The sequence below is a fragment of the Streptomyces sp. NPDC007095 genome (assembly GCF_040634475.1).
Taxonomy (GTDB): Bacteria; Actinomycetota; Actinomycetes; order Streptomycetales; family Streptomycetaceae; genus Streptomyces.
Genome location: NZ_JBEYFS010000029.1, coordinates 1 through 57,671, shown reverse-complemented (window position 1 = coordinate 57,671; position 57,671 = coordinate 1). Strand labels below are relative to the sequence as shown.

General features: G+C 70.3%; 49 protein-coding genes, 1 pseudogene and 1 riboswitch (1 of these 51 running past the window's edge). Of the genes and pseudogenes, 37 read left to right on the top strand and 13 right to left on the bottom strand.

Features of this window, described 5'->3' with window-relative positions; all coding sequences use genetic code 11:
• Nucleotides 1-794, bottom strand: the 5' portion of a protein-coding gene (locus ABZ656_RS12880) for a saccharopine dehydrogenase NADP-binding domain-containing protein (RefSeq protein WP_101403934.1). Its footprint begins 379 nt before the window's first position; 794 of the gene's 1,173 nt are visible here — the first part of the coding sequence; the start codon lies at nt 792-794; the stop codon falls past the left edge of the window.
• A 296-nt stretch (nt 795-1,090) separates the two neighbouring features.
• Here ABZ656_RS12880 and ABZ656_RS12875 point away from each other — a divergent pair, with 296 nt between their 5' ends.
• The 5 genes from ABZ656_RS12875 to ABZ656_RS12855 are packed head-to-tail and all read left to right on the top strand — an operon-like array spanning nt 1,091 to nt 7,905.
• Nucleotides 1,091-2,257 (top strand): CaiB/BaiF CoA-transferase family protein, encoded by a 1,167-nt coding sequence (locus ABZ656_RS12875; protein ID WP_360267348.1) that lies wholly within the window; start codon nt 1,091-1,093, stop codon nt 2,255-2,257.
• Nucleotides 2,257-3,270, top strand: a complete 1,014-nt coding sequence (locus ABZ656_RS12870) for an LLM class F420-dependent oxidoreductase (RefSeq protein ID WP_360267345.1) — start codon at nt 2,257-2,259, stop codon at nt 3,268-3,270. Before ABZ656_RS12875 ends, ABZ656_RS12870 begins: the two co-directional genes overlap by 1 nt.
• 14 nt (nt 3,271-3,284) lie before the next feature.
• Entirely contained in the window at nt 3,285-4,427 is a 1,143-nt protein-coding gene (locus tag ABZ656_RS12865; protein ID WP_360267342.1) for an acyl-CoA dehydrogenase family protein, read from the top strand.
• Between the two features lie 31 nt (nt 4,428-4,458).
• A complete protein-coding gene (locus ABZ656_RS12860; protein WP_360267340.1) occupies nt 4,459-5,673 on the top strand; it encodes an acetyl-CoA C-acetyltransferase in 1,215 nt (404 codons plus the stop codon).
• Between the two features lie 57 nt (nt 5,674-5,730).
• Complete coding sequence (locus ABZ656_RS12855; RefSeq protein ID WP_360267337.1) at nt 5,731-7,905, top strand: 3-hydroxyacyl-CoA dehydrogenase NAD-binding domain-containing protein; 2,175 nt, start codon at nt 5,731-5,733, stop codon at nt 7,903-7,905.
• A gap of 51 nt (nt 7,906-7,956) precedes the next feature.
• On the opposite strand, the gene ABZ656_RS12850 is transcribed toward ABZ656_RS12855, so the two are convergent.
• Nucleotides 7,957-8,709 (bottom strand): MerR family transcriptional regulator, encoded by a 753-nt coding sequence (locus tag ABZ656_RS12850; protein WP_360267334.1) that lies wholly within the window; start codon nt 8,707-8,709, stop codon nt 7,957-7,959.
• 265 nt (nt 8,710-8,974) lie between these two features.
• On the opposite strand from ABZ656_RS12850, the gene ABZ656_RS12845 reads away from it, so the two are divergent.
• From ABZ656_RS12845 to ABZ656_RS12835, 3 genes are all read left to right on the top strand, one after another.
• Nucleotides 8,975-10,441 (top strand): amino acid permease, encoded by a 1,467-nt coding sequence (locus ABZ656_RS12845; protein ID WP_360267331.1) that lies wholly within the window; start codon nt 8,975-8,977, stop codon nt 10,439-10,441.
• A gap of 43 nt (nt 10,442-10,484) precedes the next feature.
• Nucleotides 10,485-10,964 (top strand): macro domain-containing protein, encoded by a 480-nt coding sequence (locus ABZ656_RS12840; protein WP_101402139.1) that lies wholly within the window; start codon nt 10,485-10,487, stop codon nt 10,962-10,964.
• A gap of 133 nt (nt 10,965-11,097) precedes the next feature.
• A complete protein-coding gene (locus tag ABZ656_RS12835; protein ID WP_101402140.1) occupies nt 11,098-11,574 on the top strand; it encodes a hypothetical protein in 477 nt (158 codons plus the stop codon).
• 94 nt (nt 11,575-11,668) lie between these two features.
• Here the strand turns inward: ABZ656_RS12835 and ABZ656_RS12830 are convergent, their stop codons facing one another.
• Nucleotides 11,669-13,168, bottom strand: coding sequence for a M1 family metallopeptidase (locus ABZ656_RS12830; protein ID WP_360267326.1), 1,500 nt, complete (start codon nt 13,166-13,168; stop codon nt 11,669-11,671).
• Between the two features lie 180 nt (nt 13,169-13,348).
• On the opposite strand from ABZ656_RS12830, the gene ABZ656_RS12825 reads away from it, so the two are divergent.
• Nucleotides 13,349-15,310, top strand: coding sequence for a Xaa-Pro dipeptidyl-peptidase (locus ABZ656_RS12825; protein WP_101402141.1), 1,962 nt, complete (start codon nt 13,349-13,351; stop codon nt 15,308-15,310).
• A 13-nt stretch (nt 15,311-15,323) separates the two neighbouring features.
• Here the strand turns inward: ABZ656_RS12825 and ABZ656_RS12820 are convergent, their stop codons facing one another.
• On the bottom strand, nt 15,324-16,298 hold the full coding sequence (locus ABZ656_RS12820; RefSeq protein WP_360267323.1) for an FAD-dependent oxidoreductase: 975 nt from the start codon (nt 16,296-16,298) through the stop codon (nt 15,324-15,326).
• 66 nt (nt 16,299-16,364) lie between these two features.
• On the opposite strand from ABZ656_RS12820, the gene ABZ656_RS12815 reads away from it, so the two are divergent.
• Nucleotides 16,365-17,390 (top strand): oxidoreductase, encoded by a 1,026-nt coding sequence (locus ABZ656_RS12815; protein ID WP_101402143.1) that lies wholly within the window; start codon nt 16,365-16,367, stop codon nt 17,388-17,390.
• Between the two features lie 109 nt (nt 17,391-17,499).
• Complete coding sequence (locus tag ABZ656_RS12810) at nt 17,500-19,140, top strand: ABC-F family ATP-binding cassette domain-containing protein (RefSeq protein ID WP_360267320.1); 1,641 nt, start codon at nt 17,500-17,502, stop codon at nt 19,138-19,140.
• Between the two features lies 1 nt (nt 19,141).
• On the opposite strand, the gene ABZ656_RS12805 is transcribed toward ABZ656_RS12810, so the two are convergent.
• The 3 genes from ABZ656_RS12805 to ABZ656_RS12795 form a co-directional block, all read right to left on the bottom strand.
• Nucleotides 19,142-19,711, bottom strand: coding sequence for a putative glycolipid-binding domain-containing protein (locus ABZ656_RS12805; protein ID WP_360267317.1), 570 nt, complete (start codon nt 19,709-19,711; stop codon nt 19,142-19,144).
• Nucleotides 19,712-19,817: 106 nt separating this feature from the next.
• Nucleotides 19,818-22,208: a Tex family protein gene (locus tag ABZ656_RS12800; RefSeq protein ID WP_360267314.1), complete on the bottom strand. Its 2,391-nt coding sequence runs from the start codon at nt 22,206-22,208 to the stop codon at nt 19,818-19,820.
• Between the two features lie 88 nt (nt 22,209-22,296).
• Nucleotides 22,297-23,163 carry a hypothetical protein gene (locus tag ABZ656_RS12795; RefSeq protein WP_101402147.1) on the bottom strand — a complete coding sequence of 289 codons (867 nt, stop codon included), beginning with the start codon at nt 23,161-23,163 and terminating at the stop codon, nt 22,297-22,299.
• Nucleotides 23,164-23,309: 146 nt separating this feature from the next.
• Between ABZ656_RS12795 and ABZ656_RS12790 the strand changes: the two genes are divergently transcribed.
• Both ABZ656_RS12790 and ABZ656_RS12785 read left to right on the top strand, forming a co-directional pair.
• Nucleotides 23,310-24,263: a GlxA family transcriptional regulator gene (locus tag ABZ656_RS12790; protein WP_360267311.1), complete on the top strand. Its 954-nt coding sequence runs from the start codon at nt 23,310-23,312 to the stop codon at nt 24,261-24,263.
• 50 nt (nt 24,264-24,313) lie between these two features.
• A complete protein-coding gene (locus ABZ656_RS12785; protein WP_360267308.1) occupies nt 24,314-24,949 on the top strand; it encodes a DJ-1/PfpI family protein in 636 nt (211 codons plus the stop codon).
• Here the strand turns inward: ABZ656_RS12785 and ABZ656_RS12780 are convergent.
• Nucleotides 24,939-25,748: an enoyl-CoA hydratase-related protein gene (locus ABZ656_RS12780; protein ID WP_360267305.1), complete on the bottom strand. Its 810-nt coding sequence runs from the start codon at nt 25,746-25,748 to the stop codon at nt 24,939-24,941. The two genes, ABZ656_RS12785 and ABZ656_RS12780, sit on opposite strands and share 11 nt — an antisense overlap.
• Before the next feature lie 66 nt (nt 25,749-25,814).
• Between ABZ656_RS12780 and ABZ656_RS12775 the strand changes: the two genes are divergently transcribed.
• Together ABZ656_RS12775 and ABZ656_RS12770 are read left to right on the top strand one after the other, a co-directional pair.
• Nucleotides 25,815-26,399 carry a DUF308 domain-containing protein gene (locus ABZ656_RS12775; protein ID WP_101402151.1) on the top strand — a complete coding sequence of 195 codons (585 nt, stop codon included), beginning with the start codon at nt 25,815-25,817 and terminating at the stop codon, nt 26,397-26,399.
• A gap of 221 nt (nt 26,400-26,620) precedes the next feature.
• Complete coding sequence (locus ABZ656_RS12770; RefSeq protein ID WP_101403936.1) at nt 26,621-27,127, top strand: ATP-binding protein; 507 nt, start codon at nt 26,621-26,623, stop codon at nt 27,125-27,127.
• Nucleotides 27,128-27,325: 198 nt separating this feature from the next.
• On the opposite strand, the gene idi is transcribed toward ABZ656_RS12770, so the two are convergent.
• The 4 genes and pseudogenes from idi to galE all read right to left on the bottom strand — a co-directional run bounded on the left by idi (nt 27,326) and on the right by galE (nt 31,439).
• Nucleotides 27,326-27,919 (bottom strand): isopentenyl-diphosphate Delta-isomerase, encoded by a 594-nt coding sequence (idi, locus tag ABZ656_RS12765; protein WP_101402152.1) that lies wholly within the window; start codon nt 27,917-27,919, stop codon nt 27,326-27,328.
• 374 nt (nt 27,920-28,293) lie between these two features.
• A pseudogene (locus tag ABZ656_RS12760) lies at nt 28,294-29,046 on the bottom strand (class I SAM-dependent methyltransferase); the annotation flags it as partial.
• 338 nt (nt 29,047-29,384) lie between these two features.
• A complete protein-coding gene (locus tag ABZ656_RS12755; RefSeq protein WP_360267301.1) occupies nt 29,385-30,323 on the bottom strand; it encodes a cation diffusion facilitator family transporter in 939 nt (312 codons plus the stop codon).
• A 138-nt stretch (nt 30,324-30,461) separates the two neighbouring features.
• Nucleotides 30,462-31,439: a UDP-glucose 4-epimerase GalE gene (galE, locus tag ABZ656_RS12750; RefSeq protein ID WP_101402155.1), complete on the bottom strand. Its 978-nt coding sequence runs from the start codon at nt 31,437-31,439 to the stop codon at nt 30,462-30,464.
• A 360-nt stretch (nt 31,440-31,799) separates the two neighbouring features.
• Between galE and ABZ656_RS12745 the strand changes: the two genes are divergently transcribed.
• From ABZ656_RS12745 to ABZ656_RS12650, 20 genes are all read left to right on the top strand, one after another.
• Nucleotides 31,800-33,593: a CDP-alcohol phosphatidyltransferase family protein gene (locus ABZ656_RS12745; RefSeq protein ID WP_101403937.1), complete on the top strand. Its 1,794-nt coding sequence runs from the start codon at nt 31,800-31,802 to the stop codon at nt 33,591-33,593.
• Nucleotides 33,590-34,342, top strand: a complete 753-nt coding sequence (locus ABZ656_RS12740; RefSeq protein WP_101402156.1) for a phosphocholine cytidylyltransferase family protein — start codon at nt 33,590-33,592, stop codon at nt 34,340-34,342. The genes ABZ656_RS12745 and ABZ656_RS12740 overlap by 4 nt, the downstream gene beginning before the upstream one ends.
• On the top strand, nt 34,330-35,391 hold the full coding sequence (locus tag ABZ656_RS12735; protein ID WP_101402157.1) for an iron-containing alcohol dehydrogenase family protein: 1,062 nt from the start codon (nt 34,330-34,332) through the stop codon (nt 35,389-35,391). Before ABZ656_RS12740 ends, ABZ656_RS12735 begins: the two co-directional genes overlap by 13 nt.
• Nucleotides 35,369-36,148: a CDP-alcohol phosphatidyltransferase family protein gene (locus ABZ656_RS12730; RefSeq protein ID WP_101403938.1), complete on the top strand. Its 780-nt coding sequence runs from the start codon at nt 35,369-35,371 to the stop codon at nt 36,146-36,148. Before ABZ656_RS12735 ends, ABZ656_RS12730 begins: the two co-directional genes overlap by 23 nt.
• The gene (locus ABZ656_RS12725; protein ID WP_101402158.1) at nt 36,145-37,029 is read left to right on the top strand and encodes a glycosyltransferase; all 885 of its coding nucleotides are present in this window, start codon (nt 36,145-36,147) and stop codon (nt 37,027-37,029) included. Before ABZ656_RS12730 ends, ABZ656_RS12725 begins: the two co-directional genes overlap by 4 nt.
• A gap of 120 nt (nt 37,030-37,149) precedes the next feature.
• Complete coding sequence (locus tag ABZ656_RS12720; protein WP_101402159.1) at nt 37,150-38,079, top strand: ABC transporter permease; 930 nt, start codon at nt 37,150-37,152, stop codon at nt 38,077-38,079.
• Nucleotides 38,072-38,845 (top strand): ABC transporter ATP-binding protein, encoded by a 774-nt coding sequence (locus ABZ656_RS12715; RefSeq protein WP_075030356.1) that lies wholly within the window; start codon nt 38,072-38,074, stop codon nt 38,843-38,845. Before ABZ656_RS12720 ends, ABZ656_RS12715 begins: the two co-directional genes overlap by 8 nt.
• A gap of 358 nt (nt 38,846-39,203) precedes the next feature.
• Nucleotides 39,204-40,106: a squalene synthase HpnC gene (gene hpnC, locus ABZ656_RS12710; protein WP_101402160.1), complete on the top strand. Its 903-nt coding sequence runs from the start codon at nt 39,204-39,206 to the stop codon at nt 40,104-40,106.
• Nucleotides 40,103-41,053, top strand: a complete 951-nt coding sequence (gene hpnD / locus ABZ656_RS12705) for a presqualene diphosphate synthase HpnD (RefSeq protein ID WP_168513716.1) — start codon at nt 40,103-40,105, stop codon at nt 41,051-41,053. The genes hpnC and hpnD overlap by 4 nt, the downstream gene beginning before the upstream one ends.
• Complete coding sequence (locus ABZ656_RS12700; RefSeq protein ID WP_360267292.1) at nt 41,053-41,193, top strand: DUF6380 family protein; 141 nt, start codon at nt 41,053-41,055, stop codon at nt 41,191-41,193. The genes hpnD and ABZ656_RS12700 overlap by 1 nt, the downstream gene beginning before the upstream one ends.
• Nucleotides 41,190-42,605: a hydroxysqualene dehydroxylase HpnE gene (hpnE, locus tag ABZ656_RS12695; RefSeq protein WP_101402161.1), complete on the top strand. Its 1,416-nt coding sequence runs from the start codon at nt 41,190-41,192 to the stop codon at nt 42,603-42,605. The genes ABZ656_RS12700 and hpnE overlap by 4 nt, the downstream gene beginning before the upstream one ends.
• Complete coding sequence (locus tag ABZ656_RS12690; RefSeq protein WP_079064752.1) at nt 42,605-43,732, top strand: polyprenyl synthetase family protein; 1,128 nt, start codon at nt 42,605-42,607, stop codon at nt 43,730-43,732. The genes hpnE and ABZ656_RS12690 overlap by 1 nt, the downstream gene beginning before the upstream one ends.
• A 151-nt stretch (nt 43,733-43,883) precedes the next feature.
• On the top strand, nt 43,884-45,908 hold the full coding sequence (shc, locus tag ABZ656_RS12685; protein ID WP_360267287.1) for a squalene--hopene cyclase: 2,025 nt from the start codon (nt 43,884-43,886) through the stop codon (nt 45,906-45,908).
• Complete coding sequence (locus ABZ656_RS12680; RefSeq protein ID WP_101402163.1) at nt 45,908-46,549, top strand: 1-hydroxy-2-methyl-2-butenyl 4-diphosphate reductase; 642 nt, start codon at nt 45,908-45,910, stop codon at nt 46,547-46,549. Before shc ends, ABZ656_RS12680 begins: the two co-directional genes overlap by 1 nt.
• Nucleotides 46,550-46,554: 5 nt before the next feature.
• Complete coding sequence (gene hpnH, locus ABZ656_RS12675) at nt 46,555-47,577, top strand: adenosyl-hopene transferase HpnH (protein ID WP_075030350.1); 1,023 nt, start codon at nt 46,555-46,557, stop codon at nt 47,575-47,577.
• Between the two features lie 4 nt (nt 47,578-47,581).
• Entirely contained in the window at nt 47,582-48,739 is a 1,158-nt protein-coding gene (ispG, locus tag ABZ656_RS12670) for a flavodoxin-dependent (E)-4-hydroxy-3-methylbut-2-enyl-diphosphate synthase (RefSeq protein ID WP_054232726.1), read from the top strand.
• Between the two features lie 28 nt (nt 48,740-48,767).
• Nucleotides 48,768-50,696: a 1-deoxy-D-xylulose-5-phosphate synthase gene (dxs, locus tag ABZ656_RS12665; RefSeq protein WP_101402164.1), complete on the top strand. Its 1,929-nt coding sequence runs from the start codon at nt 48,768-48,770 to the stop codon at nt 50,694-50,696.
• Nucleotides 50,693-52,093 carry an aspartate aminotransferase family protein gene (locus ABZ656_RS12660; protein WP_360267282.1) on the top strand — a complete coding sequence of 467 codons (1,401 nt, stop codon included), beginning with the start codon at nt 50,693-50,695 and terminating at the stop codon, nt 52,091-52,093. Before dxs ends, ABZ656_RS12660 begins: the two co-directional genes overlap by 4 nt.
• Before the next feature lie 121 nt (nt 52,094-52,214).
• Entirely contained in the window at nt 52,215-52,868 is a 654-nt protein-coding gene (locus tag ABZ656_RS12655) for a helix-turn-helix domain-containing protein (protein ID WP_101402166.1), read from the top strand.
• A gap of 68 nt (nt 52,869-52,936) precedes the next feature.
• Complete coding sequence (locus tag ABZ656_RS12650) at nt 52,937-53,053, top strand: DUF6126 family protein (RefSeq protein WP_101403940.1); 117 nt, start codon at nt 52,937-52,939, stop codon at nt 53,051-53,053.
• A gap of 23 nt (nt 53,054-53,076) precedes the next feature.
• Here the strand turns inward: ABZ656_RS12650 and ABZ656_RS12645 are convergent, their stop codons facing one another.
• Entirely contained in the window at nt 53,077-53,874 is a 798-nt protein-coding gene (locus tag ABZ656_RS12645) for a tyrosine-protein phosphatase (RefSeq protein WP_101402167.1), read from the bottom strand.
• 182 nt (nt 53,875-54,056) lie between these two features.
• Here ABZ656_RS12645 and ABZ656_RS12640 point away from each other — a divergent pair, with 182 nt between their 5' ends.
• On the top strand, nt 54,057-56,126 hold the full coding sequence (locus ABZ656_RS12640) for an alpha-galactosidase (protein ID WP_101402168.1): 2,070 nt from the start codon (nt 54,057-54,059) through the stop codon (nt 56,124-56,126).
• 301 nt (nt 56,127-56,427) lie between these two features.
• A riboswitch (cyclic di-AMP (ydaO/yuaA leader) is annotated at nt 56,428-56,586 on the top strand.
• A 2-nt stretch (nt 56,587-56,588) separates the two neighbouring features.
• A complete protein-coding gene (locus tag ABZ656_RS12635) occupies nt 56,589-57,581 on the top strand; it encodes a M23 family metallopeptidase (protein WP_101402169.1) in 993 nt (330 codons plus the stop codon).
• Nucleotides 57,582-57,671 lie beyond the last annotated feature (90 nt).

Sequence of the window (57,671 nt, the reverse complement as noted above, 5' to 3'; positions counted from 1 at the left end):
TCGACGGCCGCGTAGTGGCGGTAGCGGAAGTCGGGCCCGTAGCGCTCCAGCACCCGCGCAGAACGCTGCACGATCTGGGCGTCGATGGTGGGCAGCGGCAGCGCCCATGCCCCGACCTCCTTGGCGAACCGCGGCGTGCTCAGTGGCGCGTTCGCCCGCCGCCCGACCAGCCGTGGTTCGTGCCGCCCGCGATCCCGCGCCGCGGCCAGGATGTGCCGCCCGCGCGCGAACTGGGTGAGCGCGGAGGCGAAGGTGCCGCCCGAGAACATCGCCTGGGCGCGGACGAAACCGTCGACACGCAGCGGCACGTCCTCGGGCAGCTGCCGCACCGTGAAGTAGGCACCCAGGTCGTGCGGAATCGAGTCGAAACCGCAGGCGTGCACCAGGCGTGCCCCGGTCTCCCGCGCGCGTGCGTCGTGCCGGACGTACATCAGGTCCACGAACTCGGGCTCGCCGGTGAGGTCCAGATAGTCGGTGCCCGCGTCGGCGCAGGCGGCGACCAGCTCCTCGCCGTGCAGGATGTACGGCCCGACGGTCGTCGCCACCACGCGTGCGCCGCGGGCGAGTTCGCGCAGCGACGCCGGATCGGCGACATCCGCCAAGAGCACGTCGGGGGCGCCGGACAGCCGCTCCCGCAGCCGCGCCAGCTTCTCCTCGTCGCGGCCCGCGATCGCCCAGCGCAGCCCCTCGGGCGCGTGTGCGGCGAGGTACTCCGCGGTGAGGGTCCCGACGAACCCGGTGGCTCCGAAGAGCACGATGTCGTACGTGCGAGCCGTCCCGTTCAGCCTGCTCATGACACCCCATCTGTCGTGCGCGAAGCGCCGTTGTCGGTGGCCGAGGTTAGCGTGAGGTCCGAGCGGCCGAACGACGAGGTCGACATAGAGGTCGGAGGTGGCCGTGGCCGTGCAGGGGAACGCGCGCCGGCGGTGCGGTGGCATACGCCGCTGACGTGCCCTGTTTCATGACCTTTCGGCATGATCCGCCACCCGGGATTTAACTAAGCGCTTGCTCGCTGAGGGCTTGCCCGGCGTGGAACACGTTCATAACATCACTGATGTCACATCAGTGGTGTCACAGTGCTGGGGGCTCGATGGCAGTGGCAGGGACGCCGGCGTACGGCCCGCTGGCCGGAGTGCGCGTGGTGGAGCTGGCGGGCATCGGCCCCGGCCCGTTCGCCGCCATGCTCCTCGCCGACCTCGGCGCGGACGTCGTCCGTGTGGACCGGCCCGGCGGCACGGGGCTCGCCGTCAACCCGGAGTACGACATCACCAACCGCAACAAGCGGTCGGTCGTGATCGACCTGAAGGCCGAGGACGGTCCCGCCCGCGTCCTCGATCTGGTCGATCGCGCGGACATCCTCGTCGAGGGCTACCGCCCCGGCGTCGCCGAGCGCCTCGGCGTCGGCCCCGAGACCTGTCACGCCCGCAACCCCCGGCTCGTCTACGGCCGGATGACCGGCTGGGGCCAGCAGGGCCCGCTCGCCGCGCGTGCCGGGCACGACATCGCGTACATCGCCCTCACCGGCACCCTCGGCATGATCGGCAGGCCGGACGAGCCGCCCACGGTCCCCGCGAACCTCGTCGGCGACTACGCGGGCGGCTCGCTCTATCTCGTCGTCGGCGTCCTCGCCGCGCTCCACCACGCACGCGCCACCGGCGCCGGGCAGGTCGTGGACACGGCGATCGTCGACGGCGCCGCGCACCTCGCCTCGATGATCCACGGCATGCTCGCCGCGGGCGGCTGGCAGGACCGGCGCGGCGCAAACCTCCTGGACGGCGGCTGCCCGTACTACGGCACGTACGAGACGGCCGACGGGAAGTACATGGCGGTGGGCGCCCTGGAGCAGCAGTTCTACGCCGAGTTCGTGGAACTGCTCGGCATCGAGGAGCACGCCGACTCCCGCAAGGACCTGGCCCGCTGGGGCGAGCTGCGCGAGGCGGTCGCCGCCCGCTTCAAGACCCGCACCAGGGACGAGTGGACCGCGGTCTTCGAGGGCTCCGACGCCTGCGTGGCCCCCGTCCTGTCGTTGCGGGAGGCCCCGGCCCACCCCCACCTCGCCGCCCGCGGCACCTTCACCGACCACGGCGGCATCACCCAGCCCGCCCCGGCACCCCGCTTCTCCCTGACCCGCACCTCCGTCCGCACCGGCCCCGCCCTGCCGGGCGCCGACACCGCCGACGTGGCCCGCGACTGGGACGTGCCACGGCTGACGCGGCACGACCTCATGAAGGAAGACACGATGAAGGACGGCGACTGATGGAGCTCTCCCTCCCGCTCGACTACGCGGGCGACCCCCGGCAGGCCGCCGACGAGGTCGCCGCCCTGGAGTCCGCGGGCCTGGACGCCGTCTGGGTCGCGGAGGCCTACGGCTTCGACGCGCCCACGATCATGGGCTATCTGGCCGCCCGCACCGAGCGCATGAAGATCGGCTCCGGGATCCTCAACGTCTACTCGCGCACCCCGGCGCTCCTCGCGCAGACCGCCGCCGGACTCGACGCGATCTCGGGCGGCCGCGCCATCCTGGGGCTCGGCGCCTCGGGCCCGCAGGTCGTCGAGGGCTGGCACGGGAAGGCGTACGACAAGCCGCTGGGCCGCACCCGCGAAGCCATCGAGCTGACCCGCCGCATCCTGCGACGCGAGGTCATCGACCACCACGGCATCACCGACATCCCCCGCCCCGGCGGCCTGGGCAAGCCCCTGAAGCTTCTCACCAAGCCGGTGCGCCCCGACGTGCCGCTGTACGTGGCCTCCCTGGGCCCCGCCAACGTCCGGATGACCGCCGAACTCGCCGACGGCTGGCTGCCCACCCTCTTCATCCCGGAGAAGGCCCACCAGGTGTGGGGCGCCTCCCTCGCGGAGGGCGCCGCACTGCGGGACCCGGCGCTCGGCCCCCTGCGGACCGTCGCGGGCGGCCTGCTCGCCATCGGCGAGGACGCGGCAGCCGTACGCGAGCTCGCGCGACCCAAAATCGCCCTCTACGTAGGCGGCATGGGTGCCCCCGGCAAGAACTTCTACAACGACCTCGCGGTGGCCTACGGCTACGAGAAGGAGGCCCGGCTCATCCAGGAGCTGTACCTCTCCGGCCGCAAGAAGGAGGCCGAGGCCGCCGTACCGGCCGAGTTCTGCGAGCTGATCTCGCTGTGCGGGCCGGAGAGCTATGTGCGCGAGCGTGTCGAGGCCTTCCGGGAGGCCGGTGTCGACATGCTCAACATCACTCCCGTGGGGCCGGAGCCGGCCCGGCTGGTCGAGACCGTCAAGAGCTGGCTCTAGGAGGGCGACCGCGCATGAAGCGGCAGATTTTCGGTGCCGAGCACGACGCGTTCCGGGAGACCGTGCGCACCTTCCTCGCCAAGGAGGTGACGCCGTACTACGAACAGTGGGAGAAGGACGGCATCGTCTCGCGCGAGGCCTGGCGCGCCGCCGGGAAACAGGGGCTGCTCGGCCTCGCCGTACCGGAGGAGTACGGAGGCGGCGGCAACGCCGACTTCCGCTACAGCGCCGTACTCGCCGAGGAGTTCACGCGCGCGGGGGCCGCGGGTCTCGCCCTCGGGCTGCACAACGACATCATCGGGCCGTATCTGACGGACCTGGCCACCGAGGAGCAGAAGCGGCGCTGGCTGCCCGGTTTCTGCGACGGTTCGATCATCACGGCGATCGCGATGACCGAGCCCGGCGCCGGCTCCGACCTCCAGGGCATCAGGACGCACGCCGAGGACCGGGGCGACCACTGGCTGCTCAACGGCTCCAAGACCTTCATCTCGAACGGGATCCTGGCCGACCTGGTGATCGTCGTCGCGAAGACGACCCCGGAAGGCGGCGCCCACGGTCTGTCTCTGCTCGTCGTCGAGCGCGGCATGGCAGGCTTCGAGCGTGGCCGCAACCTCGACAAGATCGGGCAGAAGGCGCAGGACACGGCCGAGCTGTTCTTCCACGACGTACGCGTCCCCAAGGAGAACCTGCTCGGGGAGCTCAACGGCGCCTTCGTGCACCTCATGACGAACCTCGCGCAGGAACGCATAGGCATCGCCGTCGCCGGGATCGCGGCGGCCGAGCACCTGCTGGAGATCACCACCCAGTACGTCAAGGAGCGTGAGGCCTTCGGACGGCCGCTGTCCAAGCTCCAGCACATCCGCTTCGAGATAGCCGAGATGGCCACCGAGTGCGCCGTCACCCGTACGTTCCTCGACCGCTGCGTCGTCGACCACACGAACGGGGAACTCGACGCCGTGCACGCCTCGATGGCCAAGTGGTGGGCCACCGAACTGCAAAAACGCGTCGCGGACCGCTGCCTCCAGCTGCACGGCGGCTACGGCTACATGACGGAGTACCGCGTCGCCAGGGCCTTCACCGACGGCCGCATCCAGACCATCTACGGCGGGACCACAGAGATCATGAAGGAGATCATCGGCCGCTCCCTGCTCGGCTGATCCTCCGCACCCTCCCCGAAAGGCTTATTCAGTGAGCACCGAAGCGTACGTGTACGACGCGATCCGCACCCCGCGCGGGCGCGGCAAGGCGAACGGCGCCCTGCACGGCACCAAGCCCATCGACCTGGTCGTCGGCCTCATCCACGAGATCCAGCGCCGGTTGCCGGGCCTGGACCCGGCCGCGATCGACGACATCGTGCTCGGTGTCGTGGGCCCGGTCGGCGACCAGGGCTCCGACATCGCGCGGATCGCCGCGATCGCCGCCGGACTGCCCGACACGGTCGCCGGCGTCCAGGAGAACCGCTTCTGTGCCTCGGGCCTGGAAGCCGTCAACCTGGCCGCGATGAAGGTCCGCTCCGGCTGGGAGGACCTGGTGCTCGCGGGCGGCGTCGAGTCGATGTCCCGCGTGCCCATGGCCTCGGACGGCGGCGCCTGGTTCGCCGACCCGATGACCAACATCGCCACCAACTTCGTGCCGCAGGGCATCGGCGCCGACCTCATCGCCACCATCGAGGGCTTCTCACGGCGGGACGTCGACGAGTACGCGGCCCTCTCCCAGGAACGCGCGGCCGCCGCCTGGAAGGACGGCCGCTTCGACCGGTCCGTCGTCCCCGTGAAGGACCGCAGCGGGCTCGTCGTCCTCGACCACGACGAGCACATGCGCCCCGGCACCACGGCCGACTCGCTCGGCAAGCTGAAGGCCTCGTTCGCGGACATCGGCGAGCTGGGCGGCTTCGACGCCGTGGCGCTGCAGAAGTACCACTGGGTCGAGGAGATCGACCACGTCCACCACGCGGGCAACTCCTCCGGCATCGTCGACGGCGCCTCCCTGGTCGCCATCGGCTCCAAAGAGGTCGGCGAGCGCCACGGCCTGACCCCCCGCGCGCGGATCGTCGCCGCGGCCGTCTCCGGCTCCGAGCCCACCATCATGCTCACCGGCCCCGCGCCCGCGTCCCGCAAGGCGCTCGCCAAGGCCGGCCTGACCATCGACGACATCGACCTCGTGGAGATCAACGAGGCGTTCGCCGCGGTCGTCCTGCGCTTCGTGAAGGACATGGGCCTGTCCCTCGACAAGGTCAACGTCAACGGCGGCGCGATCGCGCTCGGCCACCCGCTCGGCGCCACCGGCGCGATGATCCTCGGCAGCCTCGTCGACGAACTGGAGCGGCAGGACAAGCGCTACGGCCTCGCCACGCTGTGCGTGGGCGGCGGCATGGGCATCGCGACCATCGTCGAGCGCCTGTAATCCCCGGCGGACCCCCAGACTTCCACGGCTTAAACGGCTTCTACGGAGACCCTCCTCATGACCGAGAGCACCACCATCCGCTGGGAACAGGACGAGACCGGTGTCGTCACCCTCGTCCTCGACGACCCCAACCAGTCCGCCAACACCATGAACCAGGCCTTCAAGGACTCGATCGCGGCGATCGCCGAACGCGCCGAGGCCGAGAAGGACTCCATCCGGGGCATCATCTACACCTCCGCCAAGAAGACCTTCTTCGCGGGCGGCGACCTCAAGGACATGATCAAGGCAGGCCCGGAGAACGCCCAGGAGGCCTTCGACACCGGCACGGCCATCAAGTCCTCCCTGCGCCGCATCGAGACCCTGGGCAAGCCGGTCGTCGCCGCCATCAACGGTGCGGCCCTCGGCGGCGGCTACGAGATCGCCCTCGCCTCCCACCACCGCGTCGCCCTCGACGCCCCCGGCTCCAAGATCGGCCTGCCCGAGGTCACCCTCGGCCTGCTGCCCGCGGGCGGTGGCGTCACCCGCACCGTCCGCCTCATGGGCATCACCGACGCCCTGCTGAAGGTGCTCCTCCAGGGCACCCAGTACTCCCCGCAGCGGGCCCTGGAGAACGGGCTCGTCCACGAAGTGGCGGCCACCTCCGAGGAGATGCTCGACAAGGCGCGCGCCTTCATCGACGCCAACCCCGAGTCGCACCAGCCCTGGGACAAGCCCGGCTACAAGATCCCGGGCGGCACGCCGTCGAACCCGAAGTTCGCCGCCAACCTGCCCGCCTTCCCGGCCAACCTGAGGAAGCAGCTGAACGGCGCCCCCTACCCGGCCCCGCGCAACATCATGGCGGCCGCCGTCGAGGGCTCCCAGGTCGACTTCGAGACCGCGCTGGTCATCGAGGCCCGCTACTTCACCGAGCTGGTCACCGGGCAGACCTCGAAGAACATGATCCAGGCGTTCTTCTTCGACCTCCAGGCGGTCAACTCCGGCGCCAACCGCCCCCAGGGCATCGAGCCGCGCCCTGTCCGCAAGGTCGCCGTCCTCGGTGCCGGGATGATGGGCGCCGGCATCGCCTATTCGTGCGCCCGCGCGGGCATCGACGTCGTCCTGAAGGACGTGTCGGCGGAGGCGGCGGCGAAGGGCAAGGCCTACTCCGAGAAGCTCTGCGCGAAGGCCGTCTCCCGAGGCCGTACGACGCAGGAGAAGGCCGACGAGCTGCTCGCCCGCATCACGCCCACCGCCGACCCGAACGACCTGGCCGGCTGCGACGCCGTGATCGAGGCCGTCTTCGAGGACACGGCCCTCAAGCACAAGGTGTTCCAGGAGATCCAGAACGTCGTCGAGCCCGACGCGCTGCTGTGCTCCAACACCTCGACCCTGCCGATCACCGTGCTCGCCGAGGGCGTGGAGCGGCAGGAGGACTTCATCGGACTGCACTTCTTCTCGCCCGTCGACAAGATGCCGCTCGTCGAGATCATCAAGGGCGATCGGAGCGGCGACGAGGCGCTGGCGCGCGCCTTCGACCTCGTACGGCAGATCAAGAAGACCCCGATCGTCGTCAACGACTCGCGCGGCTTCTTCACCTCCCGCGTCATCGGCCACTTCATCAACGAGGGCGTCGCGATGGTCGGCGAGGGCATCGAGCCCGCCTCCGTCGAGCAGGCGGCGGCCCAGGCGGGGTACCCGGCCAAGGTCCTCTCCCTGATGGACGAGCTGACGCTCACCCTGCCGCGCAAGATCCGCAAGGAGTCCAGGCAGGCCGTCGAGGAGGCGGGCGGCACCTGGCAGACGCACCCGGCGGAGGCGGTCATCGACCGCATGGTCGACGAGTTCGGCCGCACCGGGCGCAGCGGCGGCGCGGGCTTCTACGAGTACGGCGCGGACGGCAAGCGCGGCAAGCTCTGGCCCGGCCTGCGCGAGCACTACACCAGGCCCGGCCACGAGATCCCGTTCAAGGACATGCAGGAGCGCATGCTCTTCTCCGAGGCGCTGGACACCGTCCGGCTCCTGGAGGAGGGCGTGCTGACGTCCGTCGCCGACGCCAACATCGGGTCCATCTTCGGGATCGGCTTCCCGGGGTGGACCGGCGGCGTGCTCCAGTACATCAACGGCTATGACGGAGGTCTCCCCGGATTCGTGGCACGCGCGCGTGAACTCGCCGAGCGCTATGGGGAGCGGTTCACGCCCCCAGCGCTGCTGGTCGAGAAGGCGGAGCAGGGCGAGAAGTTCAGCGACAACTGACGTATCGCTGAGCAGGAGGCGCGCGGGTGTGGCTCAGGAGTCCTCGGTGGCTCAGGACTCCTTGAGCCACTCCCGCAGCTCCTCCTTCAGGGAGCGCTGGAACGTGGTCAGCAGCGCCTGCACCACCAGCGGCTGCATGTGCGCAGACAGGGACTTCACCGCCGCCACCGACTCGTGCTCGCCCACCGCCTCGCGCAGCAACGCGGACAGCTCGCGTGCCGCCGCGCGGGAGTGCTCCAGCAGGACGCCGCGCGCGGCGAGGATCGACTCGTGCGCGAGCGGTACGTCGAGGAGCTGGACGCCGAGCGCCAGCAGCGCCGGGTCCACACGGAAGGAGCCCGAGGAGTCCACGCAGTCCGGGGAGTCCGATCTCTCCGAACTGTCGGAGGTGTCCTCGGCCCGCTCGATGATGTTCATCGCGACGAGCCGCTCCAGGTCCTCCTCGCCCAGGGGGCGGCCGGCCCGCCGTTCCAGTTCCTCGCGTGTCACGTCCTGCGCCGCGTCCTGCGCCCAGGAGGCGACCACGGCGCGGTGAAGGGCGAGATCCTGGGCGCTCAGGTCGGCCGGCAGTTGCTGAAGACGGCGCTCGATCGCCGCCAGCGTCATGCCCTGGCGCTGCAGCTCCTCGATGAGGGCGAGCCGGGCCAGATGCTCCTGGCTGTAGTGCCCCACCCGGCGGGGTCCGATCACGGGCGGCGGGAGCAGCCCCTTGGAACTGTAGAAGCGGACCGTACGGACCGTGACGCCCGCGCGTGCCGCCAGCTCGTCGACCGTGAGCGCCGGCTCCTCGGTGTCCGTCGTCATCGCAGGTCCTCGCCTCTTCGATGGTGCAGCGATCAGGTGCAACAGTATTGCTGTCTCACCGGGCCTGTGAAAGCGCTGTCGGCGAGTTCTGCACCCATTGATCACCATGTGAGATGTTCCGCGGTGTGAGGTGTGCCATCGCATCCGTGGGATCCCTCGGGGAAGGTGGCTCCTTGGTCTGCGCCGCGTCAGGGGTGGTGCGGGCCGAGGCACATCCGGAAACCCGCGTACTCAGTGCGGGGGCGCACCAGAGAGAGATCCACGCGTGAGCAAGGACGCCGTAGACACGGCCAAGGCCGCATTCCGCACCGACGCGGCCCGCACGCCCGCGGACGCGGGCGACGCCGGTTACAGCAAGGACCTCAAGGCCCGCCACGTCAACATGATCGCCATCGGCGGCGCGATCGGCACCGGACTCTTCCTCGGCGCCGGCGGCCGCCTCCACACCGCGGGACCCGCGCTGGCGATCGCCTACCTCGTCTGCGGAGTCTTCGCCTTCTTCGTCGTGCGCGCGCTCGGCGAGCTGGTCCTCTACCGGCCCTCCTCCGGGTCCTTCGTGTCGTACGCGCGCGAGTTCCTCGGCGAGAAGGGCGCGTACGTCGCCGGGTGGATGTACTTCCTCAACTGGTCGACGACCGGCATCGCCGACATCACCGCGATCGCCCTCTACACGCACTACTGGAGCTTCTTCACCGACATCCCGCAGTGGGTGCTGGCGCTGATCGCCCTCGCGGTGGTCCTGGCCGTCAACCTGATCTCGGTGAAGATCTTCGGCGAGATGGAGTTCTGGTTCGCGATCGTCAAGGTCGCCACCCTCGTCTCCTTCATGCTGGTCGGCATCTTCCTGCTGGCCACGCACCACGACGTGGGCGGCCAGAAGCCCGGCCTGAGCGTCATCACGGAGCACGGCGGTCTGCTCCCGCACGGGATCATGCCGGTCGTCCTGGTGATGCAGGGCGTGATCTTCGCGTACGCGGCCCTGGAGCTCGTCGGCGTCGCCGCGGGCGAGACCGCCGAGCCGGAGAAGGTCGTCCCGCGCGCGGTGAACTCGATCATGTGGCGCGTGGGCCTGTTCTACGTCGGCTCGGTCGTGCTGCTCGCGCTGCTGCTGCCCGGTTCGGTCTACTCGGCCGACGAGAGCCCCTTCGTCACCGTCCTGTCGAAGATCGGCGTCCAGGGAGCCGGTGACGTCATGAACCTGGTCGTCCTCACCGCGGCCATGTCGTCCCTGAACTCCGGCCTGTACTCCACCGGCCGCATCCTGCGCTCCATGGCGATCGCGGGCTCCGCGCCCCGGTTCACCGCGAAGATGAACCGCAGCCAGGTCCCGTACGGCGGCATCCTGCTCACCTGCGCGGTGTGCGTGCTCGGTGTCGGCCTGAACTACCTCATGCCCAGCCAGGCCTTCGAGATCGTCCTGAACGTGGCGTCCCTGGGCATCATCAGCACCTGGGTGATCATCATGGTCTGTCACCTGGTGTTCGTCCGCCGCGCCAAGGACGGCCTGGTCACCCGCCCGTCCTTCCGGCTCCCCGGCAGCCCCGTGACCGAGATCGTCACCATCGTCTTCCTGCTGGCCGTGCTCGGCCTGATGGGGAACGACCCCGAGGTCGGCCGAAAGACCCTGCTGCTCATCCCGGTGATCGCGGCCCTGCTGGTCGGCGGCTGGTTCGCGATCCGCCACCGGGTCTCGAAGGCCACGGACCAGGAACTGAGCGAGCTGACGAAGTAGCAGGCCGGACGCCGTTGTCAGTGGCGGCGCCTACGGTGGCGTCATGTCGGAGATCACGTATGCCCGGGGTGACGCCACCGCTCCATCGGTCAAGGGCGTCAAGCTGATCGCCCATGTCTGCAATGACATCGGAGGCTGGGGGAAGGGCTTCGTCCTGGCCCTGTCCCGCCGCTGGCCCGAGCCGGAGGCTGCGTACCGGGCCTGGCACCGGGACCGGGCGCACAATGACTTCGGGCTGGGCGCGACCCAGTTCGTCCAGGTCGAGAAGTACGTGTGGGTGGCGAACCTGATAGGCCAGCGGGGCATTCGGACCGGCAGCAAGGGCGTCCCCGTTCGCTACGAGGCGATCGACACGGGCCTCGCCCACGTGGCGATCAAGGCCGCCGAACTCGACGCGTCCGTCCACATGCCCCGTATCGGCTGCGGTCTGGCCGGCGGAGACTGGTCCCGGGTGGAACCGCTCATCTTGCGACGGCTGGTGGAGCGGGGGGTGGCGGTGACGGTGTACGACCACGGGGAGTGAGCGGGCCCGAAGGCTGGGCGCGCGGTTGCTCGCGCCGATGACGGGCCACCGGGGTCGGCCAGAGGGGCTGTTTTCGGCCAACTCTGGCGCAGATGCGCGTTGGTTCGCACGCATGAGCGGGTAAGTCACGGCCATGGAACTCATCCCCTACCCGATAGGTCCACTCAACCCGAAGGTTCAGGACCTGGGCTACGCCCTGGCGCTGTTCGCCTTCATCTATGTGCTCGTCGCCCGCGTGCTCCCGCGGATGAACCGGGCGCTCGAACTGCGGGACGACGCGATCAACGGAGCCAAGGAGCGCGCCGAAGCCGTGCGCACCCGCGCCGAGAGTGAACGTCTCGGGGCCGAGGCCCTGTTGGCCGAGGCGCGCCACGAAGCCGCCCGCATCCGCCAGCAGGCCCTCGAACAGGGCTCCGCCCTGATCGCCGAGGCCCGCGCGGACGGGCAGCGCGAACGTGACGCCGTGGTGGCCGACGGTCGCGCCCGTATCGAGTCCGAGTGCGCGGCGGCCGACGCCGAACTTCGCATGTCCGTATCGGAGTTGGCCTCGGAACTCGCGAGCCGCATCGTGGGCGAGCGGATCGCGGCCCCGGTGGAGCAGGGCAACTGACGCCCGTACGTGAACGGCCCCCACTCGCCCGCCCTGAGAGACGGAAGGGCGGGCGAGTGGGCGAAGGCCCCGCTGAGGGGCCCGCGGTGCCGGTTCAGCCGGAGTGGACGGAATCGGTCGCCGCGATCTTCTTCCACGACCTGGGCTGCGCCGGGGCACCCGCCGTGGCCGGGGCCACCGCGATCGACGCACCCCGCGCCGCGGGCGCCGCCGGCTTCGACGGCTCGAACAGCCAGGTGTCGAAGAGCGTGGCGAGCGACTTGCCGGACACCTTCTCCGCGTACTTCTGGAAGTCCCCGACCGACGCGTTCCCGTACGCGTGCTCCTGTGGCCACCCCTTCAGGATGGCGAAGAACGTGTCGTCCCCGACCTCGTTGCGCAGCGCCTGGACCGCCAACGCCCCCCGGTCGTAGACCGCGGTGTCGAACTGGTTGTCCGGACCGGGGTCACCCGGCGCGACCGTCCAGAAGGCGTCGTCCGCCGGATGCGAGGCGTACACGTAGTCCGCGAGCTCCTGCGCCGTCCCCTCGCCCTCGTGCTCGGACCACAGCCACTGCGCGTACCGTGCGAAGCCCTCGTTGATCCAGATGTCCTTCCAGCCCTTCAGGGACACGTCGTCGCCGTACCACTGGTGCGCCAGCTCATGGACGACCACGGAGGTGTTGGAGCCGTTCGCGAACTGCCGGGGGCTGTAGTACACGCGGGTCTGGGTCTCCAGCGCGTACCCGGTGGTGGTGTTCGGCACGTATCCGCCCACCGAGCTGAAGGGGTACGGGCCGAAGTAGCCGGTCAGCCAGTCGACGATCTCCCCGGTCCGCTCGACGCTCGCCCGCGCGGCCCCGTCGTTGTCGCCGAGGTCCTTGCTGTACGCGTTGACGACCGGGACGCCGTCGGACGTCGTCCCCGTCGTGATGTCGAACTTTCCGATGGCGAGCGTGGCGAGATAGGTCGCCTGCGGCTTGTTGGACCGCCAGTTGTAGCGGGTCCAGCCGAGCCGTGAGCTCGTCGACTGGAGCGTGCCGTTGGAGATCGCCTGCGTGCCGTCCGGCACGGCCACCGAGACGTCGTACGTGGCTTTGTCGCTCGGATGGTCGTTGCTGGGGAACCACCACCAGGCCGACTCGGGCTCGTCCGCCGCGACGGCCCCGTCCGGAGTGCGGTGCCAGGTCGAGAAGCCGTACGCGCTCTTCGTCGAGGGCACCCCGCTGTAACGGACGACGACCGTGACGGGCGTGCCCTTCGGCAGCGGAGTCGCCGGGGTGATCTCCAGCTCGTGCTGGCCCGAGGTGGTGAACGAGGCCTTCGCCCCGTTGACCCGCACCTCGCTCACATCGAGCAGGAAGTCGAGGTCGAAGCGTGAGAGGTCCTGCGTGGTGGTGGCCAGGAGGGTCGCCGTTCCCTGCAACTCGTCCGTGGCCGGCTGGTACTGGAGCCGTAGGTCGTAGTGCGAGACGTCGTATCCGCCGTTGCCGTAGGCCGGGTAGTAGGGGTCGCCGATACCGGGCGCCCCGGGGGTGTAGTCCGCCGCCGATGCCGGGATCGCCAGCAGCAGGGAGGCGGCGAGCGCGCCCGGGGCGATGAGTCTGCGGTGCACGGAGAGCTCCAAGTCGTGGGGGAACGAGGACGGTTCGGAGCCTATTGACTCCCTGTGCCGTCACCCTGTCCATCGCCCCTCCTGTCACACGATCGCCATTCGGCCGTCATGACCGATTCAGGCCCGGCTGCCTCCACGGACCCTCTTTTGTACCGGAGTTGACCGGGGTACCTTCCGCGCATGCCGAAACCAGCGCGCCGTATGCGCTTCACGACCTGGAGATCGCTCGCGACGGCGGCCACCGCCGCCCTGCTGGCCGTCTTCCTCGCCCCCGCCGCCGCACACGGCGCGCCCCGGGAGAGCACCCCGGTCTACTCGTACGAGAACGCGATCCGCGAATCCGTCTGGGTGGACACCGGCCTCGACGGCGACGGTGACGGGAAGACCGACCGCGTCGCCGTCGACATCGTCCGGCCCCGTGAACTCGCCCAGCAGGGCCGCAAGGTTCCCGTGATCATGGACGCCAGCCCGTACTACTCCTGCTGCGGGCGCGGCAACGAGAGCCAGCTCAAGACGTACGACGCGAACGGCGACGTCGTCCAGATGCCGCTCTTCTACGACAACTACTTCGTGCCGCGCGGCTACGCCTTCGTCGGCGTCGACCTGGCCGGAACCAATCGCTCCGACGGCTGTGTGGACGTCGGCGGCCGCTCCGACATCCAGTCCGCGAAGGCCGTGGTCGACTGGCTCAACGGCCGGGCCAAGGGCTACACGACGCGTACCGGCGCCGACCGGGCCAAGGCGACGTGGACCAACGGCAGAACCGGCATGATCGGCAAGAGCTGGGACGGCACCATCGCCAACGGCGTCGCCGCGACCGGCGTCAAAGGCCTGAAGACCATCGTGCCGATCAGCGCCATCTCCTCCTGGTACGACTACTACTTCGCCAAGGGCGCCCCACTGTACGACTCGGGCCCGGACTGGCTCTCCGGCTACGTCGACAGCCCCGAGGCCACCGCCAAGTGCGCCGCCGTGCAGCAGAAGCTCGTCGACGGAGCGCCGCGCACCGGTGACTGGACCAAGTTCTGGACCGAGCGCGACTATGTGAAGGACGCGAGCAAGGTCAGGGCGAGCGTCTTCCTCGTGCACGGCATGCAGGACCTCAACGTCCGCACCAAGAACTTCGGCCAATGGTGGAGCGCCCTCGCCAAGAACGGCGTCGAGCGCAAGATCTGGCTCTCCCAGACCGGCCATGTCGACCCCTTCGACTTCCGCCGCGCCGCCTGGGTCGACACCCTGCACCGCTGGTTCGACCACGAACTCCTCGGCTACGACAACGGCATCGACGACGAGCCCATGGCCGACATCGAGCGCCACCCCGACCAGTGGGTCACCTCCAGTGTCTGGCCGCCCCGCGGGACGCAGACGACGACACTGCGTCCGGGCACGGGCACCCAGGCGGGCGTCGGCACCCTCGGCCTGCGTACGGGCTCCGGAACCGAGGCCTTCACCGACGACCCGCAGCTGAGCGAGACCGACTGGGCCGCGCACATCGACCGGTCCACCCCCGAGAAGGCCGGGTTCGTCACCAAGCCGCTGACCAGGGACCTGCGTCTGTCCGGCTCCTCCGAGGTGACCGTCACCGCCACTGCGACCACCTCGAGCGCCCACCTCTCCGCGGTCCTGGTCGACCTGGGCCCGGACACCATCCGCGACTACGCCGACGGCGGCGAGGGCATCACGACCCTCACCGACCGCACCTGCTGGGGCCCGAGCACGACCGGCGACAGCTCCTGCTACAAGGTCACCCAGGCGAAGAAGACCGACGTGGCCGCCACGGTCTTCAGCCGCGGCTGGGCCGACCTCGGCAACTACGCCTCCGACCTCAAGGGCGTCCCGCTCACCCCGGGCAAGGCGTACACGATCACGCTCGACCTGGCCGCCACCGACCACGTCGTCCCGGCGGGCCACCGGCTCGCCCTGATCGTCGCGGGCACGGACAAGGACCTCATCGACCCGCCGTCGACCACTCCGACCCTCACCCTGGACCTGTCCCGTACGTCGGCCCGCGTGCCCTTCGTCGGCGGCGCCGGGGCCTTCACCAGGGCGACGGCGGGCTCCGCCGCCGTCACGAGCACGGCCGGCCTCGACGGCGTACGCGATCCGAGCAGTGCCCTCCGGGTGCCGGGGGAGACCCGCTGATCCACTGACAACCTCAAGGGCGCACGGCGGCCGGTTCCTCGCCCAGCGCGAGCCCGGCCGCCTCCCGCGCACAGCCCCAGGCCACCGTGACGCCCGCGCCGCCGTGGCCGTAGTGGTGCACCAACACCCGTCCGTCGGGCAGTACTTCACGCTCCAGCCGGACCGTGTCACGCACCGGCCGCAGCCCCACCCGATGGCCCAGCACGCGCGCCCCGGCGATCTCCGGCCGCAGCGCCACACACCGTTCGACGATCGCCCCGGCCGCCGCCGGATCCGGCGTGAGCGACCAGTCATCGTCGTCGGTCGTGCCACCCAGCACGAGCCGGTCCGGGTGCGGGAAGACATAGGTGGTCGTCCCGGCCTCCGAGTCCGTCGACACGAGCCAGGTGCGGATCCCGGGGTTCTCCACGATCACGAGCTGCCCGCGCACGGGCCGTACGGCCGGATCCGGTACGAGCGTGTGGGCGCCAAGACCCGTGCAGTTGACGACGACCGGCGCCTCGACCTCCGCGAGATCCGTCACCGTCCGTGTCTCGATCGCCCCGCCCGCCCGCAGGAACCGCTCGCGCAGCCACCGCAGATGCACCGGCATGTCGATCAGCGGCAGCCGCGCCCACAGCCCCGTACCCGCGTACTCCTCGGCCGTCGCCGCACGCAGCCCCGGCACCCGGGCTGCCCACGGCTCCAGCTCGTCCAGCCGCGTCTCGCCCTGTACGCCCTCGACCACGCGTACGCCCGTCTCCTGGGGCCGGGCCGCCAACTCCTCGTACACGGAGAGTGATTGCAGGGCCCATTCGCCCGCGAGCGCCTTCGGCCGGATGCGGTACGGCCACCACAGCGCGCCGGCAACGGCCGAGGTGGTCAGCTCGCCGGACTCCCGTGCCCACACCCGTACCCGACTGCCGCCCTCGGCCAGGACGACCGCCGTCGTCAACCCGATGACACCGCTTCCGACCACGATCACGTCACCGCTGCGCGCGTTGTCCATGCCGGGACGTTAGCGGAATATGTCATGCCGTGCTCACATCACTCCCAGTCTGGGGATACTCACAGCATGTCTGCCGAGTACGCGACCTTCGGCCTGGCACCGGCGATGCGTGCCGGTGGAGTCCTCGCCAACGGTGACTACCAAGTGCACCGGGACTTCGTCGACTTCATCGTCGACGGCCGCCCGCTGCTGTACCAGCTCTCCGACCTCGACGCGGTGTCCCCGCTCGCCTCCGACGTACCACCCGCCATCTTCACCGCCCAGGTCCGAAGCCTCCTCCTGGAGGCCGAGGCTCCGCTCGACGACGGCCGCTACGTGATCTACGGCTGTCCCGAGTGCGAGGGCATCGAATGCGGTGCCGTGACCGCCGTCATCGAGAAGGACGACTCCACCGACGACTACGTGTGGCGCGACTTCGCCTGGCAGACCGGCGAACACGCCGATCTGGAGCTCAACGGCTACCACGGGATAGGGCCGTTCCGCTTCCAGGGCGCCGAGTACCGCAGCGCCCTGAACTCGCTGCTCCTCGGCGACCCCGGGGCGCGCCGCAGGGTCCTGCTCATCGGCGCCCGGGTCGCCGTGCTCGCCAAGCTCGCCGCCGCCCTGCGCACCATCGGCATCGGCGCCGACATCACCCGCGACGCCACCGACGTCCCGGCCGAGGAACTGAGCGGGTACGGCGCGGTGGCCTTCGGGCGCGCCATCGGCGAACAGGAGCGCGCGGCCGTACGGCGGTCCTTCGAGCGGGCCGGGATCGAGGTCGCCTACGTCGACGGCCTGGCCCCCGTCGTCCCGCTCCTAGTCGCCCAGATCGAGCACGCCCTGGACCGCAGTCCCCACGAGCTGCGCCGCCTCACCCGCCTGGTCGCCGCCGACGGCGAGGCGGGCATCGAGGTCACCTCCACCTGCCGGGTCCAGATCACCGCGTACCGCCTCGACCGGCTGTACCGCACGCACGCGCAGGAGGTCTTCGACGGGATCCTGGAAGCGGGCGGACACCGGATCGCCCTGGACGCCAAGGCCGTGAAGGGGGAGTCCTTCCTCGTGGCGCGGACCTCGGGGAGCGTGCTGGTGGAGGCGATGGCCCACTGAGCGGGCCGCACGGAAACGGAGGTGCGGCCCCGCACGGAAACCGGGACGTGGCCCCGCACGGAAACGGCGGCGCAGCCGGGGCGGCCGGGCCGTTAGGATCGGCCTCCTGATGACTGCCACTCTCGTCGCCAAGAACCTCGCCGCCGGACACGGCGACCGCTCGCTCTTCTCCGGGCTCGACCTCGTGGTCGCGCCCGGAGATGTGATCGGACTCGTCGGTGCCAACGGCGCGGGCAAGTCCACCCTGCTGCGGATGCTCGCCGGACTGCTCACGCCCGAGGAGGGGGAGCTGCGGCTGTCCCCGCCGTCGGCGAGCGTCGGGCATCTGCCGCAGGAGCCGGAGCGGCGGGAGGGCGAGAGCGTCCGGGAGTTCCTGGCCCGGCGCACCGGTGTGGCCGAGGCCCAGCGCGTGATGGACGAGGCGACGCAGGCACTCGTCGACGGCGCGCCGGGCGCGGACGACGCGTACGCGGAGAGCCTGGAACGCTGGCTCGACCTCGGTGGCGCCGACCTCGACGAGCGCGCCGAGGAGGTCGCCGACACCCTCGGGCTCGGCGTCGACCTCGACCAGCCGATGACGTCGCTGTCCGGCGGCCAGGCGGCCCGCGCCGGACTGGCCTCGCTGCTCCTGTCCCGCTACGACGTCTTCCTGCTCGACGAGCCCACCAACGACCTGGACCTGGAGGGCCTGGAGCGGCTCGAACGCTTCGTCTCCGGGCTGCGCGCGGGCACCGTCGTCGTCAGCCACGACCGCGAGTTCCTGACCCGCACGGTCACCAAGGTGCTCGAACTCGACCTCGCCCAGCAGCAGATCACTCTCTACGGCGGCGGCTACGAGGCCTACCTGGAGGAGCGCGACACCGCCCGCCGGCACGCCCGCGACGACTACGAGGAGTACGCCGACAAGCGCTCCGCCCTCGAAGGCCGCGCCCAGATGCAGCGCTCCTGGATGGACAAGGGCGTGAAGAACGCCCGGCGCAAGGCGAACAACGACAACGACAAGATCGGCCGCAAGTTCCGCAGCGAGGCCAGCGAGAAGCAGGCGGCCAAGGCCCGGCAGACCCAGCGCATGATCGAGCGCCTGGACGTCGTCGACGAGCCGCGCAAGGAGTGGGAGCTGCGGATGGAGATCGCGGCCGCTCCGCGCTCCGGCGCCGTCGTCGCCACCCTGCGTGACGCCGAGGTGCGGCGCGGCGACTTCACCTTCGGCCCCGCGACCCTCCAGATCGACTGGGCGGACCGGGTCGCCGTCACGGGCGCCAACGGCGCGGGCAAGTCGACCCTGCTCGGCGCCCTGCTCGGCCGGGTCCCGCTGGACGCCGGTCACGCGACCCTCGGCTCCGGCGTCGTCGTCGGCGAGGTCGACCAGGCCCGCAAACTCTTCCACGGCTCCGAGTCCCTGCTCGACGCGTTCAGCGCCGCCGTCCCCGACACCGAACCGGCCGAGGTCCGCACCCTGCTGGCCAAGTTCGGCCTCAAGGCGGAACACGTCCTGCGCCCCGCGGCCACCCTCTCCCCGGGCGAGCGCACCCGCTCGGCCCTCGCCCTCCTCCAGGGCCGTGGCGTCAACCTCCTCGTCCTCGACGAGCCGACCAACCACCTCGACCTCCCCGCGATCGAACAGCTGGAGGCGGCGCTCGACACGTACGAGGGCACCCTGCTGCTCGTGACCCACGACCGCCGCATGCTCGACGCGGTCCACACCACGCGCCAGCTGGAAGTGGCGGCGGGCAAGGTGACGGAACGCTGATCTAGGCCGCGGCCAGCCGCCGCGCCATCGTGGGGTAGTCCACGACGTACCCCTCCGCGTCGAGCTCCAGATCGCTGCGGTGGTCACCGGACGAGAAACGCACGCGCCCGCCGTCCCCGGTGCGCCCGAGATGCGTGTACGTCTGTTGCGACGCCCGCACGGCCAGGTCCGGCACCGACACCCAGGCCATCAGGAACTCCCGCTCACCCGGCCCGAGATGCAGCCCGTGGCGCAGCACCGGCATCGTGTTGGTGAGCGGGCACAGGCCCAGGTCGCAGTCGAGGGCGCCACCGAGGTCGGGCAGCCAGTCCCCGTCCGCCGTCCAGTGCCCCTCACCGTCGTGCCGCAGGTCCAGCGAGCGGGTGCCCGAGGCCGTCTCGGCGCGCACACACAGCCGCCGGGTCACGAACCCGTCGACGGTGTCGAGCTCGTAAGAGATCCAGTACGGCTCGGGAACCGTCCCGACCGCACGCCCGCGCGCCCGCAGAGAGCGGGCGCCGGACATGATCCAAGAGGTCTCGAACCCCTTGCTCTCCGTGACTTCCCAGGTGAGGACGCGCGAGCCGGCCATACGGTCACTCTAGGAGCGTGGGCCCAGTGCCGCGCCCCTTTGGGGGCGCGGGGAACTGCGCGACCAGCCACGAATCACCCGCAGTTCCCCACGCACTTTCAGTCGCTCAGCGCCTGCCCTTCTTCGGGTCGACAAGCCCCGCCCGCCGCAGCGCGTCGGCCATCGCACTGTTGGCCGGCGGCGGAGCGGCCTGCCGCGAACCGCCGCCTCCGCTCGCCCCGCCCCGCGGCTGACGCTGCTGCTGGCGCTGCTGAGGAGGCCGCCCGCCCCGCTGCGGACGCCCACCCCCACCCTGCTGGTCCGACGCAGTCGCCTCGTCGTCGAGCCGCAGCGTGAGAGAGATCCGCTTGCGCGGGATGTCGATCTCCAGCACCTTCACCTTGACGATGTCACCCGGCTTCACCACATCGCGCGGGTCCTTCACGAACGTCTTCGACATCGCCGAGACATGCACCAGACCGTCCTGGTGGACGCCGATGTCCACGAAGGCCCCGAACGCGGCCACGTTCGTGACGACCCCTTCGAGCACCATCCCGGAGGCCAGGTCGGAGATCTTCTCGACGCCCTCCTTGAAGGTGGCCGTCTTGAAGGCGGGCCGCGGGTCGCGTCCGGGCTTCTCCAGCTCCTTCAGGATGTCCGTGACGGTCGGCAGACCGAACGTCTCGTCCACGAAGTCGGTCGGCCTGAGCGAGCGCAGCACACCGGTGTTGCCGATCAGGGAGGCGACCTCGCTGCCCGCCGTCTTCACCATCCGCCGAACCACGGGGTACGCCTCCGGGTGCACGCTGGACGCGTCCAGCGGGTCGTCCCCGCCCCGGATGCGCAGGAAGCCCGCGCACTGCTCGTACGCCTTCGGGCCGAGCCGGGCCACGTTCTTGAGGGTGGTACGGGACGTGAAGGGGCCGTTGGCGTCACGGTGCGCCACGATGTTCTCCGCGAGCCCGGAGGTGATGCCGGAGACGCGGGCGAGCAGCGGGGCGGAGGCCGTGTTCACGTCCACGCCCACGCCGTTCACACAGTCCTCGACCACCGCGTCCAGCGAACGGGAGAGCTTCACCTCGGACAGGTCGTGCTGGTACTGCCCGACGCCGATGGACTTCGGGTCGATCTTCACCAGCTCGGCCAGCGGATCCTGCAGGCGGCGCGCGATGGAGACGGCGCCGCGCAGCGACACGTCCATGTCGGGCAGCTCCTGCGAGGCGAACGCCGACGCCGAGTACACCGACGCCCCCGCCTCGGACACCATCACCTTGGTGAGGTTCAACTCCGGGTGCCTGGTGATGAGTTCACCGGCGAGCTTGTCGGTCTCGCGGGACGCCGTCCCGTTGCCGATCGCGATCAGCTCGACCGCGTGCTCCTTGGCGAGGCGGGCGAGCTTGGCGATGGCCTCGTCCCACTTGTTGGCCGGGACGTGCGGGTAGATGACGTCCGTCGCCACGACCTTGCCGGTCGCGTCGACCACGGCGACCTTGACGCCCGTACGGAAACCGGGGTCGAGGCCCAGCGTAGCGCGCGTGCCCGCCGGGGCGGCGAGCAGCAGGTCCCGCAGGTTCGCCGCGAAGACGTTCACCGCCTCGTCCTCGGCGGCCGTGCGCAGCCGAAGCCGCAGGTCGATGCCGAGGTGCACGAGGATGCGGGTGCGCCAGGCCCAGCGGACCGTGTCCGTGAGCCACTTGTCGCCGGGACGACCGCGGTCGGCGATCTGGAAGCGATGGGCGACGATCCCCTCGTACGAGGAGGGACCGGGCTGCTCGGAGGGCTCCTCGGGCTCCAGGACGAGGTCGAGGACCTCCTCCTTCTCACCGCGCAGTATGGCGAGGACGCGGTGCGAGGGCAGCTCCTTGAAGGGCTCGGCGAAGTCGAAGTAGTCGGCGAACTTGGCGCCCGCCTCCTCCTTGCCGTCCCGCACCTTGGCGGCCAGGCGCCCGCGCACCCACATGCGCTCGCGCAGCTCGCCGATCAGGTCGGCGTCCTCCGAGAACCGCTCCGTGAGGATCGACCGGGCGCCGTCCAGCGCGGCCTGCGGGTCGGCGACACCCTTGTCGGCGTCGACGAAAGCCGTCGCGGCGGCGAGCGGGTCGACCGACGGGTCGCCGAGCAGGCCCTCGGCCAGCGGCTCCAGGCCCGCCTCGCGCGCGATCTGCGCCTTCGTGCGCCGCTTCGGCTTGAACGGCAGATAGATGTCCTCGAGCCGCGCCTTCGTCTCGGCACCCCGGATCTGCGCCTCGACCTCCTCGGTGAGCTTGCCCTGCTCGCGCACCGATTCGAGGATCGCCGTGCGCCGCTCCTCCAGCTCCCGCAGATAGCGCAGCCGCTCCTCGAGGGTGCGCAGCTGCGCATCGTCGAGCATCTCGGTCGCTTCCTTGCGGTAGCGGGCGATGAAGGGCACCGTCGACCCGCCGTCGAGCAAGTCGACGGCGGCCTTGACCTGCCGCTCCCGTACGCCGAGCTCCTCGGCGATCCTGCCTTCGATGGACCCTACGAGGGGTGTCGTCACGATCCCGTACCGCCTTCTCCACTGAGGTTGCGCGGCAATTGTGGCAGGTGACACCGACAACGGGGGATCAGGGCGCCGATCGGCGCTGTCAGCCCTTGCCGGTCATGCCCTCGGGAAAGGCGCCGGCCGCGAGCGCCCGCATCAGGATGCCCCGCGCCAGCTCGGTGAGGCGCTCCACGCCCGCGGCGCCCAGATGCTCGTACGGGGCACGGTCCAGCCGGTCCGTGCGGTCCTCGATCTCCTGGCGCAGGGCCACCCCCGCCGCGGTCAACTCGCCCTCCGCGTCGAGCAGTCCGCGCTCGCGCAGCCGCTCGACCGCCGCGTCCCAGTGCGCCCGCGACCAGCCGCGCGTGCCCAGTGCCCACTTCGGGGCCATGCCCTTGCCGGTCGCGGTGTGGCTCACCAGGGCCTCGACGGGGTCGAGTTCCGCGTCGAGCAGCGCCGCGAGGTGACCGTCGCCCCGGTGCTCGCGCAGCAGCGTGGCGCCGTGCCAGAGGGCGAGGTGCGGCGCGTCGGGCACGGGCAGGTCGGCGTGCGCCGCGTACAGCGGACGCGCGGTCCTGGTGCAGGCCTCCGCGGCCCGAAGGGCGAGCTCCGCCGCCTCGGCGACCTCCTTGGAGGCGAGGACGTCCTCGCCGAGGAGCCGTCGCCAGGTCGCGTCGACGGCACGCGCGCGTGCCGCGAGGACGGTCTCCGGGGACGCCTTCTCCCACACCTCGGGCACATGCCGGGCCACCAGCTCGTGACGGAAGTTGTAGAACGTCGCCGTCACCGTGCCGGGACCCACCGGCCCCATGGCGGCGGCCCGTACGGCGAAGTACGCGCCGTTGCTGTCCTCGATCCCGAGGGCGGCCAGTTCCCGGCCCAGGTCCGGCGAGAAGTAGTGCGTCGAGTGCAGCGGGTTGAGGACGTTGTGGCAGCGCCGCCCGGCGCGCTCCGGCAGAGGTGTGGTCATGCCCGAAGGTTACCGACTAGTCGGTACGCCGGAAAGGCTGGAGGGACTATGGGGCGATGGCAGGAAAGGTGCGGGCGGGGCCGATGGCAGGAAAGGTGGGGTACTCGTCATTGCGGCCATCACCCCGCCCGCCAAGAATCGAGACCATGCGAACCGTTCTGGTCGTCCTCTTCGACGACGTGCAGAGCCTCGACGTCACAGGCCCCGTGGAGGTCTTCGCGGGCGCCGAGGCCTTCCGCGGCGGCTCGTACTGCATTCGCACCGCCTCACTGGACGGCGCGCCCGTGCGTACCACCAGCGGTCTCACCCTCGTCCCGGACCACACTCTCGCCGAAGCGCCCGTCCCGCACACCCTGCTGGTCCCGGGCGGCCGGGGCACCCGGCGCCCCGACCCCCGGCTGACCGACTGGCTGCGCGCGCACGGGCCGCGCGCCGAGCGCCTGGCCTCCGTCTGCACCGGCGCCATCCCGCTCGCCGAGGCGGGCCTTCTGGACGGCCGCCGCGCGACGACCCACTGGGCGTACTGCGACAAGCTCGCCCGCGACCATCCGGCCGTCGAGGTCGACCCCGACCCCATTTACGTGCGGGACGGAAAGGTGTCCACCTCGGCCGGCGTCACCTCCGGCATCGACCTCGCCCTCGCGCTCGTGGAGGAGGACCTCGGCCGCGAGGCCGCCCTGACGGTCGCCCGCCACCTCGTCGTCTTCCTGCGCCGCCCGGGCAACCAGGCCCAGTTCAGCGCCCAGCTGGCCGCGCAGACGGCGCGGCGCGAACCGCTCCGCGAGGTCCAGCAGTGGATCACCGAGCACCCCGGCGACGACCTGTCCGTCGAGTCGCTCGCCGCCCGCGCCCGGCTCTCGCCCCGGCACTTCGCCCGCGCCTTCCAGACCGAGACGGGCATGACCCCGGGCCGGTACGTCGACCGCGTCCGTCTCGAACACGCCCGGCGCCTCCTGGAGGACACCGCAGACGGAGTCGAGGGGATCTCCCGCGTCTGCGGCTACGGCACCCCCGAGGCGATGCGCCGTGCCTTCGTGAAGGCGCTCGGCACGGCACCGGCGGAGTACCGGCGCCGCTTCCGCCCCGCCCCGACCCGTTGACCGGCCCTCACCTGACGCCCCTGCCCCACCCACCCGTGGAAAGGAACCCGATGCAGATCGCCATCGTCCTCTTCGACCGCTTCACCGCCCTGGACGCCGTGGGACCCTACGAGACCCTCGGCCGCCTGCCCGGCGCGGAGACCGTCTTCGTCGCGGAGCACACCGGCCCCGTCCGCAACGAGAGCGGCAACCTGGCCCTGACCGCCGACAGGGCCCTGGCCGAGGTGCCGCACCCGGACATCGTCGTGGTCCCCGGCGGACCGGGCCAGACCCCGCAGATGGAGAACCGGGTCCTGCTGGACTGGCTGCGCGCCGCCGACGCCACGAGCACCTGGACGACCTCCGTGTGCACCGGCTCCCTGCTGCTGGCCGCCGCTGGGCTGCTCGAGGGCCGCCGGGCCACCTCGCACTGGCTGGCCCTCGACCACCTCAAGCGGTTCGGTGCCGAGCCGACCGGGGAGCGGGTGGTGTTCGACGGGAAGTACGTCACGGCGGCCGGCGTGTCGTCCGGCATCGACATGGGGCTCGCCCTGCTCGGACGGATCGCGGGCGACGAACACGCACAGGCCGTACAACTGCTGACGGAGTACGACCCGCAGCCGCCCTACGACGCCGGGTCACCCCAGAAGGCTCCTGCACATCTGGTGGCGGAGTTCCGGGCGAAGAGCCGCTTCATCATGGAGTAGTCGCGGTGGACGACGGAGCGGTCGTGGTGGCCGGCCGACTGGTTACGGTGGACGCCGGCGTGGTCCAGGTGAAGCGCGGCGGCCGGCGCTCCAGAAACGCGCCGACGCCCTCCGCGGTGTCGTCGCTCCCGCGCGCCTGCTCGGCCCAGTACGCGTCCCGGTCGGTCCGCCCATTGGCGAATTCCTTGGCGGACGCCTGCGTCAGCAGCGACCGCGCGGCCAGGACGCGGCTGAACTCCCCGGCCCGCTTGCCGAGTTCGCCCTCGGGCAGCACCTCGTCCACCAGGCCCGTGCGCAGCGCCCGTTCGGTGTCGATCAGCTCGCCCGAGAACAGCAGGTACTTGGCGGTCGCCGGACCCACCAGCGACACCAGCCGCCGGGTGGCCGAGGCGGCGTAGACGATCCCCAGTTTCGCAGGCGTCACTCCGAACTGCGCGCCCTCCTCCGCGAACCGCAGATCGCAGGCCGCCGCGAGCTGGGATCCGCCGCCGACGCAGTACCCGCGGATCGCCGCGAGCGTCGGCTTGGGGAACGCGGCGAGCGCCTCCTCGGCGTTCACGGCGAGCCCTTGCGCCTCGTCCGAGGAGCCCCGCAGCGTCGAGATGTCGGCCCCCGCGCAGAAGGTGCTGCCCTCGCCGGTGAGCACCAGTACACGGACGTCCGGGTCGGCCGCGAGCCCGTCGAGCAGGGGCGGCAGCGCCCTCCACATGTCGGCCGTCATGGCGTTGCGCTTGGCCGGGTGGTGAATGACGACGGTGGCGACCCCGTCGCCGACGCTGTGCAGCAGCTGCGGCTCCATACGCCGGATGCTATCCGCAACCCTCGAACGTACGATCAAGAAGGGGCCGGGCGCGAGGAGGCGCTGATGGCCAGGACCAAGGACAGGGCGCCGGACGACGCGACCACGAAACTGAACCGCGGCTTCAGCTGGACCGCCGCGTTCGGCGTGATCCTGGTGATCGCGGGGCTCGTCGGGCTCGTTTACACGGGTGTCGCGACCCTGACCTCGATGATCCTGTTCGGCTGGCTGCTGCTGATCGGCGGAGCGGTCGGACTGTTGCACGCGATTCAGGCCCGCGGCACCAACTTCTTCTGGCTCGGGGTGGTGGTCGCGGCCCTGAACATCGCGGCCGGAGTGGTGGTGATCCGCCGCCCGGACGCCGCGGCCGAGGCGCTCACCATGTTCGCGGCCCTGCTGTTCCTGACCGGCGGAGTGTTCCGGCTGGTCGGCAGCCTCGTGGTACGCGGTCCGCAGTTCGGCTGGACGCTCCTGCAAGGCGTCTTCGACCTGCTCCTCGGCGTCCTGGTGCTGGACAACTGGCCGAGCAGCAGCAAGTACGTCATCGGCTGCTTCTTCTCGCTCGCGCTGCTCTTCGACGGGCTGGGCCTGATCGCCACCGGCTTCGGCGGGCGGCGCATCGTACATCTGGTCTCGGGGCGCGGCCGCTGACGGACGAATCGGGCGAGCCCGGCGCCCAACCCGTACAACCCGAATAGTTCTCGAAGCAGACACCACACGGACAGGAGTGGTCACGCGGCCGACCGTTCCATGCGCCAACGGTCAGAAACCGTCGATAGTCGCTGACTTCTGTTCAGGGATGCGGTCCGGACCAGCGCGTTACCAACACTCGACGTGTGGTGACAATCGAGCGCAAGGGTGGCGACCGGACGATGGAGAACCACGGGCGGGGGTTCGACCCCCGCCCTGAAGGCGCCGGGGATGTGCCTCCCGATCGGAGACCGCCGGGTCCGCTGCCGTACGAGGGGGTGTGGCGGTTCACCGCTCCCGCCATCGACGCCTCGGTTCCGCAGGCACGACACGCCGTTCGTGACCTGCTCTTCCGTCAGCAAGTGCCAGTCTCGGACGACCTCGTCCACGGACTTTTGCTGATCGTCTCCGAACTGGTCACGAACGCCGTACGGCACGCGGCACTGCTCTCCCCGATGCTCGCCGTGGAGGTGGCCGTAGGAGCCGAGTGGGTGCGGGTCTCGGTGGAGGACAACCACCCCTACCGTCCCACCGCCCTGGAGGCCGACCACGGCCAGACCGGCGGCCGTGGGCTGTTGCTGGTGCGGGAGGTCGCCAGGGAGTCGGGCGGGGTGTGCGACGTCGAGCACACGACGAGTGGCGGCAAGGTGATCTGGGCCGCCCTGCCGCTCACTGCGAGCATCGTCTAGTGCCGCGGCAGGCAACGTTTGCCCGTCAAGGAGCGGCGTCCGGTGCGTGCTCTCGGCGTGCCGGCCGGAAGTCCTCGTACTGGACGTACTTGGGCTTTCGGCCGGTGCGGCGAGAGTGCGTGCCGGGCGTCGCGACGGGGCGAACGTTGCCTGTTGCGGCATTAGCACCCTCGGGGAGTCTTCGCGCAGACGGGACCGTCACCAGCCGGCGGACGGGCCCGTCAGCTCCCTGATCGCCGGGCGGGCCGCGTCCAGGACCGTCATGAACCACGCCGAGAAGGGGTCCTTCGCGTGCCGCTCCATGAGTTCGGCGGCGGTCACGAACGAGGTGTCCCCGACCTCCTCCGGATCGGGACGCAGCGACGACTGCACCATGCCGACGAAGAGGTGGTTGTACTCCTGCTCCACCAGGCCCGACTCCGGGTCCGGGTGGTTGTAGCGGACCGTGCCCGCCTCCGCGAGCAGCGAGGGCGAGACGCCGAGCTCCTCGTACGTCCGCCGGGCCGCCGCCGCGAAGGGCGCCTCGGCGGGGTAGGGGTGGCCGCAGCAGGTGTTGGACCAGACACCGGGGGAGTGGTATTTGCCCAGGGCGCGCTGCTGGAGCAGCAGCCGGCCGTGCTCGTCGAAGAGGAACACGGAGAAGGCCCGGTGCAGCTGTCCCGGTGGCTGATGGGCGGCGAGCTTCTCCGCCGTGCCGATCGTGTTGCCGTCCTCGTCGACCAACTCGAGCAAGATCGCTTCAACGGTGCCGTTCGACGAACTGTGCGTCGCGGTGGCAGGTGTGATCGGCATACCCATCCTTCGCATCGGTCTTCGAGCCCCAAGTCTGCCGTACGAAACCGGCACTCCCGGCACTTAGCGGCTCCCCGCATGTCCCGCTCCAGGAGCCCGGAGCGGGACACGCGGCCGACGTCTGTCAGTCACCGAAAGCGGCCGGACACTTGATCGTGCCCGGTGCCACGGACGGGGAACCGTCCAGGACAGGGGCCATCAGATGTTCGCCGGGACCCCCGGAGGCGGTGCCCGTCCGGCCCGTCGAACCCGGGCCGGATGCCGTAGTCCGCGGCCGGTTCACCGCGGTGCGCGGCGCACCCGCCGTACGGCGACGGACGCAGGCGCCGACGCGGGCACCGGGCGGACGGGAGGCGTCAGTCGCCGACGGCGACCGGACGCAGGACATAGCCCACGTAGCCGTACTCCCTCCCGTGTTCGCGGCGCATGGCGATCTCCGCCCGGGCACCCGCCACCGCCTCGGCCATGCCGGGCCTGGTGACATCGGCCACGTCGGCGTGGACGCCGAGCGCGTCGTAGTACTCGTCCCAGTCGGACTCCGGCTGGAGGTACACCCCCAGTACGGAGTACCCGGCGTCGCGCGCGACCCGGGTGTCCTGGTCGGCCGTGCGCAACGAGTCGTCCTCCCAGAACGCGCGGGCCTGGTCGGACGGCGTGTCGGTGGTCCACACACAGTGGGTGAGGACCAGCGTGCCGCCGGGGGCGAGCAGCCGCCGCCAGCGGCGCAGGGCGGTGTCGAAACCGATCAGATAGGCCGAGCCCTCGGCCCAGAGCAGGTCGAACGAGCCGTCGGGGTGGGTGAGCTCCCCCATGTCCCCGTGGACGGCGTCGATCGAGGCGGTCAGCCCCCGGGCCTCGGCGGCCGTCCGCAGTTCGTCGAGGAACGGTTCGTGCAGATCGACGGCCGTCACCTCGGCCGCGGCCTCGGCGGCCAGGAGCAGCGCCGAGCGGCCGGGGCCGCAGCCCAGGTCGAGCACGCGGGGACGGACGGGCAGTGGGCCCGCGAGTGAGAGCAGGTGACGGGTGGTGGCGTCGGAGCCGGGGCCCTGCCGGGGCAGTCGGTGACGCAGGGTGAAGAAAGCCTCGTGGAGGGCGTTGCGGCCGGACGAGTCGTGATGCTCGGACAACGTGGGAAACCTTTGGATGCGGGGGCCCGGGCCGCCGCGCACGCCGCTCGGCGTGGGTCAGCCGTGGACCCGGAGGATGGGGACGCACCTGTCGCCGCGCACAGCGGCACCGAACGCGACAGTCATCAACCCACCTCTTCCTCGGATCTCCGGCCACGCTAGCACCGCAGGCGCCGGCCACGCCCGCGAATTAAGAGCCCGCCGGCTCGATAGTCTTTCGAGAGCCCGCCGGATCAAGGGCCTCGTGAGAGCCCGTCGGATCAGGAGCCTCTTCAGGGCCCGTCGGGTCAGGAGCCTCTTCAGGGCCCGTCGGGTCAGGAGCTTCCTGACGGAGCCCTTCAGTGGCAGAGCTTTGCCTCGTGCTCCGCGTGTCCGCTCGGTTCCAGCTGGAAGGTGCAGTGCTCCACGTCGAAGTGGTGCCCCAGACAGCCCTGGAGCTCGTGGAGCATCTTCTCGTGGCCGATGGCGTTCAGGACGTCGGAGCTGACGACCACATGGGCGGAGAGAACCGGCATGCCCGACGTGATGGTCCAGGCGTGCAGGTCGTGCACGTCCTCGACGCCTGGCAGGGCCAGGATGTGGGTGCGCACCTCCGCCATGTCGACGTTCTTGGGCGCCGCCTCCAGGAGCACGTCGAGCGTCTCGTGGAGCAGCTTCCAGGTGCGCGGGACGATCATGATGCTGATGAGGATCGAGGCGATCGGGTCGGCCGCCTGCCATCCGGTGGTCATGATCACCACGGCGGAGATGATCACCGCCACCGAACCCAGCGCGTCCGCCACCACTTCCAGGAAGGCGCCGCGCACGTTCAGGCTGTCCTCCTGGCCGCGCAGCAGCAGCGTGAGCGAGATCGTGTTCGCGACCAGACCGATCAACCCGAAGACGATGGTCAGACCGCCCTCGGTGTCGGCGGGCGTCACGAAGCGGTGGATCGCCTCGTACAGGACGTAGCCGCCGACACCGAGCAGCAGCAGACAATTGGCGAGCGCGGCGAGGATCTCGGCCCGCGCGTAGCCGAACGTGCGGTTGCCGCTGGGCGGGCGGTTGGCGAAGTGGATCGCGAGCAGTGCCATGCCCAGTCCCACCGCGTCCGTCGCCATGTGTGCCGCGTCGGCGACGAGTGCGAGGGAATCGGCCATGAGGCCGCCGACGATCTCGACCACCATCACGGTGAGCGTGATCGACAGCGCGACCCGCAGCCTCCCGCGGTACGCGGCTGCCGCCGTGCCGCCGGCGGGCGCGCCATGGGCGTGTCCGTGATCGTGTCCAGCCCCCATGGAAGCCGCCTCCTGTGCTCTGCCCGGGATCACAGTGAACTACGGGCGGGGGGTATCGGGCAACGCGGCACCGAACACCGTTGTCATATGCTCTGACCTGCGGAAACGATCCGGCAGGTCAGAGCACACTCAAGATCGTTAATCCTGTGCCCGGGGGTGATGCAGCACCCACCCCTGCCACGCCGACTCCACCATCTCCCAGACCCCGCGCCGCGCGCTCCAGTCGAGTTCCCGCGCGGCCAGGTCGGCCGAGGCGACCGCGCGCGGCGCGTCCCCGGGGCGGCGCGGCTCGACGACCGGCCGCCGGGTGTCCCCGCTGACCTCGCCGATCAACGTGAGCAGTTCACGTACCGATACCCCTTCCCCGCGGCCGATGTTCACCGTGAGGTCGCCCGTCGCGCCGCCGGCCAGCCGCCGGGCCGCCGCGAGGTGCGCCTCGGCGAGGTCGGCGACGTGGATGTAGTCACGGACGCAGGTGCCGTCCGGCGTCGGGTAGTCGTCGCCGAAGATCCGCGGGGCCTCGTCGCGGGTGAGACGGTCGAAGACCATCGGGATCACGTTGAACACGCCGGTGTCGGCCAGCTCGGGCGTGGCCGCACCCGCCACGTTGAAGTAGCGCAGACACACGGTCGCGACGCCGTGGGCCCGGCCCGCCGCGCGGACCAGCCACTCGCCGGCGAGCTTCGTCTCGCCGTACGGGCTCATCGGCGCACAGGGAGTGTCCTCCGTGATGAGGTCCACATCCGGGTTGCCGTAGACGGCGGCGGAGGAGGAGAAGACGAAGCGCTTGACGCCGGCCCCGGCGACCGCCTCCAGGAGCGTCGCGAGCCCGCCCACGTTCTCCTGGTAGTAGCGCGTCGGCTGGGCCACGGACTCGCCGACCTGCTTGCGCGCGGCGAGATGCACCACGCCCGTCACCGAGTGCTCCGCGAGGACCCGCTTGAGCAGGTCCCCGTCCAGTGACGAGCCCTGCACCAGCGGAATGCTCTCCGGAAGCCGGTTCGGAACACCGGCCGAGAGGTCGTCGAGGGCGACGACGCGCTCCCCGGCCTCCGCCATCGCCCGCGCCACGTGTGCCCCGATGTATCCGGCCCCGCCTGTGATCAGCCATGTCATGGACGACCACCCTATGTCGGTCCGCCGTCGGCGGCTCCGGTGCCGGCCGCCGGTCCGACCGTCCTGCCCCACTACGTAACGGTCCGGAAGGTGTCGTGATCAATGACGCAAATAGCGCGTTCTGCGAGTGCGGGTTTGTGACACGGCCCCCGGATCACCGATGATGATCGCGGCGGAGGCGGTACGCAGATGTGGTTGATCGCGCAGTGAACGGGCGGTGAACGCCCGCTTCTCATCATCCGATAGCCTCTGCCGACATGCCGCCCAGCGGCCTGAGCCCCCTCGGGCCTGGGGCCCGGGGCCTTCCCACCACGTACACGCCCGGCGCGAGGCCGCGTCGGCACTCAGGGAGTGAGTTCGCTGTCGACCGCCATCCTCACCGGCCAGCCGGTCCCCGGATCGTCGCTCGAGGGCGATCTGCGGTCGCTCGGCTTCGACGTGCGGCTCGCCGGCGAAGCCGGTGACGCCGAGACACTGCTGGCCGCCGTACCGGCGGACCAGCGGGTCGCCGTCGTCGACGCCCGCTTCGTGGGGCACCTGCACGCACTGCGCCTCGGCCTCACGGACCCGCGGTTCGCGGCCTCCGCGCTGCCCGGTGCCGTATCGGTGCAGCCCGAGGCCCGCCGGGCGCTGACCCGTGCCGTGGCCCGTGAGAGCTCCGCCTCCGGCGGCCTCGCCGTCGCCACCGACAACCTCGCCGAGCGGCTCACCGCGGCCCTCGACGCGGACGGCGTCGCCGTGTACCGCCCCGAGCTCGGCACGCTCGTCGCCGCGGTCCCCACCGACCCGCAGGAGCGCAACGAGGCCCGGCAGGCCGTCTCCGCCGTGGACGACGAGGCCGTACGGCTGCGCAGCGCGGTGAAGGCCCGCGACGGCTTCTTCACCACGTACTGCATCAGCCCGTACTCGCGCTACATCGCCCGCTGGTGCGCCCGCCGCGGCCTGACCCCGAACCAGGTCACCACCGCCTCCCTGCTCACCGCGCTGATCGCCGCGGGCTGCGCCGCCACCGGCACCCGCGCCGGATTCGTCGCGGCCGGGCTGCTGCTCCTGTTCTCCTTCGTCCTGGACTGCACGGACGGGCAGCTCGCCCGCTACTCGCTCCAGTACTCGACGCTCGGCGCCTGGCTGGACGCGACCTTCGACCGTGCCAAGGAGTACGCCTACTACGCGGGCCTCGCCCTCGGAGCTGCCCGCGGCGGCGACGACGTATGGGCCCTCGCGCTCGGCGCGATGATCCTCCAGACCTGCCGGCACGTCGTGGACTTCTCCTTCAACGAGGCGAACCACGACGCCACCGCCAACACCAGCCCCACCGCCGCCCTCTCGGACAAGCTCGACAGCGTCGGCTGGACGGTCTGGGTGCGCCGGATGATAGTGCTGCCCATCGGTGAACGATGGGCGATGATCGCCGTCCTCACGGCGCTGACGACCCCCCGCATCACCTTCTACGCGCTGCTCGTCGGCTGCGCGTTCGCCGCGACGTACACCACGGCGGGCCGCGTACTGCGCTCGCTCACCCGCAAGGCCCGGCGCACGGACCGGGCGGCGCAGGCGCTGGCGGATCTCGCGGACAGCGGACCGCTCGTCGAACTGCTGGTGCGCTTCGCGCGCGGCACGGTCCGTATCGCGGCGCCCGTCAGTGCCGCCCTCGGCGGCGTCCTCGTGGTGACCTCGGCCCTGCTCTGGGGCGCGGGCTGGCAGACCGTCCTGTGCGCCGTCGGCTACGTGCTCCTGTCCGCCCTCGCCGTCGTCCGCCCCCTCAAGGGCGCCCTCGACTGGCTGGTGCCCCCCTTCTTCCGGGCCGCCGAATACCTCACCGTTCTGGTACTGGCGGCCAAAGCCGATGTGAACGGAGCACTTCCCGCGGCTTTCGGCCTGGTGGCCGCCGTCGCCTACCATCACTACGACACGGTGTACCGCATCCGCGGCAACGCCGGAGCCCCCCCGCACTGGCTGGTGCGGGCGATCGGCGGGCACGAAGGCAGGACGCTGCTGGTCACCGTCCTGGCCGCGCTGCTCACCGCCGCACAGTTCAAGGTCGCGCTCACGGCGCTCGCCGTGGCCGTGGCGCTGCTGGTGCTCGCCGAGAGCATCCGCTTCTGGGTGTCCTCCGGGGCCCCCGCCGTACACGATGAAGGAGAACCCGCATGATCGGCCTCGTGCTGGCGGCCGGCGCCGGACGGCGTCTGCGTCCCTACACCGACAGCCTCCCAAAGGCTCTCGTGCCGGTGGGCCCCGCGGGCATAGAGGACAGCATCACGGTCCTGGACCTGACCCTCGGCAACTTCGCCGAGATCGGTCTGACCGAGGTCGGGATCATCGTGGGCTACCGCAAGGAAGCCGTGTACGACCGCAAGGACGCCCTGGAGGCCAAGTACGGCCTCAAGATCACCCTCATCGACAACGACAAGGCCGAGGAGTGGAACAACGCCTACTCCCTGTGGTGCGGCCGTGACGCCCTCAAGGACGGTGTGATCCTCGCCAACGGCGACACCGTGCACCCGGTCTCCGTCGAGAAGACGCTGCTGGCCGCCCGCGGCGACGGCAAGCGCATCATCCTCGCCCTCGACACGGTGAAGAAGCTCGCCGACGAGGAGATGAAGGTCGTCGTGGACCCCGACAAGGGCGTCCGGAAGATCACCAAGCTGATGGAGCCCACCGAGGCCACCGGCGAGTACATCGGCGTCACCCTCATCGAGGGCGACGCCGCCGCCGACCTGGCCGACGCCCTGAAGACGGTGTGGGAGACGGACCCGCAGCAGTTCTACGAGCACGGCTACCAGGAGCTCGTCAACCGCGGCTTCAAGATCGACGTGGCGCCGATCGGGGACGTCAAGTGGGTCGAGATCGACAACCACGACGACCTCGCCAAGGGACGGGAGATCGCGTGCCAGTACTGACAAGGCTCATTCCCTCGCCGGTCGTCGTCGACATCCGCCCGGGTGCCCTGGACGACCTGGCGAGCGTGCTCTCCGACCAGAGGATCTCGCACTCCGGGAAGCTGGCCGTCGCCGTGAGCAACGGCTCCGGCGCGAGGCTGCGCGAGCGGATCGCCCCGGCCCTGCCCGGCGCCACCTGGTACGAGGTCGGCGGCGGCACCCTCGACGACGCGATCCGGCTGGCCGGTGCCATCAAGGCCGGCCACTACGACGCGGTCGTGGGCCTGGGCGGCGGCAAGATCATCGACTGCGCGAAGTTCGCCGCGGCGCGCGTCGGGCTCCCGCTGGTCGCCGTGCCCACCAACCTCGCGCACGACGGCCTGTGCTCGCCCGTCGCGACCCTCGACAACGACGCGGGCCGCGGCTCCTACGGTGTGCCCAACCCGATCGCGGTCGTCATCGACCTCGATGTGATCCGCGACGCCCCCGTACGGTTCGTGCGCTCCGGCATCGGTGACGCCGTCTCCAACATCTCCGCGATCGCGGACTGGGAGCTGGCCAACCGTGTCAACGGCGAGAAGATCGACGGTCTCGCGGCCGCGATGGCACGCCAGGCCGGAGAGGCCGTACTGCGCCACCCCGGCGGCATCGGCGACAACGACTTCCTTCAGGTGCTCGCCGAGGCACTGGTCCTCAGCGGGATCGCCATGTCGGTGTCGGGCGACTCACGGCCCTCGTCGGGCGCCTGCCACGAGATCAACCACGCCTTCGACCTGCTCTTCCCCAAGCGCGCGGCGAGCCACGGCGAGCAGTGCGGTCTGGGCGCGGCCTTCGCGATGTACCTGCGGGGGGCGCACGAGGAGTCGGCGTACATGGCCGAGGTGCTGCGCCGGCACGGGCTGCCGGTACTGCCCGAGGAGATCGGGTTCACCGTGGACGAGTTCGTGCAGGTCGTGGAGTTCGCTCCACAGACCCGGCCGGGCCGCTACACGATCCTCGAACACCTCGACCTGAAAACCAACCAGATCAAGGACATCTACTCCGACTATGCCAAGGCCATCAGTAGCTGAACTCCGCCCCGTCGTTCATCCCGCAGGGGTGAAGGACCGGCGCAGCGGTGAGCATTGGGCGGGACGCCTGTACATGCGAGAGATCTCGCTGCGCTGCGACCGCTACCTGGTGAACACCAGGATCACGCCCAACCAGCTCACGTACCTGATGACTGTCTTCGGCGTGCTCGCCGCCCCGGCCCTGCTGGTGCCGGGGATCCCGGGCGCCCTGCTCGGTGTGATCATGGTCCAGCTCTACCTGCTGCTCGACTGTGTCGACGGTGAGATAGCGCGCTGGAAGAAGCAGTTCTCGCTCGGCGGGGTCTACCTGGACCGGGTCGGTGCCTATCTGACCGACGCCGCGGTACTCGTCGGCTTCGGCCTGCGCGCCGCCGATCCCTGGGGTTCCGGGCGGATCGACTGGCTCTGGGCCTTCCTCGGCACCCTGGCGGCCCTCGGCGCGATCCTGATCAAGGCCGAGACCGACCTCGTCGGCGTCGCCCGCCACCAGGGCGGGCTGCCGCCGGTCAAGGAGTCGGCGTCCGAGCCGCGCTCGTCCGGCATGGCGTTGGCCCGCAAGGCCGCCGCCGCGCTGAAGTTCCACCGGCTGGTCCTCGGGATCGAGGCGTCCCTGCTGATCCTGGTGCTGGCCATCGTGGACTCGGTCCGCGGGGACCTGTTCTTCACCCGCCTCGGCGTCGCGGTCCTGGCCGGCATCGCCATCCTCCAGACCGTGCTGCACCTCGTGTCCATCCTCGCCTCCAGCAGGCTGAAGTGAGTACGGCGATGAAGGTCGGCGCGGTCATCATCACCATGGGCAACCGCCCCGACGAACTCCGAGCCCTGCTGGACTCCGTCGCCAAGCAGGACGGCGACCGGGTCGAGGTGGTCGTGGTCGGCAACGGCTCGCCCGTCCCGGACGTCCCCGACGGCGTGCGCACCGTCGAGCTGCCCGAGAACCTCGGCATACCCGGCGGCCGCAACGTGGGCATCGAGGCCTTCGGGCCCGGTGGCACGGATGTCGACGTCCTGCTGTTCCTCGACGACGACGGTCTCCTCGCCACCCACGACACCGCCGAGCTGTGCCGCACGGCCTTCGCGGCCGACCCCGAGCTCGGCATCATCAGCTTCCGGATCGCGGACCCCGAGACCAAGGAGACCCAGCGCCGCCACGTACCGCGGCTGCGCGCCTCCGACCCGATGCGCTCCTCGCGCGTGACCACCTTCCTCGGCGGCGCCAACGCGGTCCGTACGAAGGTCTTTGCCGAGGTCGGCGGACTTCCGGACGAGTTCTTCTACGCCCATGAGGAAACCGACCTGGCATGGCGGGCCCTCGACTCGGGCTGGATGATCGACTACCGGTCCGACATGGTGCTGTACCACCCCACGACCGCCCCATCGCGGCATGCCGTGTACCACCGCATGGTGGCCCGCAATCGCGTCTGGCTCGCGCGCCGAAACCTTCCCGCGCCGCTCGTCCCGGTCTACCTCGGCGTCTGGATGCTCCTGACCCTGGCCCGCCGTCCCTCGGGACCTGCCCTGAAGGCGTGGTTCGGCGGTTTCAAGGAGGGCTGGACCACTTCCTGCGGGCCCCGGCGTCCCATGAAGTGGCGTACGGTGTGGCGGCTGACCCGCCTCGGTCGTCCTCCTGTCATCTGACAAGCGGCTACGCCTTCTGACAAGCTCGTTCCCGGGAGGACGTTCGCCGTACTCCGGTCCAGTGCCCCCAGCCCCTGCCCCACCAGGCCGTGCGCATCATGAAGACGAAAGTTTCCATTTGTGAGTGAGACAACGCATGACGGAACTGTCGCGGTGAGCGACCGTCCGTCCCCCGATGACGGGCTCTCCGCGGCCGACCTGGCCGCCAAGTACGGGCTCGCGGTCAGCGGCGCCCGGCCCGGACTCGTCGAGTACGTGCGTCAGCTGTGGGGGCGGCGGCACTTCATCCTTGCCTTCTCGCAGGCGAAACTCACCGCGCAGTACAGCCAGGCCAAGCTCGGCCAGCTGTGGCAGGTGGCGACGCCGCTGCTGAACGCGGCCGTGTACTACTTCATCTTCGGCGTGATCCTCAAGGCCAGCCGGGGCATGTCGCACGACACCTACATCCCGTTCCTGGTGACCGGTGTCTTCGTCTTCACCTTCACGCAGAGCTCCATCATGGCGGGCGTCCGCGCGATCTCGGGCAACCTGGGGCTGGTGCGCGCGCTGCACTTCCCGCGCGCCTCGCTACCCATCTCCTTCGCGCTCCAGCAGCTCCAGCAGCTGCTGTTCTCGATGATCGTGCTGTTCGTCGTGGTGATCGGTTTCGGCAGCGCGCCGGGTCTGTCCTGGCTGCTGATCGTCCCGGTGCTGGTGCTGCAGTTCCTCTTCAACACCGGCCTCGCGCTGATCGTGGCGCGCCTGGGCGCCAGAACGCCGGACCTCGCCCAGCTGATGCCGTTCATCCTGCGCACCTGGATGTACACCTCGGGCGTCATGTTCTCCATCAGCAACATGCTCGTCGGACGGCCCGAATGGTTCATCCGCGCGCTCCAGGTGAACCCGGCCGCGATCTACATGGACCTGATGCGCTTCGCCCTCATCGACGGTTACGGCGCCTCGCACCTGCCGCCCCATGTGTGGGCCATCGCCACCTTCTGGGCCGTGGTCGTCGCCGTCGGCGGGTTCGTGTACTTCTGGAAGGCGGAAGAGAGGTACGGCCGTGGCTGAGCAGACTTCCCACATCCCGACCGTGATCGCGGACGAGCTGCACATCGTCTACCGCGTGAACGGCGCCAAGACCGGCAAGGGCAGCGCCACCGCCGCCCTCAGCCGCATCATCAAGCGCGGCGAGGAGCGGGGCGTACGCAAGGTGCACGCCGTCAAGGGCGTCTCCTTCACGGCCTACCGCGGCGAGGCCATCGGCCTGATCGGCTCCAACGGCTCCGGCAAGTCCACGCTCCTGCGTGCCATCGCCGGTCTGCTGCCCGCCGAGAAGGGCAAGGTCTACACCGACGGCCAGCCCTCGCTGCTCGGCGTGAACGCCGCCTTGATGAACGACCTCACGGGCGAACGCAACGTCATATTGGGCGGGCTCGCGATGGGCATGTCCCGCGAGCAGATCAGGGAACGCTACCAGGAGATCGTCGACTTCTCGGGCATCAACGAGAAGGGCGACTTCATCACCCTGCCGATGCGCACCTACTCCTCCGGCATGGCGGCGCGGCTGCGCTTCTCCATCGCGGCCGCCAAGGACCACGACGTCCTCATGATCGACGAGGCCCTCGCCACCGGAGACCGCTCCTTCCAGAGGCGCTCCGAGGACCGCATCCGTGAGCTGCGCAAGAGCGCGGGCACGGTGTTTCTGGTCAGCCACAACAACAAGTCGATCCGCGACACCTGCGACCGCGTGCTCTGGCTGGAGCGCGGTGAGCTGCGGATGGACGGGCCGACCGAAGAGGTCCTCAAGGAGTACGAGAAGTTCACGGGCAAGTAGTCCGTAACGCCCAGGGCCCCGCCGCAACGGTTCGGCGGGGCCCTGCGTCTGCAAAGGAAACGCCAACTCCTGCTGGCCTTAGGAATCTTGACACCAATCGGTGTGTTGTTGTGATGTGCAGGACACCCCGACGAACCGCGCTGCGTTGTACAACGTAAGCTGTACCGGTGCTGAATCGCGGCAAGTGGGGCGATACTGCGCGACACCCGGCACCGGCGCGCCGCGCGGAGTCCCGGGCGGCGTGTCCGAAATGGGCACTATTGGGTCGGCAGTGTAGAACGGGAGATGTGACGGCAATGGCTACGGAAACTCTCCAGCTCCGCGACGCGTGTGCCGTCCCCGCGCCGGGCGGCGAGCGGTGACCCAAGCCGGTACGGCGCGCACTGGTGAGACGGAGCGCGGAACGCTCGACAAGGCTGCGGGCGAGAACTTCCCCGTGGCTCCCTTCTTCCTGCCCCAGGCCTGGCGCGACGATCTGATGGCCGTCTACGGCTTCGCCCGCCTCGTCGACGACATCGGTGACGGTGACCTCGCCCCGGGTGGCGCGGACGCCAGGCTGCTCGGCGTGTCGCCCGAAGAGGCCGAGGACCGTCTCGTACTCCTGGACGCCTTCGAGGCCGATCTGCGGCGCGTGTTCGACTCGACGCCGCACCACCCGCTGCTGCGCCGCCTGCAGCCCACGGTCCGCCGCGCGGACCTCACCCCCGAACCCTTCCTCGGGCTGATCGCGGCCAACCGCCAGGACCAGCTGATCAAGCGGTACGAGACCTATGACGACCTCGTGGCCTACTGCGAGCTGTCCGCCAACCCCGTCGGCCGCCTGGTGCTGTCCGTCACCGGCACCTCCACGTCCGAGCGGATTCGCCGCTCGGACGCGGTGTGCACGGCGCTGCAGATCGTCGAGCACCTCCAGGACGTCGCCGAGGACCTCGGCCGCGACCGCATCTACCTGCCGGCCGAGGACATGAAGCGCTTCCATGTCCAGGAGGCGGATCTCGCCATGGCCACAGCAGGCGCATCGGTGCGCGCGCTGGTTGCATACGAAGCAGAACGCGCGCTCCACCTCCTGAATGAAGGCACCCCCCTCGTGGGTAGCGTCCACGGCAGGTTGAAGCTGCTGCTCGCGGGGTTCGTGGCAGGGGGAAGGGCGGCGATCCGTGCGATCGCCGCCGCTGAATACGACGTACTTCCCGGCCCGCCCAAGCCCGGCAAGCTCCAGTTGCTGCGCGAGGTGGGAGTGACTCTGCGAGGAGAGGGGTGATCCGGACCGTGGAGTCGGAACAACACGTGTCCGCACCGGTACTCGCCGCTTACAGCTACTGCGAGGCAGTGACCGGTCAGCAGGCTCGTAATTTCGCCTATGGCATCAGACTTCTGCCGACGCCCAAGCGTCGTGCGATGTCGGCGCTCTACGCGTTCTCACGGCGTGTCGACGACATCGGCGACGGCGCGCTGGCGCCGGATGTGAAGGCGGCGCGGCTCGAGGACACCCGGGCGCTGCTCGCCCGGGTGCGCGAGGGCCGGGTCGACGAGGACGACACCGACCCGGTCGCGGTCGCCCTCAGCCACACCGCCGCGTACTTCCCGGTGCCGCTGGGCGGCCTCGACGAACTCATCGACGGCGTCCTGATGGACGTACGCGGTGAGACGTACGAGACCTGGGACGACCTGAAGGTGTACTGCCGGTGCGTGGCCGGGGCGATCGGGCGGCTCTCGCTCGGCGTGTTCGGTACGGAACCGGGGGCGCGTGGCGCCGAGCGCGCGCCGGAGTATGCGGACACGCTCGGGCTCGCGCTTCAGCTCACCAACATCCTGCGGGACGTACGGGAGGACGCCGCGAGCGGGCGCACCTATCTGCCCGCCGACGACCTCGCGAAGTTCGGCTGCTCGGCCGGGTTCAACGGCCCGACCCCGCCCGAGGGCTCCGACTTCGCGGGCCTCGTCCACTTCGAGGTGCGACGGGCCCGCACCCTTTTCGCCGAGGGCTACCGGCTGCTGCCCATGCTCGACCGGCGCAGCGGCGCCTGTGTCGCGGCCATGGCCGGCATCTACCGGCGGCTCCTCGACCGCATCGAGCGCGAGCCGGAGGCCGTGCTGCGCGGCCGCGTCTCGCTACCGGGGCGCGAGAAGGCGTACGTCGCCGTGCGCGGTCTCTCCGGTCTGGACGCCCGGCATGTCTCGCGGCGTACCGTCAGGAGGCGTACCTGATGGACAATATGGGCCAAGGTGATTACACCGGCGAAAAGCGGCACGCAACCCTCCGGCACCGGGTGGCGTCCCTGACTGCGATGGCCTGCCGTACACCGTTCAATCACCGCGGCACGGCCGCTGGGGAGGGTGCACGATGAGCGAGGACACGCAGCCCACGGGGACTTCGGGCCGCCCGGAAGGGGCTGCCGCCGTGGTGGTCGGCGGCGGGCTGGCGGGAATCACCGCCGCGCTCGCGCTGGCCGACGCCGGGGTGCGTGTCACCCTGCTCGAAGGCCGGCCGCGGCTCGGCGGGCTCGCCTTCTCCTTCCAGCGCGGCGAACTCACTGTGGACAACGGACAGCATGTGTATCTGCGCTGCTGCACCGCCTACCGCTGGTTCCTCGACCGCATCGACGGGGCCGCTCTCGCGCCTCTGCAGGATCGTCTCGACGTGCCCGTTCTCGACGCCGAGGCGAAACCCGGGCGGCGGCTCGGCAGAATCGGCCGCAGCGCGCTGCCCGTACCTCTGCATCTCGCGCGCAGTCTGGCGACGTATCAGCATCTGTCGCTCGCCGAGCGCGCCAAGGTCGGCCGTGCCGCACTGGCGCTCAAAGCGCTCGATCTCGACGATCCGGCCCTCGACGACCAGAACTTCGGCCAATGGCTCGCCGAACACGGTCAGTCGGAGCGTGCCGTCGAGGCACTGTGGGACCTGGTGGGGGTCGCCACCCTCAACGCGGTGGCCGGCGACTCCTCGCTCGGGCTCGCCGCGATGGTGTTCAAGACCGGTCTGCTGTCCGACCCGGGCGCGGCCGACATCGGCTGGTCCCGCGTCCCGCTGGGCGAACTGCACGACACACTGGCCCGCAAGGCGCTCGACTCCGCGGGCGTGCGTACCGAAGTCCGTACACGCGTCACCTCCATCTCCCTTAACGAGAACGGGCGTTGGAGTGTTCAGGTTCCCGGCGAGACGCTCGACGCCGACACCGTCGTCCTCGCGGTACCCCAGCGCGAGGCCCACGATCTGCTGCCCGAGGGAGCGCTGGACGCCCCCGAACGGCTGCTGGAGATCGGCACCGCGCCGATCCTCAACGTCCATGTCGTCTACGACCGGAAGGTGCTCGCGCGACCGTTCTTCGCCGCCCTCGGCTCCCCGGTGCAGTGGGTCTTCGACCGCACCGACGCGTCCGGACTGCGGGAAGGGCAGTATCTCGCCCTGTCGCAGTCGGCCGCCCAGGACGAGATCGACGAACCCGTCGCCGTCCTGCGCGAGCGCTATCTGCCGGAGCTGGAGCGGCTGCTGCCCGCCGCGCGCGGCGCGGAGGTGAAGGACTTCTTCGTGACCAGGGAGCGCACCGCGACGTTCGCCCCCACTCCAGGCGTCGGGCGGCTGCGGCCCGGCGTCCGCACCAGAGCCCCCGGCCTGTATCTGGCCGGCGCGTGGACCGCCACCGGGTGGCCCGCGACCATGGAGAGTGCGGTCCGCAGCGGTGTCGGTGCGGCGCGAGCCGCACTGGGCGCCCTGGGCCGGCCCCGCGACCACCTCCTCGCGTTCGAGGAGGCGGCCTGATGCTCGACGAGCGCGCGGCAGACCCCCGCACCCCCGGTACCGCAACAAGAGGAGAGACTGTGCCCACTGTGCCCCCGGCCGACAAGGCTGCCGACGCGGTGGACGTGACCGCGCTCCTGGAGCGCGGCCGGACCCTGGCCACACCGGTGCTGAAGGCGGCCGTGGACCGCCTGGCGTCGCCCATGGACACCGTCGCCGCCTACCACTTCGGCTGGATCGACGCCCAGGGCAACCCCGCGGACGGCGACGGCGGCAAGGCCGTGCGCCCCGCGCTGGCCGTGCTCTCCGCGCAGGCCGCCGGTGCCGCCCCCGAGGTCGGCGTGCCCGGCGCGGTCGCGGTCGAGCTGGTGCACAACTTCTCGCTGCTGCACGACGACCTGATGGACGGCGACGAACAGCGCCGCCACCGCGACACCGTCTGGAAGGTGCACGGCCCCGCCCAGGCGATCCTCGTCGGCGACGCCCTGTTCGCGCTGGCCAACGAGATCCTCCTCGAACTCGGCACCGTCGAGGCCGGCCGCGCCACCCGCCGGCTGACCAGCGCGACCCGCGCCCTCATCGACGGTCAGGCCCAGGACATCTCCTACGAGCACCGCGACCGCGTCAGCGTCGAGGAGTGCCTGGAGATGGAGGGCAACAAGACGGGCGCCCTGCTCGCCTGCGCCTGCTCCATCGGCGCGGTCCTCGGCGGCGCGGACGACCGTACCGCTGACACGCTGGAGAAGTACGGCTACCACCTCGGCCTGGCCTTCCAGGCCGTCGACGACCTCCTCGGCATCTGGGGCGACCCGGAGGCCACCGGCAAGCAGACCTGGAGCGATCTGCGCCAGCGCAAGAAGTCCCTGCCGGTCGTGGCCGCGCTCGCCGCGGGCGGGCCCGCCTCCGAGCGGCTCGGCGAACTGCTCGCCGAGGACGCCAAGGCCAGCGACTTCGAGAACTTCTCCGAGGAGGAGTTCGCCGTGCGCGCCGCGCTCATCGAGGAGGCGGGCGGCCGCGAGTGGACCGCCCAGGAGGCGCGCCGCCAGCACACCATCGCCATCGAAGCCCTGGACGCCGTGGAGATGCCCGACCAGGTGCGGGCCCAGCTCGTGGCGCTCGCCGACTTCGTCGTCGTACGGAAGAGATGATCACTATCGGTCGAATAAACCTCGCGTAGTCGCCGGCCGGTGCTTCTCCCAAGCTCTCAACTCCGTTCGAGCAGGGTGGGACCCCCATGAGACAGACGCACCGGCCGACGGCGGACCCAGCAGAGACGTACCACTGCACGAAGGGGAAGCCATGACAGCGACGACCGACGGAAGCACCGGGGCACTGCCGCCCCGCGCTGCCGCGGCCAGCGAAATCCACCCAGAGACGACTCCCGTGGCGGCCGGGACAGTCGAGACCCGAGACGTCGCCACGCACGCCATACAGCGCGCCACCGATTTCCTGCTCTCACGGCAGGACGCGGAGGGCTGGTGGAAGGGCGACCTCGAGACGAACGTCACGATGGACGCCGAGGACCTGCTCCTCCGTCAGTTCCTGGGAATCCGCGACGAGACGACCACACGCGCCGCCGGACTGTTCATCCGCGGCGAGCAGCGCGCGGACGGCACCTGGGCCACCTTCTACGGCGGCCCAGGCGAACTCTCCACCACCATCGAGGCGTACGTCGCCCTGCGGCTGGCCGGGGACGGCCCGGACGAGCCGCACATGGCAAGGGCGGCCGCCTGGATCCGCGAGCGGGGCGGCATCGCCTCGGCCCGCGTCTTCACCCGGATCTGGCTCGCCCTGTTCGGCTGGTGGAAGTGGGACGACCTGCCCGAACTCCCTCCGGAACTCATCTACTTCCCGAAGTGGATGCCGCTCAACATCTACGACTTCGGCTGCTGGGCGCGGCAGACGATCGTGCCGCTGACCATCGTCTCGGCGAAGCGCCCGGTGCGACCCGCGCCGTTCCCGCTCGACGAGCTGCACACCGACGCCCGCGACCCCAACCCGGTCAAACCCCTTGCCCCCGTGGCGAGTTGGGACGGGGTTTTCCAGCGTCTCGACAAGGCCCTGCACCAGTACCGCAAGGTCGTCCCACGTCGGCTGCGCCGGGCCGCGATGAACACGGCGGCGCGCTGGATCATCGAACGGCAGGAGAACGACGGCTGCTGGGGCGGCATCCAGCCACCCGCGGTGTACTCGGTCATCGCGCTGCACCTGCTCGGCTACGACCTCCAACACCCCGTGATGCGTGAGGGGTTGGCGTCGCTGGACCGGTTCGCCGTCTGGCGCGAGGACGGGGCCCGGATGATCGAGGCCTGTCAGTCGCCGGTCTGGGACACCTGCCTCGCCACCATCGCGCTCGCCGACGCGGGCCTGCCCGCCGACCATCCGCAGCTGGTGAAGGCCGCGGACTGGATGCTCGGTGAGGAGATCGTGCGGCCCGGGGACTGGGCGGTGAAGCGGCCCCACCTTCCGCCCGGGGGTTGGGCCTTCGAGTTCCACAACGACAACTACCCCGACATCGACGACACCGCCGAGGTCGCCCTCGCGCTGCGCCGAGTCCGCCACCACGACCCGGAGCGCGTCGAGCACGCCATCGGGCGCGGGCTGCGCTGGAACCTCGGTATGCAGTCCAAGGACGGCGGCTGGGGCGCCTTCGACGTCGACAACACCAGCGCCTTCCCCAACCGGCTCCCGTTCTGCGACTTCGGGGAGGTCATCGACCCGCCGTCCGCCGACGTCACCGCCCATGTGGTGGAGATGCTCGCGGTCGAGGGGCTCTCGCACGACCCGCGCACCCGCCGGGGCATCGAGTGGCTGCTCGCCCACCAGGAGCCGGACGGCTCATGGTTCGGCCGCTGGGGCGTCAACTACGTCTACGGAACGGGGTCGGTGCTCCCGGCGCTCGTGGCCGCCGGACTGCCTGCCTCGCATCCGGCGATCCGCCGGGCCGTCGCCTGGCTGGAAACCGTCCAGAACGACGACGGCGGCTGGGGCGAGGACCTGCGCTCCTACCACGAGGTCGCCGAGTGGAGCGGACGCGGCGCCTCGACCGCCTCCCAGACCGGCTGGGCGCTGCTCGCCCTGCTGGCCGCGGGGGAGCGGGACTCCAAGGCGGTGGAACACGGGATCGCCTGGCTCGCGGAGACCCAGCTGGCGGACGGCTCCTGGGACGAGCCGTACTTCACCGGCACCGGGTTCCCGTGGGACTTCTCGATCAACTACCACCTCTACCGGCAGGTCTTCCCGCTCACCGCGCTCGGCCGCTATGTCCACGGCGAACCGAGCTTCGTTCACGGCGAGTCGCTCGCCGAGGTCAAGGGGGGTTGATGAGCACGAAGCCCGATCCGGCCCCGCTGCTGATCGCCTGCGCGCTCGGCATCGAGCACCTCGCCCTGCGCAGCGGCGACCGTACCGGGGCCGACGGGCCCGTCACCGTGCTGCGCACCGGCATGGGTCCCAAGGCAGCCGAACGCTCTCTCGCCCGGGTCCTGGCCGACCCGGCGCTGAGTGAGGCCGCCGTCCTGGCCACGGGCTTCTGCGCGGGGCTCTCCCCGGGCATGCACCCCGGTGACCTGGTGGTCGCCGAGGAGACCCGGGACCCACGCGGCAGCACCCCGTGCGTGGGCACCGAACTGCTCGTCAAGGAACTCGTGCGCACCGTGCCCGGGCGCACCGTCCACACCGGGCCACTCACCGGCTCCGATCACGTCGTCCGAGGTCACGAGCGGTCGGAACTGCTCGCGACCGGCGCGATCGCGGTCGACATGGAATCCGCGGCGACGCTCCACAGCGCCGTACGTGCGGGCGTGCGTCCGGTTGCGGCCGTACGGGTGGTCGTGGACGCTCCAGAACATGAACTCGTCCGAATCGGCACAGTGCGCGGTGGAATATCAGCTTTCCGTGTTCTTCGTGCCGTCCTTCCCGCTTTCTTTGAATGGCACCGTTCTTTGTTGCTCCCCCGGAGGTGAGCCAGATGGCCATGCCGCTTCGGCAGTCCATGAAGGTCGCTGCGTACCTGTTTGAACAGAAGCTCAGGAAGCGGGACAAGTTCGCGCTGCTGGTCGAGTTGGAACCCCTCTTCGCCTGCAACCTCAAATGCGAGGGCTGCGGCAAGATCCAGCACCCGGCGGGGGTGCTCAAGCAGCGCATGCCCGTTGCCCAGGCCGTGGGAGCGGTTCTCGAATCCGGCGCGCCGATGGTGTCCATCGCCGGAGGCGAGCCGCTGATGCACCCGCAGATCGACGAGATCGTGCGGCAGTTGGTGGCCAAGAAGAAATTCGTCTTCCTGTGCACGAACGCGCTGTTGATGCGCAAGAAGATGGACAAGTTCAAGCCCTCGCCGTATTTCGCCTGGGCCGTGCACATCGACGGGCTGCGCGAGCGGCACGACGAGTCGGTGGCCAAGGAAGGCACCTTCGACGAGGCGGTCGCGGCCATCAAGGAGGCCAAGCGGCGCGGCTTCCGGGTCACCACCAACTCGACCTTCTTCAACACCGACACCCCGCAGACCGTCATCGAGGTCCTCAACTTCCTCAATGACGACCTGAAGGTGGACGAGATGATGCTCTCGCCCGCCTACGCCTACGAGAAGGCACCCGACCAGGAGCACTTCCTCGGCGTCCAGCAGACCCGGGAGCTGTTCAAGAAGGCCTTCTCGGGCGGCAACCGCCGCCGCTGGCGGCTCAACCAGAGCCCGCTCTTCCTGGACTTCCTGGAAGGCAAGGTCGACTTCCCGTGCACCGCATGGGCGATCCCCAGCTATTCGCTCTTCGGCTGGCAGCGGCCCTGCTACCTGATGAGCGACGGGTACGTGCAGACGTACAAGCAGCTCCTGGAGGACACCGACTGGGACTCCTACGGGCGCGGCAAGGACGAGCGGTGCGCGAACTGCATGGCGCACTGCGGCTACGAGCCGACGGCCGTCCTCGCCACGATGGGCTCCCTCAAGGAGTCGCTGCGCGCCGCCCGCGAGACCTTCACGGAAAGCCGCGGGTGACGACATGACCGCCGTTTCCTTGGGCCTCCCCGAGGTGCCGGTCCGACCGATCGCCGAACGCCGTGTGTCGCGGCGGATCCAGGTCGGAGCGGTGGCGGTCGGGGGCGGAGCACCCGTTTCGGTGCAGTCGATGACGACGACGCGTACGTCGGACATCGGTGCCACCCTGCAGCAGATCGCGGAACTCACCGCGTCCGGCTGCCAGATCGTGCGCGTCGCCTGTCCCACGCAGGACGACGCGGACGCCCTCGCGACCATCGCCCGCAAGTCCCAGATCCCGGTGATCGCGGACATCCACTTCCAGCCCAAGTACGTGTTCGCGGCCATCGACGCGGGCTGTGCCGCGGTGCGGGTGAACCCGGGCAACATCAAGCAGTTCGACGACAAGGTCCGTGAGATCGCGCGGGCCGCCTCGGACGCCGGGACTCCGATCCGGATCGGGGTCAACGCCGGTTCGCTCGACCGGCGGCTGCTGCAGAAATACGGCAAGGCGACGCCCGAGGCACTGGTCGAGTCGGCGTTGTGGGAGGCGTCTCTCTTCGAGGAGCACGGGTTCCGGGACATCAAGATCTCGGTGAAGCACAACGACCCGGTGGTGATGGTCAACGCGTACCGGCAGCTCGCCGCCCAGTGCGACTACCCGCTGCACCTCGGTGTGACGGAGGCCGGTCCGGCGTTCCAGGGCACGATCAAGTCCGCCGTCGCCTTCGGGGCACTGCTCAGCGAGGGCATCGGGGACACCATCCGGGTCTCCCTGAGCGCCCCGCCCGCAGAGGAGGTCAAGGTCGGCCTGCAGATCCTGGAGTCGCTGAACCTGAAGCAGCGCCGCCTGGAGATCGTCTCGTGTCCGTCCTGCGGACGCGCCCAGGTCGACGTCTACAAGCTGGCCGACGAGGTCACGGCCGGTCTGGAGGGGATGGAGGTCCCGTTGCGCGTCGCGGTCATGGGCTGCGTCGTCAACGGCCCCGGCGAGGCGCGGGAGGCGGACCTGGGGGTCGCCTCCGGCAACGGCAAGGGGCAGATCTTCGTCAAGGGCGAGGTCATCAAGACCGTGCCCGAGTCGAAGATCGTCGAGACCCTCATCGAGGAAGCGATGAAGATCGCCGAGCAGATGGAGAAGGACGGCGTCGCCTCCGGCGAACCCGCCGTCACCGTGAGCTGATCAGCACGGACCGAGAGGGGGCCCGAGCGTGACGATTCTGGAGAGCATCCGGGGACCACGCGACCTGAAGGCGCTGTCCGAGGCGGACGTCGGTGAACTGGCGGATGAGATCAGGGAGTTCCTGGTGCACGCGGTCGCCAGGACCGGCGGTCACCTCGGACCCAATCTGGGGGTGGTGGAACTGTCCGTCGCGCTCCACCGGGTTTTCGAGTCACCCGTCGACCGCATCCTGTGGGACACCGGCCACCAGAGCTACGTACACAAGCTGCTGACGGGACGCCAGGACTTCTCCAAGCTGCGCGGAAAGGGTGGCCTGTCCGGCTATCCCTCGCGCGAGGAGTCCGAGCACGACATCATCGAGAACAGTCACGCCTCCACGGCGCTCGGCTGGGCGGACGGGCTCGCCAAGGCCCGTCAGGTGCAGGGCGAGAAGGGCCATGTCGTCGCGGTCATCGGCGACGGCGCGCTGACCGGCGGCATGGCGTGGGAGGCGCTGAACAACATCGCAGCCGCCAAGGACCGCCCGCTGATCATCGTCGTCAACGACAACGAACGCTCGTACGCGCCGACCATCGGTGGCCTCGCCAACCACCTCGCGACCCTGCGGACGACCGACAGTTACGAGAAGGTCCTCGCCTGGGGCAAGGACGTACTGCTGCGCACCCCCGTTGTCGGACACACCCTCTACGAGTCGCTGCACGGTGCGAAGAAGGGGTTCAAGGACGCCTTCGCGCCGCAGGGCATGTTCGAGGACCTGGGGCTCAAGTACGTCGGGCCGATCGACGGGCACGACGTCGGGGCCGTGGAGTCCGCGCTGCGCCGCGCTAAACGTTTCCACGGGCCGGTGCTGGTGCACTGCCTGACCGAGAAGGGGCGCGGTTACGAGCCGGCGCTCGCGCACGAGGAGGACCACTTCCACACGGTCGGTGTGATGGACCCGCTGACGTGCGAGCCGCTCGCGCCCTCGGGCGGCCCGTCCTGGACCTCGGTGTTCGGGGACGAGATCCTCCGGATCGGCGAGGAGCGGGACGACGTCGTGGCGATCACGGCGGCCATGCTGCATCCGGTGGGGCTCGGGAAGTTCGCCGAGCGGTTCCCCGACCGGGTGTGGGACGTGGGGATCGCCGAACAGCACGCCACGGTGTCGGCGGCCGGGCTCGCCACCGGCGGTCTCCACCCGGTCGTCGCCGTCTACGCGACCTTCCTCAACCGGGCCTTCGACCAGCTCCTCATGGACGTTGCGCTGCACCGCTGCGGAGTGACCTTCGTGCTGGACCGGGCGGGGGTCACCGGCGTCGACGGGGCCTCGCACAACGGCATGTGGGACATGTCGATCCTGCAGGTCGTGCCCGGCCTGAGGATCGCCGCGCCGCGCGACGCCGACCAGCTGCGGGCACAGTTGCGGGAGGCGGTAGCCGTCGACGACGCGCCGACGCTGATCCGCTTCCCGAAGGAGTCGGTGGGTCCCGCGATCCCGGCGGTCGACCACCTGGGGGGACTCGACGTCCTGCACCGCTCCGACGACACCCCGCAGGTCCTCCTGGTCGCCGTCGGCGTGATGGCGCCGGTCTGCCTCCAGGCGGCCGACCTGCTGGAGGCCCGTGGCGTCGGGTGCACGGTCGTCGACCCGCGCTGGGTCAAACCCGTCGATCCGGCGCTGCCCGGCCTCGCCGCCGAGCACCGGCTCGTCGCGGTCGTCGAGGACAACAGCCGGGCGGCCGGCGTCGGCGCCGCGGTCGCGCTGGCGCTCGGGGACGCCGAGGTCGACGTGCCCGTACGGCGCTTCGGCATCCCGGAGCAGTTCCTCGCGCACGCCAAGCGCGGGGAGGTGCTGGCCGACATAGGTCTCACGCCCGTCGAGATCGCCGGGCGGATCAGCGCCGCTCTGGCCGTCAAGGACGCGCTGTCGAAGGACGCGCCGTCCGAGGAAGAGTTGTCCAAGGAGAAACAGGAATGACCGACCCTGCGGAGAAGGGGGAGTTCGACCTCGGCGCGCTCCTCGCCGAGCGCGGAGCCGAGCGCTACGAGCTGCACACCAAGTACCTGAACCACCAGCTCCCGCGCATGCTGCACACCATCGGCTTCGACAAGGTGTACGAGCGGGCCGAGGGTGCGCACTTCTGGGACGCGGACGGCAACGACTACCTGGACATGCTCGCCGGGTTCGGGGTGATGGGTCTGGGCCGCCACCACCCCGTCGTACGCAAGGCGCTGCACGACGTCCTGGACGCCTCGCTCGCCGACCTCACCCGCTTCGACTGCCAGCCGCTGCCCGGGCTCCTCGCCGAGAGGCTGCTCGCCCACAGTCCCCACCTGGACCGGGTGTTCTTCGGCAACAGCGGTACGGAGGCGGTGGAGACCGCGCTCAAGTTCGCCCGGTACGCCACCGGGAGGCCGAGGATCCTCTACTGCTCCCACGCCTTCCACGGGCTGACCACCGGCTCGCTGTCCGTCAACGGCGAGGACGGATTCCGCGACGGCTTCGCCCCGCTGCTGCCCGACACCGCCGTTCCGCTCGGTGACCTGGACGCTCTGGCCCGGGAGCTGAAGAAGGGCGATGTCGCCGGGCTGATCGTCGAGCCCATCCAGGGCAAGGGCGTGCAGGAGGCCCCGCCCGGGTATCTGCGTGCCGCGCAGGAACTGCTGCACCGGCACAAGGCGCTGCTCATCGCGGACGAGGTGCAGACGGGTCTCGGGCGGACCGGGGACTTCTACGCCTACCAGCACGAGGAGGGCGTCGAACCGGACCTGGTGTGCGTGGCGAAGGCACTGTCCGGCGGCTATGTGCCGGTCGGCGCGACGCTCGGCAAGGACTGGATCTTCAAGAAGGTGTACTCGTCCATGGACCGGGTCCTCGTCCACTCGGCGAGCTTCGGCTCGAACGCTCAGGCCATGGCGGCGGGCCTCGCCGTGCTTTCCGTGATGGAGAGCGAACAGATCGTCGCGAACGCCCGGGCCACGGGAGAACAGCTCAAGTCCCGGCTCGCGGCGCTCATCGACAAGTACGAGCTGCTGAGCGATGTACGCGGCCGGGGCCTGATGATCGGCATCGAGTTCGGCCGGCCCAAGTCGCTCAAGCTGCGCAGTCGTTGGACCATGCTCCAGGCCGCGCGCAAGGGCCTGTTCGCGCAGATGGTCGTCGTCCCACTGCTCCAGCGGCACCGCATCCTCACCCAGGTCTCCGGAGACCACCTGGAGGTGATCAAGCTGATCCCGCCGCTGATCATCGGCGAACGGGACGTGGACCGGTTCGTGGAGGCCTTCACCGCCGTGATGGACGACGCGCACAGCGGCGGCGGTCTGATGTGGGACTTCGGAAAGACCCTGGTCAAGCAGGCGGTCGCCAACCGCTAGCCCTGCGGCACGAAGGGGCGGGGCGGGCTCGCACCATGGGCCCGCCCGCACCGGGACGAATGGCTTTGCCTCTGAGGCAAGAAATTTGCCCGAGAGGCAAGAGTGCGGCTCAATAGAGGACATGAGCCCTGTCGAGTCGGGGGCGGCCGCCACACCGCCGGAGTCCGCAGCAGCCGAGGCGTTGCCCGCCGTCGCACCGCAGCTGCGTGCACTGCGCCGCCGAGCCTCGCTGACCCTGGAGGCCGCGGCCGGCGCCGCCGGCCTTTCGGCCGCCCACCTCTCCCGACTGGAGACGGGGCAGCGCCAGCCCTCGCTGCCGATGCTGCTCGCACTCGCTCGTATCTACGGTACGACGGTCTCGGAGCTGCTGGGCGAGACGGTCGCCGAACGGGACGCGATCGTCCGGGCCGCCGACATGGAGCCGACGAAGGCGGGCGGCTGGACCTACTGGCAGGCCGGTGCCCCGGGCCGCGGGATGCAGGCCCTGCGGGTGCACGTCCCCTACGGCTCGCAGGGCGACATCGTGCGCGTCCACCCCGGTGAGGAGTGGCTCTACGTCCTCCAGGGTCGGCTGCGGCTGCGCCTTGGGGACACCGCCCAGGTGCTCGAGCCCGGGGACAGCGCGCACTTCGACTCGCTGACCCCGCACCGCATCGCCGCCGCCGATCAGTCGGGGGCCGAACTCCTCTTCGTACACACCCTGCTGCAGAGCCCCACCGCCGCGCTGTGTCTCGGCCCGGCGGCAGGGCACCCGACCATGGGAGAGCTGTCATGACGGAATCCACGGAATACACGCAACCCACGGAGCCCACGGAATCCGCCGCCCCCGTCACTCGGCGGCGCATGGTCGAGAAGTTCCCCCGCGCCCTGTGGGTACGCCTCATCATCTACATCGCCGTCGGCCACCTCTTCGCGGCCTTCATCTATCTGCTGTTCGAGCTCGGCGGGCAGAACCAGTAGTCCAGGGTTCAGTCCCTAGGGGTTCAGTCCAGCAGGCGCTCGCGCAGCCGCTCCCGCTGCTCGGGCGTGACCCCCAGCCCCCGCTCCAGGTAGGCGTCGATGCCGCCCCAGGTTTCCTCGATCGTCTCGAAGGCCGCGGTCAGATACTCGGCGCGGGCGTCGAACAGAGGGCTGAGCAGCTCCATGACCTCGGGGGAGCGTGCCGTTTCCGAGGAGCCGTTGCGGCGCACCTTGTAGCGACGGTGCGTCGCGTTCGACTCCAGGTAGTCGGCCACGATCGCGTCGCGTTCGACGTCGAGGGCGAGGAGCGTCACGGCTATGGAGAGGCCCGCGCGGTCCTTGCCCGCCGCGCAGTGCATCAGCGCGGGCACGCTGTCCTCGGCCAGCGCGTACAGCACGTGCGAGTGCTCGGCCGTGCGCTCCTTGACGATCGTGCGGTAGGAACCGATCATCCGGTTCGCCGCCTTGCCGTCGCCGAGGTGCCCGCGCAGCTGTTCCACGTCGCCGTCGCGGACCATCTTCCAGAACTCGCTGCCGTCGGCAGGGTCGGTGAGCGGAAGGTTCACGTTCCGTACACCCGGCAGCTCGACGTCCGGCCCCTCCAGCTTCTGGTCCGCGGCATTGCGGAAGTCGAAGATCGTGTGCAGCCCGAGGGAGGAGAGGAAGGTGGCGTCCTCCTCCGTGGCGTGCGCGAGATGACCACTGCGGAACAGCCGTCCGTGGCGCACCCGCCGGCCGTCCACGGTGGGCAGGCCGCCCACGTCTCGGAAGTTGCGCACTCCGGCCAGCTCCGGCTCGGTCGACGGGACCTGCTGCGTCACGGGGGCTCCTCCCATTGGACCGCCGGCGCTGCTCCGCGACGCTCGCCGACGGGAATCGCGCTTTCGACGATACGACATGGGTTCCTCAGGCAATGAAGTTGTCCACAGCCGTTGCCTCCCGGGTGAGACGCCGTTGATGATGTTGGTGATTGAGTGCGGCTGTTCGAATCTGTGAGGGTTTGATGATCGAAATCGGCGGAACTGGTCGTACGTGGCTTCTTTCGGGTCCGACCAGCAGCTACGCACTGCGGCTGACCGGCCTCGACGAACTGCTCCACCTCCACTGGGGGCCACGGATCACCCTCGCCGACGCCGAGTCGCTGGCCGCCCTGCCCGGCCCGCCGTACCGGCCCTTCGAGTCCCGGCTCGACGGGCGCGAGGAGTATCCCGTCGAGGGCGGCCCCCGCTTCGTACGTCCGGCGCTGTCCGTACGGACGCAGGAGCGACGCGGCACCGAATGGCGTTTCGAGGCGTACGAGGCCGACGGTGACGAACTGCGGCTGCGCTTCGCGGACGACGGGCTCGGCATCACCCTGCACTACCGGATGCGCGGCGACGTCGTCGAGCGCTGGGTGACCCTGGCCAACGAAGGGCCCTCCCTGGAGCTGCTGCGCGCGGACTCCGCGACCTGGACGCTGCCGGAGCGCGACGGCTGGCGGCTCTCCCAGCTGCACGGGCGGTGGGCGGCCGAGTCCCGGCTCGCGCGCTCCCCCCTCACCTACGGTGAGAAGGTCATCGGCAGCCGCCGCGGGCACACCGGGCACCAGCACCTGCCGTGGGTCGCGCTGGACAGCGGGGCGGGTGAGGAGAGCGGTGAGGTCTACGGGTGCGCGCTCGGCTGGTCGGGCTCATGGCGGATCTGCGTGGCCCAACTCCCCGACGCGCGCGTGCAGATCTCCGGCGGCGCGGGGTACGACGACTCCGGACTGTTGCGTCTGGAGCCGGGGGAGTCGTTCACCACCCCCGTCTTCGCGGGGCTGTGGAGCGACGGCGGCTTCGGCGCGGCGAGCCGGACGTGGCACGCGTACCAGCGCGCGTACGTGATCCCGGACGCGGACCAGGACCGGCCGGTGCTCTTCAACTCCTGGGAGGCCACCCACTTCGACATCTCCGAGGAGCGGCAGCGGGAGCTGGCCCGGCGGGCCGCGGCGATGGGCGTCGAGCTGTTCGTCGTCGACGACGGCTGGTTCGGGGCGCGGACGAGCGACCGCGCCGGGCTCGGTGACTGGACCCCCAACCCGGACCGCTTCCCGCAGGGACTGAAACCGCTCGCCGACGACGTGCACGCGCTCGGCATGCGGTTCGGGATCTGGGTCGAGCCGGAGATGGTCAATCCCGACAGCGAGCTGTACCGCGCGCACCCCGACTGGGTGCAGTTCCAGCCGGGGCGGACCAGGACGGAGTTCCGCAACCAGCTCGTACTCAACCTCGCCCGCCCGGACGTCCAGGAGTACCTGTGGGAGCAGCTCGACAGTCTGCTCTCGAGCGCCCCGATCGACTATGTGAAGTGGGACTTCAACCGCTGCTTCACGGACGCCGGTTGGCCCGGCGAGCCGTACCCCCAGAAGCTGTGGGTCGAGCACGTGGAGGCCCTGTACGGACTCCTGGACCGGCTGCGCGCCGAGCACCCCGGGGTCGCCTTCGAGTCCTGCTCGGGCGGTGGCGGCCGGATCGACCTCGGGGTCATGGCGCGTACGGACCAGGTGTGGACCTCCGACAACACCGACCCGCTCGACCGGCTCGCCATCCAGCACGGCTTCAGCCAGATCCACCCGGCCCGGATCATGGCCGCCTGGGTCACGGACAGTCCGAACGCGCAGCTCAACGGGCGGATCAGCGCGCTGCGCTTCCGGTTCGTGAGCGCCATGGCCGGAGTCCTCGGGGTCGGCGGTGACCTGGCCGACTGGAGCGAGGCGGAGCTCGCCGAGGCGCGGGAGTGGGTGGACCTCTACAAGGAGATCCGGCCGGTCGTGCAGCGCGGCGACCTCTACCGGCTGCGGCCTCCGGACGGCGGGCTGAGCGCGGTGCAGTACGTCCACGGCGACGAGACCGTCGTCCTCGCCCTGCTCCAGGCCCAGCACCACGGCGAGCCGGTCGCCCCGCTCCGGCTGCGCGGGCTGGATCCGAGCGCTGCGTACGAATGCCGCGAAACGGGGGAAGTGCACCGGGGGGCGGTGCTGTCGCATCACGGGTTGCGGACGGGGCTGCACGGGGACTTCGATGCGGCGGTTATCCGGCTGCGTCGCATGTGAGTGTTCTGTCCGTATTGATTCCTTCATCCCGACTGACCCTGGAATAAAGGACCGTGGTGCGATGTGCGTGAGCAGCGTCATATTCGTGACGATGCGTTGTGGTCCCGCTTTCTCGATCCGCCCGAATTTCCGGGCGGTTTGAGGGACGGGGGAGATCATTGTCCACGGAGGGTGACCTGAATTCCGGCATGGATCAAGAGAGGCATGCGCACAGAAAAGCCACATGGTTGGCGATGCGCCCCCATCTCGCTTACGTTCGCCCTCAATCCGGACGGACGCCCAATCCTGCCGCCGACCGGTATCCGCACACCCACCGGTAACCGGCAGGAGCGGGGGACCCACAGGTACCACGCCTGTTCCGGTCTCCGGAACGGCTAGGGGTATAGCCGCGCAGCCGCGTGGCCGGGCATCTCCAGCCCGCACCCGACAGCTCACCTCGCAGGCGCCGGAGAGGAATTCTTCATGCCCGCGAAGGGTAAGCACCGCCGTCCCAAGTCCCAGCGCTTCTCCCGCTCGATCGCCGTGGCCGGAACCGGTGGCGCCGCGCTCGCGCTGCCGCTGATGGGGGCCGCCGGTGCCCATGCCGTGACGCCGACAGCCGCGGTTTCGTCCACTCCGGAAAAGACCGCGACGATTTCCGGCGCGACGGTTTCCGAAAAGTCCGCGACGGCTTCGGACAAGACCGCGACGGCCTCCACTGCCGCGACGAAGACCTATTCGGTGAAGGCCGGCGACTGGCTCGCCAAGATCGCCGAGCGGCAGCACCTCAGCGGCGGCTGGCAGAAGCTCTACTCCGACAACCGCCAGGCCATCGGCGGCGACCCCTCGTTGATCCACCCCGGTCTGAAGCTCACGATCGGCGAGAAGGCCGCGTCGACCGACGACACCAAAATGTCGGCCAAGCCGTCGGCCAAGTCGCCCACGCAGTCGTTCGCCAAGACGTCCACGCGGTCGTCGGCGCAGCCGGCCACCAAGTCGTCCAGCGCGGCGGACGTGCCCAAGACCCAGGCCGCGGCCACCCAGGCCACCGGCACCGCCGGCAACACCGGTTACACCCTGCCGGTCGAGGGCGCCACCATCGGCACCGGCTACAAGGTCGCCGGCAGCATGTGGTCCAGCGGCTACCACACCGGCGTGGACTTCGTGGTCCCGACCGGCACCACCATCAAGGCCGTCGCCGCCGGCACCGTCGTCTCGGCCGGCTGGGGCGGCGCGTACGGCAACCAGGTCGTCATCCAGCACGCCGACGGCCGGTACTCGCAGTACGCCCACATGTCCGCCCTGTCGGTCTCGGCGGGCCAGACCGTGACCGAGGGCCAGCAGATCGGCCTCTCCGGCGCGACCGGCAACGTCACCGGTCCGCATCTGCACTTCGAGATCCGCACCACCCCGAACTACGGCTCGGACGTGGACCCGGTCGCGTACCTGCGCTCGCACGGTGTCGCCGTCGGCTGACGCCCGCCGCGCCTTTCACGACCTTCGGGGTGACGTCGTAGGCGATGATGTCGTGCGCGAGCTTGTCGGCGGCCGCCTGCGCGGCGGTGG

Bases quoted from the DNA above. Each gene is read 5' to 3' on its own strand.
- ABZ656_RS12875 (WP_360267348.1), top strand. From the start codon at position 1,091: ATGGCAGTGGCAGGGACGCCGGCGTACGGCCCGCTGGCCGGAGTGCGC.
- ABZ656_RS12870 (WP_360267345.1), top strand. From the start codon at position 2,257: ATGGAGCTCTCCCTCCCGCTCGACTACGCGGGCGACCCCCGGCAGGCC.
- ABZ656_RS12865 (WP_360267342.1), top strand. From the start codon at position 3,285: ATGAAGCGGCAGATTTTCGGTGCCGAGCACGACGCGTTCCGGGAGACC.
- ABZ656_RS12855 (WP_360267337.1), top strand. From the start codon at position 5,731: ATGACCGAGAGCACCACCATCCGCTGGGAACAGGACGAGACCGGTGTC.
- ABZ656_RS12850 (WP_360267334.1), bottom strand. From the start codon at position 8,709: ATGACGACGGACACCGAGGAGCCGGCGCTCACGGTCGACGAGCTGGCG.
- ABZ656_RS12840 (WP_101402139.1), top strand. From the start codon at position 10,485: ATGTCGGAGATCACGTATGCCCGGGGTGACGCCACCGCTCCATCGGTC.
- ABZ656_RS12835 (WP_101402140.1), top strand. From the start codon at position 11,098: ATGGAACTCATCCCCTACCCGATAGGTCCACTCAACCCGAAGGTTCAG.
- ABZ656_RS12825 (WP_101402141.1), top strand. From the start codon at position 13,349: ATGCCGAAACCAGCGCGCCGTATGCGCTTCACGACCTGGAGATCGCTC.
- ABZ656_RS12820 (WP_360267323.1), bottom strand. From the start codon at position 16,298: ATGGACAACGCGCGCAGCGGTGACGTGATCGTGGTCGGAAGCGGTGTC.
- ABZ656_RS12815 (WP_101402143.1), top strand. From the start codon at position 16,365: ATGTCTGCCGAGTACGCGACCTTCGGCCTGGCACCGGCGATGCGTGCC.
- ABZ656_RS12810 (WP_360267320.1), top strand. From the start codon at position 17,500: ATGACTGCCACTCTCGTCGCCAAGAACCTCGCCGCCGGACACGGCGAC.
- ABZ656_RS12805 (WP_360267317.1), bottom strand. From the start codon at position 19,711: ATGGCCGGCTCGCGCGTCCTCACCTGGGAAGTCACGGAGAGCAAGGGG.
- ABZ656_RS12795 (WP_101402147.1), bottom strand. From the start codon at position 23,163: ATGACCACACCTCTGCCGGAGCGCGCCGGGCGGCGCTGCCACAACGTC.
- ABZ656_RS12790 (WP_360267311.1), top strand. From the start codon at position 23,310: ATGCGAACCGTTCTGGTCGTCCTCTTCGACGACGTGCAGAGCCTCGAC.
- ABZ656_RS12785 (WP_360267308.1), top strand. From the start codon at position 24,314: ATGCAGATCGCCATCGTCCTCTTCGACCGCTTCACCGCCCTGGACGCC.
- ABZ656_RS12780 (WP_360267305.1), bottom strand. From the start codon at position 25,748: ATGGAGCCGCAGCTGCTGCACAGCGTCGGCGACGGGGTCGCCACCGTC.
- ABZ656_RS12775 (WP_101402151.1), top strand. From the start codon at position 25,815: ATGGCCAGGACCAAGGACAGGGCGCCGGACGACGCGACCACGAAACTG.
- ABZ656_RS12770 (WP_101403936.1), top strand. From the start codon at position 26,621: ATGGAGAACCACGGGCGGGGGTTCGACCCCCGCCCTGAAGGCGCCGGG.
- idi (WP_101402152.1), bottom strand. From the start codon at position 27,919: ATGCCGATCACACCTGCCACCGCGACGCACAGTTCGTCGAACGGCACC.
- ABZ656_RS12755 (WP_360267301.1), bottom strand. From the start codon at position 30,323: ATGGGGGCTGGACACGATCACGGACACGCCCATGGCGCGCCCGCCGGC.
- galE (WP_101402155.1), bottom strand. From the start codon at position 31,439: ATGACATGGCTGATCACAGGCGGGGCCGGATACATCGGGGCACACGTG.
- ABZ656_RS12740 (WP_101402156.1), top strand. From the start codon at position 33,590: ATGATCGGCCTCGTGCTGGCGGCCGGCGCCGGACGGCGTCTGCGTCCC.
- ABZ656_RS12730 (WP_101403938.1), top strand. From the start codon at position 35,369: ATGCCAAGGCCATCAGTAGCTGAACTCCGCCCCGTCGTTCATCCCGCA.
- ABZ656_RS12700 (WP_360267292.1), top strand. From the start codon at position 41,053: ATGGACAATATGGGCCAAGGTGATTACACCGGCGAAAAGCGGCACGCA.
- hpnE (WP_101402161.1), top strand. From the start codon at position 41,190: ATGAGCGAGGACACGCAGCCCACGGGGACTTCGGGCCGCCCGGAAGGG.
- ABZ656_RS12690 (WP_079064752.1), top strand. From the start codon at position 42,605: ATGCTCGACGAGCGCGCGGCAGACCCCCGCACCCCCGGTACCGCAACA.
- shc (WP_360267287.1), top strand. From the start codon at position 43,884: ATGACAGCGACGACCGACGGAAGCACCGGGGCACTGCCGCCCCGCGCT.
- ABZ656_RS12680 (WP_101402163.1), top strand. From the start codon at position 45,908: ATGAGCACGAAGCCCGATCCGGCCCCGCTGCTGATCGCCTGCGCGCTC.
- hpnH (WP_075030350.1), top strand. From the start codon at position 46,555: ATGGCCATGCCGCTTCGGCAGTCCATGAAGGTCGCTGCGTACCTGTTT.
- ispG (WP_054232726.1), top strand. From the start codon at position 47,582: ATGACCGCCGTTTCCTTGGGCCTCCCCGAGGTGCCGGTCCGACCGATC.
- ABZ656_RS12660 (WP_360267282.1), top strand. From the start codon at position 50,693: ATGACCGACCCTGCGGAGAAGGGGGAGTTCGACCTCGGCGCGCTCCTC.
- ABZ656_RS12655 (WP_101402166.1), top strand. From the start codon at position 52,215: ATGAGCCCTGTCGAGTCGGGGGCGGCCGCCACACCGCCGGAGTCCGCA.
- ABZ656_RS12650 (WP_101403940.1), top strand. From the start codon at position 52,937: ATGGTCGAGAAGTTCCCCCGCGCCCTGTGGGTACGCCTCATCATCTAC.
- ABZ656_RS12640 (WP_101402168.1), top strand. From the start codon at position 54,057: ATGATCGAAATCGGCGGAACTGGTCGTACGTGGCTTCTTTCGGGTCCG.
- ABZ656_RS12635 (WP_101402169.1), top strand. From the start codon at position 56,589: ATGCCCGCGAAGGGTAAGCACCGCCGTCCCAAGTCCCAGCGCTTCTCC.